The 55234-nt window shown below is 68.1% G+C and carries 57 protein-coding genes and 1 tRNA gene (2 of these 58 running past the window's edge); 32 read left to right on the top strand and 26 right to left on the bottom strand.

Annotated features, from left to right (window positions below; translation table 11 throughout):
• The 5 genes from GLO27_RS05845 to GLO27_RS05825 all read left to right on the top strand — a co-directional run.
• On the top strand, nucleotides 1-1029 hold the 3' portion of the coding sequence (locus tag GLO27_RS05845; protein ID WP_021200724.1) for a PucR family transcriptional regulator. It extends 168 nt beyond the left edge of the window; only the last 1029 of its 1197 coding nucleotides appear in the window; its start codon lies beyond the left edge, outside the window; the stop codon is at nucleotides 1027-1029.
• Between the two features lie 92 nt (nucleotides 1030-1121).
• Nucleotides 1122-2042, top strand: a complete 921-nt coding sequence (locus tag GLO27_RS05840; protein WP_031207699.1) for an ACP S-malonyltransferase — start codon at nucleotides 1122-1124, stop codon at nucleotides 2040-2042.
• Nucleotides 2039-3040, top strand: coding sequence for a beta-ketoacyl-ACP synthase III (locus GLO27_RS05835; protein WP_021200726.1), 1002 nt, complete (start codon nucleotides 2039-2041; stop codon nucleotides 3038-3040). The genes GLO27_RS05840 and GLO27_RS05835 overlap by 4 nt, the downstream gene beginning before the upstream one ends.
• Before the next feature lie 68 nt (nucleotides 3041-3108).
• Complete coding sequence (locus tag GLO27_RS05830; RefSeq protein ID WP_017830435.1) at nucleotides 3109-3357, top strand: acyl carrier protein; 249 nt, start codon at nucleotides 3109-3111, stop codon at nucleotides 3355-3357.
• Nucleotides 3358-3453: 96 nt separating this feature from the next.
• On the top strand, nucleotides 3454-4692 hold the full coding sequence (locus GLO27_RS05825; protein WP_021200727.1) for a beta-ketoacyl-[acyl-carrier-protein] synthase family protein: 1239 nt from the start codon (nucleotides 3454-3456) through the stop codon (nucleotides 4690-4692).
• Nucleotides 4693-4830: 138 nt separating this feature from the next.
• On the opposite strand, the gene GLO27_RS05820 is transcribed toward GLO27_RS05825, so the two are convergent.
• A complete protein-coding gene (locus GLO27_RS05820; RefSeq protein ID WP_021200728.1) occupies nucleotides 4831-5496 on the bottom strand; it encodes a membrane protein in 666 nt (221 codons plus the stop codon).
• Nucleotides 5497-5591: 95 nt separating this feature from the next.
• Here GLO27_RS05820 and GLO27_RS05815 point away from each other — a divergent pair, with 95 nt between their 5' ends.
• The gene (locus GLO27_RS05815) at nucleotides 5592-6995 is read left to right on the top strand and encodes a PLP-dependent aminotransferase family protein (protein ID WP_021200729.1); all 1404 of its coding nucleotides are present in this window, start codon (nucleotides 5592-5594) and stop codon (nucleotides 6993-6995) included.
• A 138-nt stretch (nucleotides 6996-7133) separates the two neighbouring features.
• Here GLO27_RS05815 and GLO27_RS05810 read toward each other — a convergent pair whose 3' ends face one another.
• On the bottom strand, nucleotides 7134-7637 hold the full coding sequence (locus GLO27_RS05810) for a DUF3145 domain-containing protein (RefSeq protein ID WP_017830431.1): 504 nt from the start codon (nucleotides 7635-7637) through the stop codon (nucleotides 7134-7136).
• Nucleotides 7638-7822: 185 nt separating this feature from the next.
• Entirely contained in the window at nucleotides 7823-8596 is a 774-nt protein-coding gene (locus tag GLO27_RS05805; RefSeq protein WP_021200730.1) for a hypothetical protein, read from the bottom strand.
• Nucleotides 8597-8772: 176 nt separating this feature from the next.
• Between GLO27_RS05805 and GLO27_RS05800 the strand changes: the two genes are divergently transcribed.
• Genes GLO27_RS05800 through GLO27_RS05790 form a run of 3 tightly spaced genes read left to right on the top strand, consistent with a single transcriptional unit; the run spans nucleotide 8773 to nucleotide 12364 of the window.
• Nucleotides 8773-10776, top strand: a complete 2004-nt coding sequence (locus GLO27_RS05800) for a DUF262 domain-containing protein (protein WP_167254001.1) — start codon at nucleotides 8773-8775, stop codon at nucleotides 10774-10776.
• Nucleotides 10773-12026: an alpha/beta fold hydrolase gene (locus GLO27_RS05795; RefSeq protein WP_021200732.1), complete on the top strand. Its 1254-nt coding sequence runs from the start codon at nucleotides 10773-10775 to the stop codon at nucleotides 12024-12026. Before GLO27_RS05800 ends, GLO27_RS05795 begins: the two co-directional genes overlap by 4 nt.
• Nucleotides 12027-12082: 56 nt before the next feature.
• Nucleotides 12083-12364: a hypothetical protein gene (locus tag GLO27_RS05790; RefSeq protein WP_021200733.1), complete on the top strand. Its 282-nt coding sequence runs from the start codon at nucleotides 12083-12085 to the stop codon at nucleotides 12362-12364.
• An 89-nt stretch (nucleotides 12365-12453) separates the two neighbouring features.
• On the opposite strand, the gene GLO27_RS05785 is transcribed toward GLO27_RS05790, so the two are convergent.
• The 3 genes from GLO27_RS05785 to glgA form a co-directional block, all read right to left on the bottom strand.
• Nucleotides 12454-12711, bottom strand: a complete 258-nt coding sequence (locus GLO27_RS05785; RefSeq protein WP_021200734.1) for a type B 50S ribosomal protein L31 — start codon at nucleotides 12709-12711, stop codon at nucleotides 12454-12456.
• Between the two features lie 91 nt (nucleotides 12712-12802).
• The gene (locus GLO27_RS05780) at nucleotides 12803-13588 is read right to left on the bottom strand and encodes an ABC transporter ATP-binding protein (RefSeq protein WP_021200735.1); all 786 of its coding nucleotides are present in this window, start codon (nucleotides 13586-13588) and stop codon (nucleotides 12803-12805) included.
• Between the two features lie 17 nt (nucleotides 13589-13605).
• Complete coding sequence (gene glgA / locus GLO27_RS05775; RefSeq protein ID WP_029260256.1) at nucleotides 13606-14790, bottom strand: glycogen synthase; 1185 nt, start codon at nucleotides 14788-14790, stop codon at nucleotides 13606-13608.
• Nucleotides 14791-14836: 46 nt separating this feature from the next.
• On the opposite strand from glgA, the gene glgC reads away from it, so the two are divergent.
• From glgC to GLO27_RS05760, 3 genes are read left to right on the top strand one after another with little or no spacing between them, the layout of a single operon-like run.
• The gene (gene glgC / locus GLO27_RS05770; RefSeq protein ID WP_021200737.1) at nucleotides 14837-16078 is read left to right on the top strand and encodes a glucose-1-phosphate adenylyltransferase; all 1242 of its coding nucleotides are present in this window, start codon (nucleotides 14837-14839) and stop codon (nucleotides 16076-16078) included.
• Nucleotides 16079-16127: 49 nt separating this feature from the next.
• Nucleotides 16128-16763, top strand: coding sequence for a phosphoserine phosphatase SerB (gene serB, locus GLO27_RS05765; RefSeq protein ID WP_021200738.1), 636 nt, complete (start codon nucleotides 16128-16130; stop codon nucleotides 16761-16763).
• A 45-nt stretch (nucleotides 16764-16808) separates the two neighbouring features.
• Nucleotides 16809-17504 carry an alpha/beta hydrolase gene (locus GLO27_RS05760; protein WP_167253999.1) on the top strand — a complete coding sequence of 232 codons (696 nt, stop codon included), beginning with the start codon at nucleotides 16809-16811 and terminating at the stop codon, nucleotides 17502-17504.
• A 15-nt stretch (nucleotides 17505-17519) separates the two neighbouring features.
• On the opposite strand, the gene GLO27_RS05755 is transcribed toward GLO27_RS05760, so the two are convergent.
• Nucleotides 17520-18230 (bottom strand): beta-ketoacyl-ACP reductase, encoded by a 711-nt coding sequence (locus GLO27_RS05755; RefSeq protein ID WP_167253997.1) that lies wholly within the window; start codon nucleotides 18228-18230, stop codon nucleotides 17520-17522.
• A 235-nt stretch (nucleotides 18231-18465) separates the two neighbouring features.
• On the opposite strand from GLO27_RS05755, the gene GLO27_RS05750 reads away from it, so the two are divergent.
• The 3 genes from GLO27_RS05750 to GLO27_RS05740 are packed head-to-tail and all read left to right on the top strand — an operon-like array spanning nucleotide 18466 to nucleotide 19813.
• The gene (locus GLO27_RS05750) at nucleotides 18466-18813 is read left to right on the top strand and encodes a DUF3099 domain-containing protein (RefSeq protein ID WP_029260252.1); all 348 of its coding nucleotides are present in this window, start codon (nucleotides 18466-18468) and stop codon (nucleotides 18811-18813) included.
• Nucleotides 18810-19004 (top strand): hypothetical protein, encoded by a 195-nt coding sequence (locus GLO27_RS19740; RefSeq protein ID WP_081859644.1) that lies wholly within the window; start codon nucleotides 18810-18812, stop codon nucleotides 19002-19004. The genes GLO27_RS05750 and GLO27_RS19740 overlap by 4 nt, the downstream gene beginning before the upstream one ends.
• Nucleotides 19001-19813, top strand: a complete 813-nt coding sequence (locus GLO27_RS05740) for an SURF1 family protein (protein WP_021200742.1) — start codon at nucleotides 19001-19003, stop codon at nucleotides 19811-19813. The genes GLO27_RS19740 and GLO27_RS05740 overlap by 4 nt, the downstream gene beginning before the upstream one ends.
• Before the next feature lie 4 nt (nucleotides 19814-19817).
• On the opposite strand, the gene GLO27_RS05735 is transcribed toward GLO27_RS05740, so the two are convergent.
• From GLO27_RS05735 to abc-f, 4 genes are read right to left on the bottom strand one after another with little or no spacing between them, the layout of a single operon-like run.
• Nucleotides 19818-20267 (bottom strand): cupin domain-containing protein, encoded by a 450-nt coding sequence (locus tag GLO27_RS05735; protein ID WP_021200743.1) that lies wholly within the window; start codon nucleotides 20265-20267, stop codon nucleotides 19818-19820.
• Nucleotides 20264-20887, bottom strand: coding sequence for a pyridoxamine 5'-phosphate oxidase family protein (locus GLO27_RS05730; protein ID WP_167253995.1), 624 nt, complete (start codon nucleotides 20885-20887; stop codon nucleotides 20264-20266). The genes GLO27_RS05735 and GLO27_RS05730 overlap by 4 nt, the downstream gene beginning before the upstream one ends.
• A gap of 44 nt (nucleotides 20888-20931) precedes the next feature.
• A complete protein-coding gene (locus tag GLO27_RS05725; RefSeq protein WP_152525916.1) occupies nucleotides 20932-21600 on the bottom strand; it encodes an HAD hydrolase-like protein in 669 nt (222 codons plus the stop codon).
• Between the two features lie 42 nt (nucleotides 21601-21642).
• The gene (abc-f, locus tag GLO27_RS05720) at nucleotides 21643-23241 is read right to left on the bottom strand and encodes a ribosomal protection-like ABC-F family protein (RefSeq protein WP_029261766.1); all 1599 of its coding nucleotides are present in this window, start codon (nucleotides 23239-23241) and stop codon (nucleotides 21643-21645) included.
• A gap of 162 nt (nucleotides 23242-23403) precedes the next feature.
• Here abc-f and GLO27_RS05715 point away from each other — a divergent pair, with 162 nt between their 5' ends.
• The 4 genes from GLO27_RS05715 (at nucleotide 23404) to GLO27_RS05700 (ending at nucleotide 27381) form a co-directional block, all read left to right on the top strand.
• Entirely contained in the window at nucleotides 23404-24021 is a 618-nt protein-coding gene (locus tag GLO27_RS05715) for a VTT domain-containing protein (protein ID WP_029260248.1), read from the top strand.
• Between the two features lie 5 nt (nucleotides 24022-24026).
• Complete coding sequence (locus tag GLO27_RS05710) at nucleotides 24027-25289, top strand: sensor histidine kinase (RefSeq protein WP_167253993.1); 1263 nt, start codon at nucleotides 24027-24029, stop codon at nucleotides 25287-25289.
• Nucleotides 25286-25957: a response regulator transcription factor gene (locus tag GLO27_RS05705; RefSeq protein ID WP_021200749.1), complete on the top strand. Its 672-nt coding sequence runs from the start codon at nucleotides 25286-25288 to the stop codon at nucleotides 25955-25957. The genes GLO27_RS05710 and GLO27_RS05705 overlap by 4 nt, the downstream gene beginning before the upstream one ends.
• 98 nt (nucleotides 25958-26055) lie before the next feature.
• The gene (locus GLO27_RS05700; protein ID WP_021200750.1) at nucleotides 26056-27381 is read left to right on the top strand and encodes an acyltransferase; all 1326 of its coding nucleotides are present in this window, start codon (nucleotides 26056-26058) and stop codon (nucleotides 27379-27381) included.
• 1 nt (nucleotide 27382) lies between these two features.
• Here the strand turns inward: GLO27_RS05700 and GLO27_RS05695 are convergent, their stop codons facing one another.
• Nucleotides 27383-27976, bottom strand: a complete 594-nt coding sequence (locus GLO27_RS05695) for a CbiQ family ECF transporter T component (protein ID WP_021200751.1) — start codon at nucleotides 27974-27976, stop codon at nucleotides 27383-27385.
• Nucleotides 27973-28671 (bottom strand): ABC transporter ATP-binding protein, encoded by a 699-nt coding sequence (locus GLO27_RS05690; protein ID WP_021200752.1) that lies wholly within the window; start codon nucleotides 28669-28671, stop codon nucleotides 27973-27975. The genes GLO27_RS05695 and GLO27_RS05690 overlap by 4 nt, the downstream gene beginning before the upstream one ends.
• A gap of 62 nt (nucleotides 28672-28733) precedes the next feature.
• On the opposite strand from GLO27_RS05690, the gene GLO27_RS05685 reads away from it, so the two are divergent.
• Nucleotides 28734-29318 (top strand): TetR family transcriptional regulator, encoded by a 585-nt coding sequence (locus tag GLO27_RS05685; RefSeq protein WP_021200753.1) that lies wholly within the window; start codon nucleotides 28734-28736, stop codon nucleotides 29316-29318.
• Here the strand turns inward: GLO27_RS05685 and GLO27_RS05680 are convergent.
• From GLO27_RS05680 to sufB, 7 genes are all read right to left on the bottom strand, one after another.
• Nucleotides 29281-30648, bottom strand: coding sequence for an MFS transporter (locus tag GLO27_RS05680; protein WP_167253991.1), 1368 nt, complete (start codon nucleotides 30646-30648; stop codon nucleotides 29281-29283). The two genes, GLO27_RS05685 and GLO27_RS05680, sit on opposite strands and share 38 nt — an antisense overlap.
• Nucleotides 30645-31799 (bottom strand): aminotransferase class I/II-fold pyridoxal phosphate-dependent enzyme, encoded by a 1155-nt coding sequence (locus GLO27_RS05675; RefSeq protein ID WP_021200755.1) that lies wholly within the window; start codon nucleotides 31797-31799, stop codon nucleotides 30645-30647. The genes GLO27_RS05680 and GLO27_RS05675 overlap by 4 nt, the downstream gene beginning before the upstream one ends.
• An 89-nt stretch (nucleotides 31800-31888) precedes the next feature.
• Nucleotides 31889-32218, bottom strand: coding sequence for a metal-sulfur cluster assembly factor (locus GLO27_RS05670; RefSeq protein ID WP_021200756.1), 330 nt, complete (start codon nucleotides 32216-32218; stop codon nucleotides 31889-31891).
• A gap of 9 nt (nucleotides 32219-32227) precedes the next feature.
• A complete protein-coding gene (gene sufC, locus GLO27_RS05665; RefSeq protein ID WP_021200757.1) occupies nucleotides 32228-32998 on the bottom strand; it encodes a Fe-S cluster assembly ATPase SufC in 771 nt (256 codons plus the stop codon).
• 3 nt (nucleotides 32999-33001) lie between these two features.
• On the bottom strand, nucleotides 33002-33328 hold the full coding sequence (locus GLO27_RS05660) for a non-heme iron oxygenase ferredoxin subunit (RefSeq protein WP_017830403.1): 327 nt from the start codon (nucleotides 33326-33328) through the stop codon (nucleotides 33002-33004).
• Nucleotides 33325-34542, bottom strand: coding sequence for a Fe-S cluster assembly protein SufD (sufD, locus tag GLO27_RS05655; protein WP_167253989.1), 1218 nt, complete (start codon nucleotides 34540-34542; stop codon nucleotides 33325-33327). The genes GLO27_RS05660 and sufD overlap by 4 nt, the downstream gene beginning before the upstream one ends.
• Nucleotides 34542-35960, bottom strand: coding sequence for a Fe-S cluster assembly protein SufB (sufB, locus tag GLO27_RS05650; protein ID WP_021200759.1), 1419 nt, complete (start codon nucleotides 35958-35960; stop codon nucleotides 34542-34544). The genes sufD and sufB overlap by 1 nt, the downstream gene beginning before the upstream one ends.
• A gap of 233 nt (nucleotides 35961-36193) precedes the next feature.
• Between sufB and GLO27_RS05645 the strand changes: the two genes are divergently transcribed.
• Nucleotides 36194-37300: a COX15/CtaA family protein gene (locus tag GLO27_RS05645; protein WP_167253987.1), complete on the top strand. Its 1107-nt coding sequence runs from the start codon at nucleotides 36194-36196 to the stop codon at nucleotides 37298-37300.
• A 66-nt stretch (nucleotides 37301-37366) separates the two neighbouring features.
• The gene (locus tag GLO27_RS05640) at nucleotides 37367-37873 is read left to right on the top strand and encodes a hypothetical protein (RefSeq protein ID WP_167253986.1); all 507 of its coding nucleotides are present in this window, start codon (nucleotides 37367-37369) and stop codon (nucleotides 37871-37873) included.
• A 76-nt stretch (nucleotides 37874-37949) separates the two neighbouring features.
• Here GLO27_RS05640 and GLO27_RS05635 read toward each other — a convergent pair whose 3' ends face one another.
• Nucleotides 37950-38855 (bottom strand): heme o synthase, encoded by a 906-nt coding sequence (locus tag GLO27_RS05635; RefSeq protein ID WP_136024288.1) that lies wholly within the window; start codon nucleotides 38853-38855, stop codon nucleotides 37950-37952.
• A gap of 220 nt (nucleotides 38856-39075) precedes the next feature.
• On the opposite strand from GLO27_RS05635, the gene tkt reads away from it, so the two are divergent.
• The 6 genes from tkt to pgl are packed head-to-tail and all read left to right on the top strand — an operon-like array spanning nucleotide 39076 to nucleotide 47189.
• Nucleotides 39076-41187 carry a transketolase gene (tkt, locus tag GLO27_RS05630; RefSeq protein ID WP_031207717.1) on the top strand — a complete coding sequence of 704 codons (2112 nt, stop codon included), beginning with the start codon at nucleotides 39076-39078 and terminating at the stop codon, nucleotides 41185-41187.
• Complete coding sequence (tal, locus tag GLO27_RS05625) at nucleotides 41184-42296, top strand: transaldolase (protein WP_167253984.1); 1113 nt, start codon at nucleotides 41184-41186, stop codon at nucleotides 42294-42296. Before tkt ends, tal begins: the two co-directional genes overlap by 4 nt.
• Nucleotides 42293-43900, top strand: coding sequence for a glucose-6-phosphate isomerase (locus GLO27_RS05620; protein ID WP_167253982.1), 1608 nt, complete (start codon nucleotides 42293-42295; stop codon nucleotides 43898-43900). Before tal ends, GLO27_RS05620 begins: the two co-directional genes overlap by 4 nt.
• Before the next feature lie 21 nt (nucleotides 43901-43921).
• Nucleotides 43922-45472 (top strand): glucose-6-phosphate dehydrogenase, encoded by a 1551-nt coding sequence (zwf, locus tag GLO27_RS05615; RefSeq protein ID WP_021200766.1) that lies wholly within the window; start codon nucleotides 43922-43924, stop codon nucleotides 45470-45472.
• Nucleotides 45469-46404: a glucose-6-phosphate dehydrogenase assembly protein OpcA gene (locus GLO27_RS05610; protein ID WP_029260234.1), complete on the top strand. Its 936-nt coding sequence runs from the start codon at nucleotides 45469-45471 to the stop codon at nucleotides 46402-46404. The genes zwf and GLO27_RS05610 overlap by 4 nt, the downstream gene beginning before the upstream one ends.
• A 5-nt stretch (nucleotides 46405-46409) precedes the next feature.
• Nucleotides 46410-47189, top strand: coding sequence for a 6-phosphogluconolactonase (pgl, locus tag GLO27_RS05605; protein ID WP_029260233.1), 780 nt, complete (start codon nucleotides 46410-46412; stop codon nucleotides 47187-47189).
• Nucleotides 47190-47241: 52 nt separating this feature from the next.
• Here pgl and GLO27_RS05600 read toward each other — a convergent pair whose 3' ends face one another.
• Nucleotides 47242-48366 carry a DMT family transporter gene (locus tag GLO27_RS05600; protein ID WP_167254734.1) on the bottom strand — a complete coding sequence of 375 codons (1125 nt, stop codon included), beginning with the start codon at nucleotides 48364-48366 and terminating at the stop codon, nucleotides 47242-47244.
• A gap of 61 nt (nucleotides 48367-48427) precedes the next feature.
• Here GLO27_RS05600 and def point away from each other — a divergent pair, with 61 nt between their 5' ends.
• The gene (gene def / locus GLO27_RS05595) at nucleotides 48428-48994 is read left to right on the top strand and encodes a peptide deformylase (protein ID WP_084487383.1); all 567 of its coding nucleotides are present in this window, start codon (nucleotides 48428-48430) and stop codon (nucleotides 48992-48994) included.
• Nucleotides 48995-49162: 168 nt separating this feature from the next.
• Nucleotides 49163-49630, top strand: coding sequence for a septum formation family protein (locus tag GLO27_RS05590; protein ID WP_231479813.1), 468 nt, complete (start codon nucleotides 49163-49165; stop codon nucleotides 49628-49630).
• Nucleotides 49631-49690: 60 nt separating this feature from the next.
• Here the strand turns inward: GLO27_RS05590 and GLO27_RS05585 are convergent, their stop codons facing one another.
• Nucleotides 49691-51109 (bottom strand): helix-turn-helix domain-containing protein, encoded by a 1419-nt coding sequence (locus GLO27_RS05585; protein WP_167253980.1) that lies wholly within the window; start codon nucleotides 51107-51109, stop codon nucleotides 49691-49693.
• 113 nt (nucleotides 51110-51222) lie between these two features.
• Here GLO27_RS05585 and GLO27_RS05580 point away from each other — a divergent pair, with 113 nt between their 5' ends.
• Together GLO27_RS05580 and GLO27_RS05575 are read left to right on the top strand one after the other, a co-directional pair.
• Nucleotides 51223-52320 (top strand): Zn-dependent alcohol dehydrogenase, encoded by a 1098-nt coding sequence (locus GLO27_RS05580; protein WP_021200773.1) that lies wholly within the window; start codon nucleotides 51223-51225, stop codon nucleotides 52318-52320.
• A 56-nt stretch (nucleotides 52321-52376) separates the two neighbouring features.
• Nucleotides 52377-53813, top strand: coding sequence for an APC family permease (locus GLO27_RS05575; protein WP_167253978.1), 1437 nt, complete (start codon nucleotides 52377-52379; stop codon nucleotides 53811-53813).
• A 212-nt stretch (nucleotides 53814-54025) separates the two neighbouring features.
• Here GLO27_RS05575 and GLO27_RS05570 read toward each other — a convergent pair.
• From GLO27_RS05570 to dnaG, 3 genes are all read right to left on the bottom strand, one after another.
• Nucleotides 54026-54101, bottom strand: a tRNA-Asn gene (locus tag GLO27_RS05570).
• A 97-nt stretch (nucleotides 54102-54198) separates the two neighbouring features.
• On the bottom strand, nucleotides 54199-54972 hold the full coding sequence (locus GLO27_RS05565) for an ATP-binding cassette domain-containing protein (RefSeq protein ID WP_029260227.1): 774 nt from the start codon (nucleotides 54970-54972) through the stop codon (nucleotides 54199-54201).
• 36 nt (nucleotides 54973-55008) lie between these two features.
• Nucleotides 55009-55234: the end of a DNA primase gene (gene dnaG / locus GLO27_RS05560; RefSeq protein ID WP_029260226.1), read on the bottom strand. 1634 nt of this gene lie beyond the right edge of the window; only the last 226 of its 1860 coding nucleotides appear in the window; the start codon falls outside the window, past its right edge — the gene reads right to left on this strand; it ends in the stop codon at nucleotides 55009-55011.

Raw genomic sequence — 55234 nt, 5'->3', positions numbered from 1 at the left:
TGGTACGAAGACCCCACCTCCACCCCGTGGATCGCGGCCGACATCTTCGCCGCGGCCCCGCGTGAACTCCTGCGCAGCGTCAGCCTCCAGCAGACCCTGCAGCTGATCCGCGTGACGGTCGAGGTCACCGAGGAGCGCGTCGCCGGGCGGGGAAACGATCTCCGCGAAGCGATCCTGCTCTACTCGCGTGATGTCGCCTTCGCGGCGGCCGACGTGTACGCCAGGGCTGCGGAGGCCCGCGGCCTGTGGGATGCGCGCCTGGAGGCGCTCGTCGTCGACTCGATCCTCACGGGCGAGGCCGACGAAGAGCTCCCGAGCCGGATCGCCGCGCTCGGATGGCACGGTCACGGGGAGGTCGCCGTCCTCGTCGGCACCACGCCTCCCCAGTTCGACGTCGATCTGGTCCGCCGTACGGCGAGGAAGCTCGCTGTCGACGTGCTCATCGGCGTGCAGGGCTCCCGACTCGTCCTGGTGCTCGGACGCGCCCGAGTCGAGGGGCACGAAGTCGAAGAGGAAGAGCTCGGCTTCCAGGAGATCGCCTCCCGCCTCGAGCCGTCCTTCGGCCCGGGATACGTCGTACTCGGCCCCGAGGTCGCTGCCCTCGTGGACGCGAGCCAGAGCGCACGCGCCGCGCTCGCGGGGTTCGCCGTCGCCCGTGCATGGCGCGGTGCTCCCCGTCCCGTCGAAGCCGATGACCTGCTCCCGGAACGGGCACTCGCCGGAGACCCGTTGGCGAAGCAGACCCTGATCGAGCGCATCTTCCGCCCCTTGCAGGCGCACTCCACCGATCTGGTGACGACCCTGTGGAGCTACCTCGACAACGGGCGCTCCCTCGAAGCCACAGCACGCGAGCTGTTCGTGCACCCCAACACTGTGCGCTATCGCCTGAAGCGCGTGAGCGAGGTCATCGGCTGGGACGCCACCGGCCCCCGTGAGGCTCTCATCCTGCAGACCGCGCTGATCCTCGGTTCGATCGGTGCGGCGGATCAGGTGCGGCGGCGGCCACCGCTTCGACGTCCGCAGCGCTGAGCGCGCCCTTCTGTACACCACACACAAGGGTTTTTCCGAATCTTGTGATGGATCATCCACCGATCTCCGGCAATCGTTGGCAGACTGGGTGGGTGATTGTCGTTGTATGCCCAGGTCAGGGCTCGCAGACCCCCGGATTCCTCGCCCCTTGGCTCGAGCTCGACGGGGTGGCCGAGCGCCTCGCCTCGTACTCCGACGCCGCGGAGGTCGATCTGCACGAACACGGCACGGTGTCCGACGCCGACACGATCCGTGACACGCGTGTCGCGCAACCGCTGATCGTCGCCGCGTCGTTGATCGCCGGTGACGCCTTGACGCAGCGCGCCGGTCGTCGCGCCGACGGCATCGCCGGCCACTCGGTCGGAGAGATCGCGGCACTCGTCGGCAGCGACGTGATCGACGCCGACACCGGCATGCGCCTAGTGGGCATCCGCGGCCGTGCGATGGCCGACGCTGCGGCGCAGGAGCAGACCGGGATGAGCGCCGTGCTCGGCGGCGACGAAGACGCCCTTCTGGCGCGCCTCGCCGAGCTCGACCTCTCCCCCGCCAACTACAACGGCGGCGGACAGATCGTCGTCGCCGGCGCCCTCCCGGCTCTCGCCGCTCTCGCGGAGGAACCCCTCAAGGGCACCCGCGTGGTCCCGCTGCAGGTTGCCGGAGCCTTCCACACGCGGTACATGGCGTCCGCCGTCGCCGCTCTCCGCGACGCGGTGGCCGACGTCACCCCCGCGAACCCCGACATCACTCTCTGGACCAACCGTGACGGCTCCGTCGTCGCGGACGGGGCCCAGGCGCTGAGCTTCCTCGTCGACCAGGTCTCGTCGCCGGTGCGCTGGGACCTCTGCATGCAGTCCTTCGCGGACGCCGGCGTGACCGGGGTCATCGAGCTCGCCCCCGCCGGCGCCCTGGTCGGCCTCGCCAAGCGCGGCCTCCGCGGTATCCCGACCGTCGCCGTGAAGACTCCCGAAGACCTCGATGCGGCCGTCGCGCTGCTGAATGGAGAAGCCGCATGAGTGCCACCCTCGCCCAGGTGACCGGCCCGGCATACACGCGCATCTACTCCTACGGCGCAGCCCGCGGCGAGAACGCCGTGCCGAACGAAGACCTGGTGGGTCCGATCGACTCCAGCGACGAGTGGATCCGCCAGCGCACGGGCATCATCACCCGCGCGCGAGCCGACAAGGGGACGGACGCGATCGACCTCGCGACCACGGCGGCGGCCGAGGCGATCGAGAAGTCGGGTGTCCCGGCGGACCAGGTCGATCTGGTGATCGTCGCGACCATCAGCAACCCCAAGCAGACCCCGTCCGTCTCGGCGATCGTGGCCGACCGTGTGGGGGCGAACCCCGCGGCGGCCTACGACATCAACGCTGCCTGCGCCGGCTTCGCCTATGCGATCGCTCAGGCCGATGCGCTGATCAAGGCCGGCGCTGCGCGCTACGCACTGGTGATCGGCACCGAGAAGCTGTCCGACGTCGTCGATCCGACCGACCGCAGCATCTCCTTCCTCCTCGGCGACGGTGCGGGCGCTGCGCTCATCGGCCCGAGTGACACGCCGGGCATCGCTCCCGCGGTCTGGGGCTCCGACGGCTCGAAGGCCGACGCGGTAGGCATGAACGGCACACTCACCGACTTCCGCGACGGCGTGGTGCCGTGGCCGACCCTCCGCCAGGAGGGCCCGACGGTCTTCCGCTGGGCAGTCTGGGAGATGGCCAAGGTCGCACGCGAGGCGCTGGACAAAGCGGGCGTCGAGCCCTCCGACATCGCCGCGTTCATCCCGCACCAGGCCAACATGCGCATCATCGACGAGTTCGCCAAGCAGCTGAAGCTGCCCGACACCACGGTGATCGCGCGCGACATCGAGACGACGGGCAACACCTCCGCCGCCTCCATCCCGCTGGCCAGCCACCGCCTGATGGCCGAACACCCCGAGCTGTCGGGCGGTCTCGCCCTGCAGATCGGCTTCGGTGCCGGTCTCGTGTTCGCCGCACAGGTCGTCGTCCTTCCCTGAGAATGCGCTGACCTTCCCTAGACTGTTCCACGGTTCCGAAAACAACCCGCAAGAAAGAGGAAGACCACATGGCTTTCACCAACGATGAGGTCCTCGCCGGCCTCGCAGAGCTCATCACCGACGAGACCGGCATCAACGCTTCCGAGGTCGCCCTCGAGAAGTCGTTCACGGACGACCTCGACATCGACTCCATCTCGATGATGACGATCGTCGTCAACGCCGAGGAGAAGTTCGGCGTCACCATCCCCGACGACGAGGTCAAGAACCTGAAGACCGTCGGCGACGCCGTCAGCTTCATCGTCGCGGGCCAGGAGTAATCCCGGCAGGATGCCACTCCCGCGCCTCGCGGGGAGTGGCATCCTCCGCCTGCCCTCTCACCCGTTCGACTTCGTTTCGACAAGGAACCACACCTCATGACCAAGCGCATCGTCGTCACCGGCATCGGCGCCACTTCCGCCATCGGCGGCACGGCCCCGGAGAACTGGACGAACCTGCTGGCCGGCATGTCCGGCACTCGCACGCTCGAACACGACTGGGTACAGCAGTACGAGCTGCCCGTCACCTTCGCCGCCGAGGCGATTGTCCGCCCTGAAGAGGTGCTCCCCCGCCACGAGGCCAAGCGCCTCGACCCCTCGTCGCAGTTCGCGCTGATCGCCGCACGCGAGGCCTGGGAGGACGCCGGTTCTCCCGAGGTCGCCCCCGAGCGCCTCGGCGTCGACTTCGCCACCGGCATCGGCGGCCTCTGGACGCTTCTGGACGCCTGGGACACCCTCCGTGAGAAGGGCCCGCGCCGGGTCATGCCTCTCACCGTTCCGATGCTCATGCCGAATGCCGCTGCCGGAAACCTGTCGCTGCAGTTCCACGCCCGCGCTTACGCGCAGACCGTGGTCAGCGCGTGCGCCTCCAGCACCGAATCGATCATCCACGCTTTCCATCACCTGCAGGACGGGCTCGCGGACGTCGTGATCGCCGGCGGCACAGAATCCGCGATCCATCCGATCACGATGGCCTCCTTCGCCTCCGCGCAGGCCCTCTCGCGCCGGAACGACGACCCCGCCCATGCCTCGCGTCCCGGCGCGATCGACCGTGACGGCTTCGTCATGGGCGAGGGCGCAGCCGCGCTGATCCTCGAGACCGAGGAGCACGCCAAGGCCCGCGGCGCCAAGATCTACGGCTATGTGCTGGGTGGCGGCGTCACCGCAGACGCCTATCACATCACCGGCAACGACCCTGAGGGCAACGGCGCGGCCCGTGCCGTCACGCAGGCGCTCGAGGAGGCCGGGGTCACGGCCGACCAGGTCACGCACATCAACGCGCACGCGACATCGACGCCGGTCGGCGACCCCAACGAGTACGTGGCACTCAAGAAGGTCTTCGGAGACCGGATCGACGAGATCCCCGTCTCCGCGACGAAGGCATCGACCGGGCACCTTCTCGGTGGCACCGGTGCGCTCGAGGCGATCTTCTCCCTCCTCGCGCTGCGCGACCGTGTCGCCCCGCCGACGATCAACATGACGGAGCCCGACCCGGCCGTCCCGTTCCGCCTCTCCGGCGAAGCCACGCCCCTCGGAGACGGTCCGCAGGTCGCGATCAGCAACTCGTTCGGATTCGGCGGTCACAACGCGGTCCTCGTGGTCGCCAGCGCCGACTGACACGCCACAACGATGAGCGGCCCTCGGGATTCCGAGGGCCGCTCTTCTCATCGGCATGAGGATCACACGGAAGCATGAGCATCCGCCGGTACTCGATCACGCAAGCGTGCACAGGTCATGCAGGTGCGCGGTGTTCCGTCAGGAGGTGCGGAGGCTCCCGAGCTTCTGCGATCGGGCCCCGCGCATCCGGGTGATGCGCGGGAGGAACCAGCCGATCAGCGGGCCGACACCGAAGGCGAAGAGCACGGTGCCGACGCCGACGGGGCCGCCCAGCAGGAAGCCCACGAGCAGCACGCTCCCTTCGATCAGTGTGCGCACCAGCCACACCGCCCATCCGGTTCGACGGACGAGCCCCGTCATCAGGCCGTCACGAGGGCCGGGGCCGAAGTCGGCCGCGATGTAGAGGCCGGTCGCGAAGGACAGCAGAAGCAGCCCGAAGACGAACATCGGAGCGCCGATCCACACCGAGGACGGTTGCGGGATCAGGGCGAGCGCGAGATCCGCACTCGGACCGACGAGCAGGGCATTCAACACGGTGCCCAGCCCCACGCGTTGGCGCAACGGAATCCACAGCAGAAGGACGATGATCGAGACCAGCACGGTCATGACGCCGTAGCCGAGGCCGGTCTGCGCGGCGAGACCGAGAGCCAGCACGTCCCAGGGAGCGACGCCGATGCCTCCCCGCACCATGAACCCGAGCGCGACGCCGTAGAGGAACAGACCGGCGAGCAGCTGCACGAGCCTCTCGACGAGGTCGCGCCGACTGGTCGCCGTCACGGGGAGGAGCACAGAACGCAGGAACATCCCTCCACTCTGGCCCCCGATCCGCCTTTCGAGGCGAAGCCACTCGCCGCAAAGTGGTCTGCATAGATCAGGCCACTTTGCGTCATGCTGGACGTATGGGATCACGACTCGTCGAACAGCTCGGAGCGCACAACGTGGCCGGCGCCACGGCGTCGGGGCTCGCGGACCGGATCAGGGCACTGATCCTCGACGGCCGACTCACCGTCGGCGAGCGTCTGCCGAGTGAGCGTGCACTCGCCGTCGAGCTGCGCCGTTCCCGTTCGACGGTCACCCGCGCCTACGGCGTGCTGGAGACCGACGGCTACGTCTCACGTCTGCACGGCGGAAGCACGCGTGTCACGCTCCCCAACGGCCACACCGCTCCGGGCGCGGAGGCCGACGACGACTCCATCGACCTGTCGATCGCGTCGATGGACTCGACCCCGGGCCTGTACGACGCGACGGTGCGCTCGCTGCCCCGCCTCGCGGCGCTGCGCGGCACCAGCGGATACTCGCTGCGTGGACTTCCCGAGCTGCGAGAAGCCGTCGCGCAGCGGTTCCGTGATCGCGGCGCTCCGACGTCGGCCGACGAGATCATCATCACCTCCGGTGCTCTCAACGCGGTGAACCTGATCCTCACGGCGATCGGGCGGCGCGGTGAGCGAGCCCTGGTCGAGCAGCCGACGTTCCCTCACGCTCTCGAGGCGCTGAACCGCCACGGGTACCGGCTTCTCCCCACGCCGGTGGACGCCGACGGGTGGGACACGCGGCATCTGAACGAGACGCTGATGAGCTCCCGGCCTCATGTCGCGTATCTCATCCCCGACTTCCACAATCCGACCGGCGCGACCCTCCCCGACGACGAGCGGCCGCGCATCGTGACCACCGCGCGCAACGTGGGCACTCACCTCATCGTCGACGAGACGACGACCGAGCTCGACATCGACCGGGGCTGGGCACCGATTCCCATGGCCGCGGGCGGCCCCAACGTGATCACCGTCGGATCGATGTCGAAGATCGCATGGGGCGGGATGCGCATCGGCTGGGTCCGCGCGGAGCGTTCCGTCATCGCGCGGCTGCTCGCGGTGCGCCCCTCGTTCGAACTCGGTACGGCGCTGCTCGAGCAGTGCATCGCCGTCGAGCTGCTCTCCGACATGCCGGCGCTCAGCGCGCACGTCCGCCGGCGCCTGCGCGCGGGTCGTGGGGCGGTTGAGGCGGGTGTGGCCGGTATCCCCGGGTTCCGGATGCCGCCGACGCCCGGAGGCCTCTCCGCGTGGATCGACATCGGCGCGCCACTGTCCACCTCGCTCTCCCTCGCCGCGCGCGAGCGGCGCCTCGTTCTTCCGCCCGGCCCCCGCTTCACGACGGGCGGCGTGCTCGAGCGCCGGGTGCGCATCCCGATCACGCTCCCACCCGAGCGGATGGCGGAGGCGATGCGGCGGTTGACCCTCGCCTGGGGAGACGTGCGCGAGGGAAGCGCATCGCGCACTGCGGAACTCCAACACTCCGCGGTCATCTGATCCGGATGACGAAGACGCCGCCCCGTTCCCGGGGCGGCGTCCTCATCGTGCGGAGCGGGGATACGTCTTCTCAGCGTCCGGGATGACTCACCGGCATCCGATACTCACGCCTCCCCCGTTCCGGTCTGTGGTGTCGGCTCAGCCGACCTTGTGGAGCCAGACGACCCTGGCATCGTCGCTGGCATGGCGGAAGGGCTCGAGCTCCTCGTCCCAGGCGGAGCCGAGGGCGATGTCGAGCTCGCGCTGCAGCTCGACCGCGCTCCCGGCGGCGATCTCCATCGCATAGCGGATGCGGTCTTCACCGATCACGATGTTGCCGGCGGCATCGGTCTGGGCGTAGTGGATGCCGAGATCGGGCGTATGCAGCCAACGGCCGCCGTCGCTGCGGGGCGTCGGGTCCTCGGTCACCTCGAAACGGAGGTGCTCCCAGCCGCGAATGGAGGTCGCGAGAGCCGCTCCGGTGCCGACAGGGCCGTCCCAGTAGAACTCCGCGCGTCGTGCGCCGTCCAGGACGGGCTGCTCGGTCCAGTCGAAGTTCACCGCACGCCCGATAGCGCGACCCACCGCCCATTCGAGGTGCGGGCAGAGCGCGCGAGGCGCAGAGTGGATGAACACCACTCCGCGTGCGTAAGCCGTCGCCATGATCTCTCCGTTTCATCAGGTGCGTCTTCCCCAACGACCTGAACCACGAAGTGGCGAGAATATGCGGTTGTGCGCCCATTCTCGCCGAGATCCACAGAAATCACAAGCATGTCATTCCATGACGAAGGCCCCGGTCACGGGGACCGGGGCCTTCGGACCGCAATCGGTCGTAGATCTGACGAGGATCAGGCCTCGCTCATGGCCTGCTTGACCTGCTGGCCCTTGGCGGCGTAGTACGCCGCACGAGCGGCGTCCTTGCGCGCCTGCTCGGCATAGCCGAACTCCAGCGTCTCCTGGTCGACCTCGTAGTTGGGCACATCGTCGGTGCCGTGGTACTTCTCGATGTAGGCATCGAGCTCCGGGCCCGAGGTCCACGAGGTGATGAGGCAGTAGCGCGGCTCCGTGCCGTTGTGCGTGGCCGCGTGCCAGAGGCGCTGCGTGTCGACGATGAGCTGCGCACCGGCCGGAAGGGCGATGCGGTACTCGATGCTGGGGTCGGTGCGGTTCTCGCGCAGGACGAAGTAGCTGTCCTTGTCGTCCGTCAGATTGAAGAAGCCGCGGACCACCCAGCCCGTGCCGTCCGGGTTCAGACGGTTGTTGTCATCCTGGTGCAGGTTGTAGAGGCAGTCGCCGTACGGGGTCGGCTGCAGCTCGATCACGCGGCAGCGGCCGACGTTGGCACCCGGCTCCTGCGCGCGGCGCGTCAGGTTCGGGGCCTTCTCGGTCTGCGAGTCGATCCAGACGCCATCCTTGTCGGTGCGCGGCGGCTTGTGGTTCCAGAAGCCGTTGCACTCGATGTCACCGAAGGCACTGGCGAGAGGGGCGAAGCGGGTGTCACCCGACGACTTCCAGTCGTTGTACTCGATGTCGAGCCATTCCTTGGGGTCGAGCTCCTGGTTGTAGCTGTCGAGGACGACGAATCCCTTTTCCTCGAGGGCAGCGGACTTGATGTAACCCATGATCGAGTCATGTTCCTTTCATCGGGGGCCAGCACGTTTTAACAGGCCCTGATAAGGCAAGCCTAACAGCGTGGTCCGGGAGCCCTTCGGAGGTCGGCCGTGCATAACCGAATAGACTGATCGGGGCGCCCGGCGAGTCCTCGGCGCCCGTCGCTACGGGAGGACGAGACACCAGCATGAGCACCGCGACCAACGTCGAGGCGACAGCAGTCAACACGATCGAATGGCTCGCGGCAGCGAGCACGACCATCGTCGTCCCCGTGTATCAGCGGCAGTACCGGTGGGACATCGGCGGCTGCGAACGTCTCCTCTCCGACATCCGCGCGGTCGCCGGCGAAGACGATGCCCACCGTCACTTCATCGGCTCGATCCTGTCCGCCGAAGACGGCTCCGCAGCCGACTCCGACCTGATCCTCATCGACGGCCAACAGCGCATCACCACTCTCATGCTGCTGGTGGCCGCCCTGCATCATGCGATCCGCGATACCGACAGCGCCATGGCCGCAGCGCTCGAACGCGTGCTGGTGCGCTCCGACACTCCGGACCGCACCAAGCTGCGCCCGCACGATGCCTGGGCCGACCTGTACGAGTCCGTGGTCCTGGATCGACGCGATGACGCCGACCGAGAGTCGCGCTTCGACGACAACTACGCCTTCTTCCGCAGCCAGATCCACGTCGACGAGGTTCCGGCCATCTGGCGCGGGCTGCAGAAGCTCGAGCACGTGTCGATCACCCTCGGCGCGCAGGCGAACGCACAGCAGATCTTCGAGAGCCTGAACTCGACGGGCGAGCCGCTGCGCGACCACGAGCTCATCCACAACTACATCCTGATGGGGCTCAGCCACGCGGAACAGGTCGACGTCGAGGCCCGGTTCTGGGTTCCGATAGAACGGCACACCGGCGAGGCGATCGGTGCCTTCTGGCGGCACTACCTCGTACTCGTCACCGGACGCGAGGTCGCCGCGAACGGCGAGCACGGCGTGTACAGCGCCTTCCGGCAGTCGTTCCCGCGCGTCGACGTCGACCATCTGCAGGCGGACGCGGCCGAGTGGCGGCACTACGCCGAGATCTACGGCACCCTGCTGGATCCGTCGCGGGAGCAGGACCCGGAGATCGCGCGGCAGCTGCGCCACGTCAACACGTTCGGCCGCTCCTCTTACCCGCTCGTGATGAGCGCTTACAGCGATCATCTGCGCGGCGTGATCGACCGCGCAGAGTTCGTCGAGACGTTGGAGTGGTTGCAGGCCCTCTCCCTCCGCCGCGCCCTCGTGAACCTGCCCGCGGAGAGACTCGTCGCCAGACTGTGCCGAGCGCGCCGCGACGGTCGCGATGCGCTCGCCCGGGCGTTCGCGCGCATCACGCCCTCCGACGAGCGCGTCAGTGCGGTCGTGAAGTACAGCGAGCTCCCCCACCCCGCGTATGTGTTGGGACGGCTCGAAGGTGTCGACGACGTCGACGACTTCGACGTCGAGCACATCGTCCCGACCGTACCCGGAGATGCGTGGTCGGGCGACGGGGAGCGATCGTGGATCGACTATTCCGAAGACGAGCAGAACAGCCACCGTGCCCTCGCTCCGACCCTCGGCAATCTGACCCTGCTCGAGCAGTCGCTGACGGAGCGGGTGTTCGGTGCCTCCTTCCCCGTCAAGCGCTCGGAAGCCTACGCGCACAGCTCCGTGCCGGCCACGCGCGATCTCACCGACCTCGGCTCCTGGAACACGGCGGCGATCACCCGCCGCACGATCGCGCTCACAGCCGACCTCATCCGCATCTGGGCGCGCCCCGCGCTGCCGGAGATCGATGACGACGGCCTGACGCCGATCCTCGATGCGGTCCGTCGCCGCGGATGGCCGACGGGCTGGGAGCGGGAGTTCGATTACGTCGAGTATCGCGGTGAACGATGGGAGGTTCCCGACGTCAAGTATCTGTTCAATCGGGTCTTCCGTCGCGCCTGGACCGACACGAGAGAGGCCGCCCTGGCGTACTGCGCCGCGCACGGCGGTCCGATCTACCAGGACATGGCCTGGAAGGGGCAGTGGGATGAGCTCGACGAGGGTCATTTCCTCTACATGGGCTGGGATTCCAACTACATGATGACCGCGGTGCAGGGCGTGCTCGAGGAGTCGGGCATCGCCTCGGAGGTCTTCGTCAAGTACTCCTATATCGGAAATGTGATGTGAACATGAGCACCATCGTCCGCACGCTGCAGGATCTGACCGTCGAAGAGCACACGCTCACCGTCCCGCTGGTCTGGGGCGATCCGGCCGATCACCGCACCATCGAGATCTTCGCCCGCGTGGTCACCCGCGAAGGCGGCGACGCCCTCCCCTACCTGGTCTTCCTCCAGGGCGGGCCCGGGCATGAGGCTCCGCGCCCCTTCCACTCCTCGACATCGCCAGCCTGGCTCGACGAGGCCCTCGCCCACTATCGCCTGGTGCTTCTCGACCAGAGAGGGACCGGTCGGTCCACTCCTGTGGGCGACGGCGACCTCGAGCGCGGCTCGGCCGCCGTCGCCGAGCACCTCACGCATCTGCGCGCCGACGCGATCGTGCGCGACTGCGAGGCCGTGCGCGAGCACCTGGGCGCCACCACCTGGAGCGTGCTCGGACAGTCGTTCGGCGGCTTCACGACCTTGGCGTACCTCTCCACCGATGCCTCCTCCCTCGAGGACGTCTTCATCACCGGAGGCCTCAGCGCCGTGGGGCGGCACCCTGACGACGTGTATGCGCTCTGCTACGACAAGATGCGCGACGCCTCGGAACGCTACTACCGCCGTTTCCCAGAGCACCGCGATGTGATGCGACGGCTCGTCGAGCTGGCGGATGCCGGCGACATCGTCCTGCCCGACGGAGAAGTCGTCTCCCGCTCACGCCTCCGATCTGTGGGATCGGCACTCGGCACCGACGATGGCTGGCAGACCCTGTGGTCGATTCTGGAGCGCGATCCCTCCTCAAACGCCTTCCGATACGACCTGATGCACGCGATGCCCTACGACGGCCGCAACCCGCTGTACTTCGCCTTCCACGAATCGAGCTACGCGGACGGGCACGCGACCCGGTGGTCGGCCGAGCGCACCGAGCCCACGGACTTCCGCGACGACCCCACGCTGTTCACAGGTGAGCACATCCGGCGCGAGTGGGCCGAGACGGTGCCCGCGTTCCGGCCATGGCGCGAGGTCGCCCTCGAGCTCGCCGAGTTCGAGTGGCCGAGCATCTACGACGCGGCCGCGATCGCCGGGTCGGAGGCGACCGGTGCGGCCGCGGTCTACGTCAACGACGTCTACGTGCCATATGAGTTCTCTCTCGAGACGGCGAAGCTCATCCCGGGGGTGCAGCTCTGGCAGACGAGTGAGCACGAGCACAACGGGCTGCGTTCGGGACCGGTGCTGTCGCGCCTCATCGACCTCGCGCACGGTCGCCGCATCCGCTGAACATCTCCTCCCGAAGGAGGATGCTCTCGCTCCACCCGACGCCTACTCTGGAGCACATGGAACAGGGAGTGGGCGTGCTCGTCACGGTCGGAGTGCTGCTGCTCCTGGTCTCGGCGGTGATCGTCGTGATCGCCTTCGGCTTCTCGAGGGTGCCGATCGAGAAGAAGTACGAGACCAGTGGAGGGGGACTCGGCGGCGCATTCGACGCCGTCTGGTCTCCGTCTGCGCACGAGGCGGGTATCGAACGCGACCGCCAGACGCAGCGGACGGCCCCGGCACCATCGCCGGGGGATCCTCCAGACACGATCGACGACGGCCGGATCCGACTCGACCTCTGAGGTTTCGGGCACGGCCGCGAACGCAGCGGCCGGGGAACGAAGAAAGCCCCACGCTCCGAGGAGCATGGGGCCTTGTTCGTTGGCGATCGTTACTTGGACGAGCCGCCGAAGCCCTTGAAGCGCTGGTTGAACTTCTCGACGCGGCCGGCCGAGTCCATGATGCGCTGCTTACCCGTGTAGAACGGGTGCGAAGCCGAGGAGATCTCGACGTCGATGACGGGGTACTCCACGCCGTCCAGCTCGATGGTCTTGTCGCTCGACACGGTCGAACGGGTGAGGAACGTCTCGCCCGAACCGAGGTCGCGGAACACGACAGCCTTGTACTCGGGGTGAATGTCAGTCTTCATGGGATTCCTTAGTTGCTGCCCTGGATTGTGCCAGGGACGAGGGAAGTCTGCGGTGCAGAGAGCACCAAGGGTCGATTCTATCAGACCCGGATCAGGATGCTGCGCGGGCGGCGTAGCGGCCGTCCTCGCCGCTGAGCACGATCGGCATGCCGAACGTGTCGCTGAGAGCCTCGGCCGTGAGCGTCTCCGCGATCGGGCCCGCCGCGACCACGGCACCGTCCCGGATCAGCATCACGTGGGTGAATCCCACGGGGATCTCCTCCACGTGGTGCGTCACCATCAGCATGGCCGGGGTGGTCGGCGAGGACGCGTACCCGCTGAGGAGCGCGAGGAGCTCTTCACGAGAGCCGAGATCGAGCGAAGCCGTGGGCTCGTCGAGAAGCAGGAGCTCGGGGTCCGTCATGACGGCACGCGCGATCTGGACCCTCTTCTGCTCGCCGTCGCTGAGGGTGCCGAAGGTGCGGTCGGCCAGATGGTCGAGACGCCAGTCGCCGAGGACGCGGAGCGCGCGGCGCTCGTCGATGGCCTCGTAGCTCTCGTTCCAGCGGCCGAGCACGGAGTACGCGGCCGTGAGCACGGTGTTGAGAACCGTCTCGTCCCGGGGCACACGCTTGGCCATGGCCGACGAGGCGAAGCCGATGCGCGGGCGCACCTCGAACACGTCGGTGCGGCCGAGGGTCTCCCCCAGTACCGTCACCGTTCCCGACGTCGGGTGCATGAGAGTGTCGGCCAGCTGCAGGAGCGTGGTCTTTCCCGCGCCGTTCGGGCCGAGGATCACCCATCGTTGATCGTCGTCGACCTTCCAGGTCACGTGATCGATGATGTTGCGCCCCTCACGGCGCACGACGACGTCGGTGAATTCCAGAGCGCTCGGCATGCCTTCAGCCTATCGGCTCAGGCGGTCAGCTCCGCGTAGAGCGCGCGCGTCGTCTCGGCGATCGCCGCCCAGCTGAACTCCTCGCGCGCCCGCTCCCGTCCGGCCTCGCCGTATGCGCGTGCCCGATCCTGATCCATCGCCACCTCCGTGAGCACGGCGGCCAGATCCGCGACGTAGCGGTCAGGGTCCACCGGCGTGCCGGTGCCGTCCTGAACCTGCTCGATCGGGACGAGACGCCCGGTCACACCGTCGGCGACGACCTCAGGGATCCCACCGGTCGCGGTCCCGACGACCGCCGCCCCGCACGCCATCGCCTCCAGGTTCACGATCCCGAGGGGCTCGTAGACGGACGGGCAGACGAACGTCGTCGCGGCCGTCAGGACCGTCGACAGCTCGTCGCGCGGCAGCATCCGCTCGATCCAGATCACCCCGTCCCGCTCCTGCTGGAGCAGCCGGACGCCTTCTTGGACCTCCGCCATGATCTCCGGTGTGTCCGGCGCTCCGGCGCAGAGCACCAGCTGCACCTCTGGCGGCAGCAGACGCGCGGCCTGCAGCAGAAACGGCAGCCCCTTCTGCCGCGTGATGCGACCGACGAAGACGACCGACGGTCGAGCAGGGTCCATTCCGATCGATCGCAGGAACTGGTCGTCGCGTACCGGACGCCAGCGTTCGACGTCGATCCCGTTGTGGATCACCCGCACCTTCGCCGGGTCGACCTGCGGGTAACTGCGCAGGATGTCGGCACGCATCCCCGCGCTCACAGCGATCACCGCTGCGGCGTTCTCATAGGCCAGGCGCTCGATCCCACTGGAGACGGCGTAGCCGCCGCCGAGCTGCTCCGCCTTCCATGGTCGAAGGGGTTCGAGGCTGTGCGCCGTGAGCACGTGGGGGATGCCGTGCAGCTGCGAGGCGAGATGCCCGGCGAAGTTCGCGTACCAGGTGTGGCTGTGCACCAGATCGGCCTCGGCGATAGCCGACACGATCTCCAGATCCGTGCCGAGCGTCTGCAGAGCGGCGTTCGCCCCGGCGAGCTCGGCGGGCGTGCGGTAGGCGAAGGTGCCCGCCTCGTCACGGGGTGCGCCGAACGCACGGACCCGGACGTCGACGTGCTCCCTGAGGGCCGCGACGAGCTCGGCGACGTGCACGCCGGCACCGCCGTAGACCTCCGGCGGGTACTCCTTCGTGATCATTTCAACTCGCATGTCTGAACGCTAGTACAGCGACGATGATGGCATCTATGGTGGAGCCATGTCCGCTCCAAAGAAGGTCTTCGGGATCATCCTCGCCGGCGGCGAGGGCAAGCGCCTCATGCCTCTCACGGCCGATAGAGCGAAACCCGCAGTGCCCTTCGGCGGACAGTACAGACTCATCGACTTCGCGATCTCGAACCTCATCAACTCCGGGTTGCGGCAGATCGTGGTGCTGACGCAGTACAAGTCGCACAGCCTCGACCGACACATCTCGCAGACCTGGCGGATGTCGGCGCTCCTCGACTCCTACGTGACCTCCGTGCCGGCCCAGCAGCGCCTCGGCAAACGGTGGTTCTCGGGCTCCGCCGACGCGATCCTGCAGAGCATGAACCTCATCAACGACGAGAAGCCCGACATCGTCGTCGTGATCGGCGCCGACCACGTGTACCGGATGGACTTCCGCCAGATGCTCGAGGCGCACATCGAGTCCGGTGCCAAGGCGACCGTCGCCGGCATCCGCCAGCCGCTCGCGCTCGCGTCGCAGTTCGGCGTGATCGACGCCGACGCGGAGTCCGGACGGATCAAGCAGTTCCTCGAGAAGCCGACCGACATCGCGGGCCTCGAGGATTCGCCCCACGAGGTCCTCGCCTCGATGGGCAACTACATCTTCGACGCCGACGCGCTGATCGCCGCCGTCGAGGCCGACGGGGAGTCTCCCGTGTCCGGGCACGACATGGGGGGCGACATCGTCCCCTACTTCGTCGAGCGCGGCGAGGCCGGCTACTACGACATGAAGCAGAACGAGGTCCCCGGTTCTTCTCCACGCGACCGGTCGTACTGGCGGGACGTGGGAACGATCGACTCGTTCTTCGACGCGCACCGGGACCTCATCTCGACGCTTCCCGTCTTCAACCTCTACAACATGGAGTGGCCGATCCACTCGCAGGCCGTCAACTCCCCGCCGGCGAAGTTCGTCAGGGACTCGGTCGGACGGATCGGCAATGCGATCGACTCGATCGTCTCCCTCGGCTCGGTGCTGTCCGGAACGCACCTGGAACGCAGCGTGGTCGGTCCGTGGACACTCGCCGGAGGAGGATCGACCATCACCGACTCGGTCGTGTTCGACCACGTGCACGTCGGCCAGGGGGCACGCATCCACCGGGCGATCCTCGACAAGAACGTGGTGCTGGCTGATGGAGCGACGGTCGGTGTGGACCGTGAACGCGACCTGGCGCGCGGCTTCACCGTCACGGAGTCAGGCATCACCGTCGTGGGCAAGGGCATCTTCATCGACCGCTGAGCACGTCACGCCGCACACCGACCACTCGAGCGATCGCTAGGCTCGACGGGTGACCAGCGCGCGCTTCCTCGTCGTCCTCGATGCCGATTCCACCCTCATCCGCAACGAGGTGATCGAATTGCTCGCCGACGAAGCCGGGCGGCGTGCCGAGGTGCAGGCCGCCACCGAAGCGGCGATGCGCGGTGAGGTCGACTTCTCGACGAGCCTGCGCTCGCGGGTCGCGGCTCTGAAAGGTGTACCGGTGTCGGCCTTCGAGCGCGTCCGCGCGCGCATCGAGCCCACGCCCGGCGTGCGAGAGCTGACTGCGGCCGTCCACGACCGCGGCGGGGTGGTGGGCGTCGTCTCCGGAGGATTCCACGAGATCCTCGACAGCGTCGCGCCGGCCCTCGGCGTCGATCGCTGGCGAGCCAACCGTCTCGACGCCGCAGAAGGCGTGCTGTCCGGCCTGGTAGACGGTGACATCGTCGACGGCGCGGCGAAGGCATTGTCTCTCCGGGAGTGGGCGGCGGAACTCGGGGTCGCTCCCCGGGCGACCATCGCGATCGGCGACGGTGCGAACGACCTGCCGATGATGGCGGTCGCCGGTCTCGGTCTCGCCTTCAACGCGAAGCCCGCCGTTCGGGAGGCCGCGAGCCTCGTCATCGGCCCGCAGGACTTGGCGGAGGTCATCGCCCTGCTGCCGTAAGGCAACGCTGTGGTGAAAGTCCGACGCCACCGCTAGCGTCAGCTCATGGACATCATCCTCATCCCGGGACTCTGGCTCGATGCGTCCAGTTGGGAAGAGGTGATCCCTGCCCTCGAACAGGCCGGGCATCGCGCACATCCCCTCACCCTCCCCGGCCTCGGCGCGCCCGCCGCCATCTCCGCGGGGATCGGCATCGCCGAATGGATCGACGCCGCCGTCCATGCCGTGGACGCCCTGCAGGGAGAGATCGTGGTGGTGGGTCACAGCGGCGGGGGCAACGTGGCATGGGGCGTCGCCGATGCCCGCCCCGAGCGCCTGAAACGAGTCGTCTTCGTCGATACCGTGCCGCCCCCTGCCGGGAGCGGCATCAGCGAGTTCGAGATCGTGGACGGGGTCGTGCCCTTCCCCGGTTGGGGCTTCTTCCCGGACGAGGACGTGAGCGACCTCGACGACGCGACCCGAGCGCGTACGACTCGCCTCACCCGCAGCGTTCCCGCGAGGGTGCCGACCGACGGCATCGTCCTGGAGAACCGCTCACGCCATCGAGTTCCGGTGACGCTGCTGATGGCTGGCCTCGATCAGGCCACGTTCGACGAGATGATCGACCAGTGGGGTGCGTACGCCGACGAATACCGGTCGATCGATGACGCCGAGGTCCTGCGCATCGGCTCCGGCCATTGGCCGCAGTTCTCCGTGCCCGAACGGCTCGGTGCGCTGATCAACGCGGCGACCGCGCGCTGAACACCGGTCTCGGGGTCAGTGCCCCATTCCGAGGCCGCCATCGACGGGGATGACCGCGCCCGAGACGTACCCGGCGTCGTCACCCGCGAGCCATGTCACCACACCCGCGACCTCATCGGGTGTGGCGAAGCGTGCGGCCGGGATGCTCGCCTTGTACTGCTTCTGGGTCTCTTCGGGGAGCTCGGCGGTCATGTCGGTCTCGATGAATCCGGGAGCGACGACGTTGGCGGTGATCCCGCGCGCGCCGAGCTCACGGGTGATCGATCGCGCGAAGCCGACCAGGGCGCTCTTCGACGCCGAGTAGTTGGCCTGGCCTGCGGAGCCGTAGAGTCCGACGACGCTCGAGATCAGGATGATGCGGCCGAAGCGTGCCCGGAGCATGCCCTTTGAGGCACGCTTGACGACGCGGAACGTGCCTCCCAGATTCGTCGCGACCACGCTGTCGAAGTCGTCTTCACTCATGCGCATCAGCAGGGTGTCCTTGGTGATGCCCGCATTCGCGACGACGATCTCCACCGGTCCCAACTGCTGCTCCACCTCGGTGAACGCCGCATCGAGCGCGGCCGCATCCGTGACATCCGCCCGGACCGTGAGACTCCCCTCCGGCCCCTCGCCGCTGCGAGCGGTGACCGCGACGCGGTATCCGTCCCGCACGAAACGCTCCGCGATCGCGCGGCCGATACCGCGGTTTCCGCCGGTGACGAGGACGACGCGCTCAGCGCTCATGGGGACACTCCTGCTCTGGCCGGTGGCACGGGTTCCCGAGCCGTCATCGATCCTACCGACGATGCCGGGTCGATCCTCGGCTCCGCGATAATCGCGATCGGCGCGTTCCCCCTCATCGGCGTCTTCATCGGCTTCCTGTTCGTCGGAGCGCTCAGCCTGCCCGTCGTCTTCTCGCGCTGAACCGCCTCCGAACCGGCACGCCGAATGCCCGGTACCGGCGTAGGCTTGAGACATCGTGAAGAACGCGCGTCAAGTCCCGGCCGTCACCTCACTGCCGCAGTCTCCGCGGGATGAGGCAGACCATCGTGTGCGCCGTTATGTCCTGACGATGTCCATCCGCATCGCGTGCTTCGCTCTGATGGTGCTGGTCCAGCCGTACGGTTGGTACACCTGGGTTTTCGGGATCTCCGCCGCCGTGCTGCCGTACATCGCCGTGGTCTTCGCCAACGCGGGCAGCGACAGCACCGAGGCCGGTGCCGAGTCGCCGGTTCAGGAGCTGTCCGCCCCGGCGCCCGCACCGATCGAGAGCCAGCCCGCGACACCACCGGTGTTCACGATCCACGAAGGCCCGAAGGACCGATGACAGACCTCGAATGCTCGCGTGCCGGCTGCCGGAGCGCGGCGACCAGACAGGTCGTATGGCGCAACCCCCGCATCCATGCCGCCGATCGGGAGAAGATCTGGTTGGCGTGCGATGAGCACGTCGCCTACCTCCGGGACTATCTGGCAGCACGTGACTTCCCTGTCAGTGTTCGGGATGGGATCCCCGCATGAGCGGACGTCTGACCCGATGGGCCGTCTACGTGCTCATCGCGATCGGTTTCGCGGTCGCGTGCGTCTTCCTGTCGAACTGGCAGTTCGAGCGCAACGAGACCAGAGCCGCGCAGATCGAGCTCGTTGAAGAGAACTACGACGCGAAGCCTGTTCCCCTCTCCGACCTCATCGGAGAAGACGGTGCCCTCGATCCCTCCGACGAGTGGCGACCGGTGATCCTGCAGGGCGAATACCTCGCCGACCAGCAGCTCCTGGTGCGCAACCGCCCGCACGGCGGGACGAGCGCCTTCGAGGTGCTCGTGCCGTTCCGCGACGTCGATGGTCGCATCTTCATCGTCGATCGCGGCTGGGTGCCGCCGGGTGACGGGGACGCGCCGGATTCGGTGCCAGCACCGCCGGAGGGCGAAGCCGAGGTCACCGTGCGTCTTCGCCCGGGTGAGCAGGTTCCGGCATCGGGCCGTGGCGCGCCCGAAGGTCAGGTGCCGACCATCAATCTGCCGACCATCGCCGATCTCGTCGACGGTGACGTGATCACCGGAGCCTACGGACGGATGATCAGCGAGGACCCGGCCGGCGCAGGGACGCTGGGGGGATTCGACTCCCCCACCGACGATCCGGGTCCGCACCTGTCCTATGCCATCCAGTGGATTCTCTTCGCGCTGATGGGCTTCATCTTCATCGGATACATCATCCGGACGGAGATCGTGAAGCACCGCGAGGAGGTCGAGGGAGTCCAAGCCCCCGTCAAGAAGTCGCGCCGCAAGGACCACGACGCCGACGTCGAGGACGAACTGCTCGACGTGCGGTGACTCTTCAGCCGGTGCTCGCTCGGTCCGACCATGGCATCGGGCGCTCCGGTAGCCGCGAGCTGTCGTCCGGAAGGTGCGGCAGTTCCTCGCCGCCGGCGCGGAGACAGAGCCAGCGCAGTTCGCCCGGACTGTCCGGTCGCGCCCGCCACGTGCGAGCGACGCCCTGACCGACGCGGATCACGGTACCGGGGCCGACCTCCACCACATCGTCGTCCAGCCCCATCTGCCCTCGCCCTCCGAGGAACACGTAGACCTCTTCGATCTTCCGGTGCACGTGCCAGTAGCCGGCCTCTTCGCCCGGCTCCAACGCGTTCGCGGTCATCCCGATGTACTGCATCGTCAGCTCATGGTCGACGACGCGACGCCCGTCGCGCGATCGTGCGGCATCGAAGCCACCATGGTGGGTGCGCCACTCGTCGAGCGACCCGATCTCGAGCACCTGATAACCGCTCATGTCCGCTCCCCTGCGACTCTATATCTCGCCACACCGGCGGCCTCGCCCGTCACGCTGCGGCTCCAGCCGCCCTCCGCGCGCTGAAAGACGATCCGGCTGTGGTTCCGGTCCGCCGATCCCTGCCAGAACTCGACCCGCGCCGGGACGATCCTCCAGAGCACCCATTCCCCCGGCGCGACACCGCGACGAGCGTCAGCCGACCGCGCGGCGAGATCTGCGGCGCTCTCCACCTCGGACGCTTCCTGGATCATTCCCCGGACCCGCACGGCCCGTCGGAGCGGCTGCCACCAGAAGTTCAACGCCGCGGCAGGGCGTGCGGCGATCTGCTCGCCCTTGCGGGACGAGCGCGTCCCGGCGAACGCCCATCCTCGCGCGTCGACGCCCTTGAGGATCAGTGTCCTCGCATCCGGCACGCCGTCATCGTCGACCGTCGCCAGGGTCGCCGCGTGCGGTTCCGCGACCCCGCTCTCGGCGGCCTCTCCGATCCAATCGACGAAGAACGGCACGGGATCTTCGGGAAGCCCTGCGAGATCGAGCGGCGGCGCGACCCCGGTGAGGGAAGGCTGCGCACGCAACCAGTCGCTGATGTCTGACGAGGACGGGGGATGCGCGAACGGCATGCTCTCGACTATGCCATGGGTCCGCCCCGGGCAGGGCCGAGTGGTCAGGCGAGTTCGGCGGAGGCGGAACCCACCGGGAGCGGCCCCAGGAGGTCGATCAGCTCGCCGAGCGTCGAGACCCGGCGGGTGTCTCCTGCCCACTTCTGGTGCCCGCCGTCGAAATGGACGAACTCCGCGCCGAGATCGTCCGCGATCTCTCGATCGTGATTGGTGTCGCCGACGACGAGCACATCATGCGCAGCCATCCCGGATGTCGCCAGCCATCGCGAGATCACATCGTGCTTGGAGGCGCGGAAGGGATCGTCGATCGACAGCACCGCTTCGAACGCCTCGCCCAGGTCGTGCGGGGCCATCTGCCGAGCGAGGGCATCCGGAAGAGTCGCCGAAGCGAGGACCTGGCGGATCCCTCGCTCACGGAGCACCGCGAGCGTGGCCCGCACGTCGGAGTGGAGCGGCGCCTCGCCGACGCGCTGGGCGAGCAGGTCGAGATACGTGGTTGCGGCCGACAGGAATCGGTCGTCCCCGAGTCCGACCGAGCGGTAGAAGTCCCGGATCGGGAAGCGGAAGACGGATCGGTACGCGTGCTCGTCGGCGAGCGGTTCGAGCGCGTGCTCCTCGAGCACGGCGTTCATGACCTGACGGCAGATCTCGGCATCGTCGAGCAGCGTGCCGTTCCAGTCCCAGCAGATCGCGCGGATGTGACCCAGCCCCATGTCCGTCACGATATCCCGGGCCGCCGACACGGAACCGACCCCCTAGGCGAGCTCGATGAGGTCCTGGTACTCCTGGCTCCAGATGTCCTCGACCCCGTCCGGCAGGATCAGCACACGTTCGGGGTTGAGTGACTGCACGGCACCGGGGTCGTGCGAGACGAGCACGACTGCGCCCTCGTAGTGCGCGAGCGCACCGAGGATCTCCTCGCGCGAGGCAGGATCGAGGTTGTTGGTCGGCTCATCGAGCAGCAGCAGGTTCGCCGACGACACGACCAGCGTCGCGAGCGACAGACGGGTCTTCTCACCACCGGAGAGGACGCCGGCGGGCTTGAGCACGTCGTCACCCGTGAACAGGAACGACCCGAGCACCTTGCGCGCTTCGGTCTCCGTGATGTGCGGAGCGGCCGAGACCATGTTCTCGAGCACCGAGCGGTTCACGTCGAGGTTCTCGTGCTCCTGCGCGTAGTAGCCGACCTTGAGGCCGTGCCCCGGCTCGAGCTGTCCCGTATCGGGCTGGTCGACGCCGGCGAGCATCCGCAGCAGTGTGGTCTTTCCTGCACCGTTGAGTCCGAGCACGACGACCTTCGAACCGCGATCGATCGCCAGGTCGACGTCGGTGAAGATCTCGAGCGAGCCGTACGACTTCGAGAGGCCGGAGGCCATCATCGGCGTCTTACCGCAAGGAGCGGGCTTCGGGAAGCGCAGCTTCGCCACCCGGTCCTCCTGACGCACCTCGTCCAGTCCGGCAAGCAGCTTCTCGGCGCGCGCGATCATCTGGTGCGCAGCAGCGGCCTTCGAAGCCTTCGCACCGAAGCGGGCGGCCTGCAGCTGCAGGGTCGTCGCCTTCTTCTCGGCGTTCGCGCGTTCCTTCTTGCGACGCTCCTCATCAGCCACCCGCTGACGCAGGTAGTTCTTCCAGTTCATGTTGTACGTGTCGATGATCTGGCGGTTCGCGTCGAGGTAGAACACCCGGTTGACGGTCTCGCCCACGAGCTCCACATCGTGACTGATCACGATCAGCCCGCCCTTGTAGCCCTTGAGGAACTCGCGCAACCACACGACGCTGTCGGCGTCGAGGTGGTTGGTCGGCTCGTCGAGGATCATCGTCTGCGCGTCGGAGAAGAGGATGCGCGCGAGTTCGATCCGACGGCGTTGACCGCCGGACAGCGTCGACAGCGGCTGGTCGAGGATACGGTCGGGAAGCGACAGGTTGTTGGCGATGGACGCGGCTTCGGCTTCGGCCGCGTAGCCGCCCTGCGCCTCGAACTGCTCGGTGAGTCGGGCGTAGCGCTTCATGGCCTTGTCGGCCACCGCGGGGTCGTCGGAACCCATGGCGAGGGCCGCCTCGGTCATGCCGAGGTTGAGCTGACCGAGCCCGCGGGCATCGAGGATGCGCGTACGCGCGAGGTCTTCGGGATTGCCCGAACGAGGGTCCTGCGGCAGGTAGCCGAGTTCCCCGGAGCGGGTGACGCTTCCGCCCGACGGGAGCACGTCACCGGCGAGCACCTTGGTGAGCGTGGTCTTCCCGGCCCCGTTGCGGCCGACGAGTCCGATCTTGTCTCCGTCGGCGACGCGGAACGAGACGTTCTCCATCAGCAGGCGCGCGCCAACGCGGATCTCGAGGTCGTGCACGGCAAGCACAGCGGACGTCCGTTCTTTCGGGGAGGTTGTCGGCCGATCGGCCAGCCTCCCAGTATAAGCGGCGTCGCCGGGAGTCGCGCTCAGCAAGATCACTCCGAAGGGTGAGGGTCCCGATACCCGAGAGGGATGCCCGGCTCGGGATCCGCTGCATAACGTACGGGAGTGGACATCCTCAACGAGCTCATCATGCAGGCGATCGCCTCACCCTGGCTGTACCTGGTCCTGTTCGCCGTCACCGTCATCGACGGCTTCTTCCCCCCGGTTCCCAGCGAGACCGTGCTCGTCGCCGCGGCGGCGGTCACCGCCTCCACCGGCGAGGGAAACCTGGTGCTCCTCGGGCTCGTCGCCGCGATCGGTGCGGCGATCGGAGACAACGTCGCCTTCGTCATCGGGCGAGCGGTGGGCACGACGAGGTTCGCGTGGATGCGACGCCCCCGGGTGGCGGCGGCATTCGCTCACGCCCAGCGCGCACTCGACCGTCGGAGCGCGACGCTCATCCTCGGCGCCCGCTACATCCCGGTCGGTCGGGTCGCCGTCAACATGAGCGCGGGCGCTCTCCACTTCCCCTGGCGGCGCTTCCTCCCCTTGAGTCTCATCGCCGGGGTCAGCTGGAGCGTGTTCAGCCTCGCGATCGGTCTGCTCGCCGGCGCCTGGATCAAAGACCAGCCCCTGCTCAGCGCCGGGCTCGGCATCGTCATCGCCCTCGTCATCGGGTTCGTGATCGACCGGATCGCCGCGGCCCGTCGCCGCCGTGCGCCGGCGCCCCAGCTGGCAGGATGACAGTCATGGCACGACGCCGGGAGCGCACACCGCTCCGCCAACGGATCAACCGCCGCACCTCCGCCCTCGTGGCGCTGGGTGCGGCGGTCGTGGCGCTGTACGCGGTGTTCGTCCCGCTGCAGACCCTCCTGTACGGCACACCGCTGCCGCTGTCGTTCATCCTCGGAGCTGTGCTGTGCGCTTCGCCGCTCCTCGCGATCTCACGTCCTCGCTGGGCTCTCATCCTGTTCACGGCGAGTGCGTTCACCCTGCCGCTCACGGTCGTGCCGGAGCTGGCGATCCAGTCTCCCTGGCCGTGGTCCGTTCCGGCACTCCTCGTCTTCGTCCTCTTCGTCGGCGTCGTCACTTTCCTCCATGGGACGAGGATCGGGGCCTTCGCCCTGATCCTCGGGGCGATCGCCTCGCTTCTCGCCCCCGTGCTCCGGCCCGACATGGTCGCCCTCCCGGCGTCATCCGCCAGTGCGACCGCCGACCTGATCGTCACGACTGCAGTCGCCTCCGCGATGTTCCTCATCGCAGCGCTGATAGCCGGGCGGGTCCGCGTCGCCGCCGAGCTGACGCGCGAGAAGGAGCACAGCGCGCTCGAGGAGGCCAGGCGCGCGCTCGTCGAAGAGCGCACACGGATCGCCAGGGAGCTGCACGACGTCGTCGCCCACAGCATGTCGGTGATCCAGGTGCAGGCCTCGACGGCCAAGTATCGGATTCCCGAGCTCGGCACCGCCGCCATCACGGAGTTCGACGACATCGCCGCCACCGCCCGGACCTCGCTCACGGAGATGCGACGCATGCTCGGGGTGCTCCGCACCGAAGACCAGAGCGCCGAACTGGCCCCGCAGCAAGGCGTCGACGACATCCCCGCCCTTGTCGACAGCATCCGCCGCGCCGGTGTCGACGTCGGACTCGTCCTCGAAGGAACCGAAACCGCCTCCGCCACACCTGCTGTCCAGATCGCCGCCTTCCGCATCGTGCAGGAGGCATTGAGCAACGCCGTGCGACACGCACCCGGTGCGCGCATCGCTGTGCGCGTGCGCGCAGAGGCGCCCAGCATCCACATCCAGGTGCACAACGACGCACCGCCGCACCGCGCCGAGAGTCACGGCACCGGTTACGGGCTCCGGGGCATGCGGGAGCGCGCCGAGATCCTCGGCGGCAGTCTCTCCGCCGGCCCCGCGTCCGACGGAGGATGGGATGTCGACGCCGTCCTCCCCCTCGACGCCGCCCCGGCCGGCACACCTTCATCCCCTTCCCCTGACAAGGAGAGCCTGTGACCATCAGCGTCCTCATCGCCGACGACCAGGCCATGGTTCGAGCAGGGTTCGCCGCGCTCCTCGATGCCCATGACGGCATCCGCGTGACCGGGCAGGCGGCGAACGGTGCGGAAGCGGTCACCCTCGCAGCGCGTCTCGATCCCGATGTGATCCTCATGGATGTGCGCATGCCGGAGCTCGACGGGATCGAGGCCACGAGGCGCATCCTCGGCCCCTCCTATCCGGCCGCGCACGTACCTCGAATCCTGATGCTCACCACATTCGACATCGACGACTACGTGTACGACGCGCTCGAGGCCGGCGCCAGCGGCTTCCTGCTGAAGGATGCTCTACCGGAGGAGCTCGTGCACGCGGTTCGGGTCGTCGCGGACGGCGATGCGCTGCTCGCGCCCAGCGTGACGCGCCGCATGATCGAGCAGTTCGCCGGCCGCCGCCCCCGCGCACCGCGCTCGGCGACGGCTCTCGCCGAGCTCACGGATCGCGAGCGCGAGGTGCTCGTGCTCATCGGTCGAGGTCGTTCTAACACCGAGATCGCCGCCGATCTCTTCATCGCAGAGCAGACCGTCAAGACGCATGTCGGCAAGGTGCTCGCCAAACTGAGCCTGCGAGACCGCGTGCACGCCGTGATCCTCGCGTACGACACCGGACTCGTCGAACCGTCGTCCTGACTCACCCCGTCGTAGGGGGTCGTGACGGCACCCACGGGTGATGCCCTCGCCGGCACCACCTCCATAGTCTCCTGGAACACCGCTTCCGAGGAGGACTCATGGCCATCGTCCAGGCACCGCGCGCCGTCAGCACCACAGCTCCCCCACGCGCATCCCGCGACACCGGGATCGACTTCCTCCGGGCCCTCTGCGTCCTCGGGGTCGTGCTCCTGCACGCCATCATGGTCGGCGTCACCGTGACCGATTCCGGACCGGTCTTCGCCAATGCCAGCGACGGGACCGGATGGATCGCGCCGCTCAGCTGGTTCCTCCAGGTGATGCCCCTGTTCTTCGTCATCGGAGGGTTCTCGGGTCTGCTGGCCTACCGGCGGATGCATCAGCGCGGAGGCACGGCCATCGGCTTCGTCGCCGGCCGTGTGCATCGACTGCTGCGTCCGGCGATCTTCACGATCGCGGTCATCGCACTCGCACTCGCGCTGCTCACGGTCTTCGGCGTTCCCGCCGACCTCATCGCGACGGCGGGATTCCGATACGGGCAGCCGCTCTGGTTCCTGGGCGTCTTCCTGCTCTGTCAGGCTCTGCTCCCTCTTCTCGCCTCCGCCCATGAACGCGCACCGCTGCGCACGATCGGCGCGCTGGTGCTCGCCTCGATCACCGTCGACGTGCTGCGCACAGCCACCGGCATCGACGGGCTGGGGTTCCTGAACCTCGCTTTCGTGTGGATGACCCTCCAGCAGCTCGGGTTCTTCCTGGCCGACGGCAGCATCGACCGCCTCGCCAGGCGCGTACGCGCCACCGCCGGGATCACGGCCCTCCTTCTGCTCGTCGCGACCTTCGCCTTCGGCATCTACTCCCCCGACCTCATCGCGAACATCAACCCGCCGACCGCGGCGCTCCTCCTCGTCGGAGTTGCGCACACCAGCCTGCTGTCACTGCACCGCGAGCGTCTCGAACGGTTCAGCCGTCGGCCGCGGGTCGCCGCGTTCACCGCCTTCGTGACGGTGCGCACCATGACGATCTACCTCTGGCACATGCCGGTACTGCTCCTGATGGCCGGTGTCACCGCAGTGTACGCACTCGTCGCCGGAGCCAGCCTGCCGGCGTTGGACAGCGCGGGATGGTGGGCCGGGCGTCCCCTCTGGCTGGCGACGGCTCTCGCTCTCACCGCTCTCGTCGCCGTCGCCTTCACGCGATTCGAGTCGCAGCCCGCGCCCTCGGCGACGACCTCGATGCACCGCATCGTCATCGGAACCTTGAGCGGTCTGGTCGGGATCGTGCTCCTTCTGGTGCTCGGCACCTCGGTATCGACCGCGCTGATCGCGATCGCGCTGATCGGCGCCGCGCTGCGACTCTCGTCGCTGTCGGCTTCTCAGCGACCGACACAGCGAGCACGAGTCGCAGTCAACGCGCCAGTGCCGGCCTGAGTCAGACGATGCCCCGGGCCGCCAGCGCTTCGCCGACGTCATCCGCGTGCCGCAATGCGAGCACCAGCAGCGGCACGACGGTGCGGATCCCCAGGCGCACATCGCGGGCCTGCTCGGCTTCGCGCACGCGTGCGGCGAACCCGGCGATCACCGGGACTGTCGTGAGGGTGAGCGATATCGTCAGCGCCACCGCCTCCGGATCGACCCGCATGCTGCGAAGCGGACGGAGGAGACGATGGAGCACCGCGAGAAGGTCCGACATCCGAGTGGTCAGGGTCAGCAGGCTCGCCAGGAGGAGCACCGCCACGACCCTCCCTGTGCTGATCCACGCGGCGACGGGCGACACGAAGATGAGCAGCGCCGCGGCGAGGACGAGGACGATCCAGCGCAGACGCCAGGCCTCCGTGACGAGCACACGGAACGGCAGTCCGCTCAGGCCGTACAGCCCCACGACGATCGCGAGCGAGACGCCGATGCTCAGCGAGTCGTGCGGATACAGCGAGAGCACGAGGGCGCCGACAGCCAGGGCCGCGAGTTTGAAGCCTGCCGGCGCTCGATGGATGAGCCCCGTTCCCGGACGGTAGAGCGGGATCATGCGCACGCCCGCCGGTAGGCGTCGATCACGCGCGCCGGCTCACCGGAGGCGGCGATCCTCCCGTCCTCGAAGAGCAGCGCGGCGTCGCAGCGGGCAGCGAGGTCGAGGTCGTGCGTGACCACCACCACCTGCGCCTGCTGTGCGAGCAGGAGGTCGCCGATGCGGCGGGCGTTCCGTAGATCCAGCAGCGTGGTCGGCTCGTCGGCGACGATCACGCGCGGTTGCGCGATGAGCACCGACGCCAGCGCGAGCATCTGCTTCTGCCCACCGGACAGCATCGATGCCGGGACCTCGGCGTGCGCGCCCAGTCCGTTCGTCTCGAGGGTCTCCTGGACGCGCGCGGCCACTTCCGCCTTCGGGCGACCGCGCAACGACAGCGCGAGATCCTCGGCCGGTGTCGGCATGAGGATCTGCGCATCCGGATTGGTGAAGACGAAGCCCACGAGGCGGCGCACCGCTGCACGCTCCTGCACGGTGTCATGTCCGTGCACACGCACGGTGCCGCTGTGGGGTGTGACGAGTCCGTTCAGCAGCCTCGCGAACGTCGACTTCCCCGAACCGTTCGCCCCGATCACGGCGATCGTGGAAGCCGTGAGCTCGACGCTGATGTCATGCAGCACCGAACGTCCGTCGAGTTGCACCGACACCCGCTCGAGCGTGATCGGAGCCCCGGCGACCTGAGGGCACCCCATCATCTGATCTCCCCGTCACGGTCCTGAACACTGTTCACCTGAACGTCGTTCACTATAATCGGAGCATGAGTCCCGAGCACAATCCGGCACGTCACGACCGCGACAGCGTGGCCAGGCGCGCTCTCGCCCTGCTCGACGAGGTGGGACTCGCCGATCTCTCGATGCGGCGCATCGCCGCCGGGCTCGACGTGCAACCCAGCGCGCTCTACTGGCACTTCGCGAGCAAGCAGGAGCTGCTGGCCGAACTCGCCGACCGGATCACCGCATCGATCCCTCACGGGAGCACCGACGTCCTCACGACCGCGCGCGGCATCCGCGACGCACTCTTCGCCTACCGTGACGGCGCCGAACTGGTCCTCAGCACCTATGCGCTCCAACTCGGCTCGTCGCAGGCGCAGACCGCGCTGACCGATGCGCTCCGCGCGCAGGGAGCCCCCGATGCGGATGACCGTGGAGCCGCGATCCTGCATTTCGTGCTCGGACACGCAACGCTCGTCCAACAGCGCATGCATGCCGACAGCCACGGCGCTCTGCCCGACGCCGGCGCTCTCGACGTCACCGCCGGACTCGATGGCGTGTTCGACCTCGGGGTCACCGCCCTCGCGGGAGACCTCAGCGCGCCGGCGACTCCGCCGCGTGCCCGAGCCTGAGCCCGGGTACGACAGCCAACGCGACGAGAGCGATACAGAACGCGAAGACCGCGCTGAACGCCCCGGCCTCGCCGCCGAGCGTCGCGACACCGAGACCGGCGAGTGCGATGGCGACGGCTGATCCGGCCGCGTCCGATATCGACAACGCGGAGGAGTTGAACCCCTGATTGGTCTCGTCCGAGTAGGCCAGGGTCAGGACGGTGAGGCGTGGATAGAGCAGTCCCATCCCGCCGCCGGCGAATGCCCAGCCCACCACCACGACGGCCGCCGAGACGTCGAACACGGCGGCGGTGAGCACGCACAGCATCGCGACCAGGAGTGACCCCAGGCTGATCGTCGTGATGCGGTGATTGCCGAGTCTCTCGCCGAACCGCCCCTGCAGGGCCGAGGCACCCGCCCACGCGAGGGCCGCGAGCATGAGGGCGACGCCCGCCCAGGTCGCGCTGAAGTCGAACTTCTTCATCAGCAGATAGGGGATGTAGGCCTCCGCAGCGAAGAAGGCTCCCGCCACGATTCCTCGCATGAGCACCACGCTGGGAAGCCCCAGCCCTGCCCGCAAGGTACGCCGCGGCAGGAGTGGCAGTACGGCGAAGCCGATCGCCAGCACGACGCCGAGCGCCACCGGCCATCTGATCGAGGGGGTCATCTCGGCGGAGAAGCCGACGACGACGGCGAGGACCGCGACGACGACCGCGAGCAACAGGCGGACGATGAGCGTACGGCGATCCTGCGGCTCGCCACGCCCGAGGTCGACCCCACGGAGGCGGACGGCGATCATCAGGAACGCCGCAGCGGTGAGCACGGCCACGCCCAAGAAGGCCCAGCGCCAATCGAGATACTCGGCGACGGCGCCCGCCAGAAACGGACCGACCATGGACGGCACGACCCACGCCGCGGCGAAGGCGGCGAAGATCCGACCGTGCAGATGGGGCGGATACAAGCGTGCGACCACGACGTACAGTGCGACCGTCTGCCCTCCCGTCCCGAGCCCCTGGACGAGGCGTCCGACCAGGAACTGATGCATCGTGACGGCGAAGCCCGAGAGGAGCAGACCGATGATGAAGAGCGTCACCGCGACGTAGAGGGCGCCGCGGGGGCCGCGGGCATCTGACCAGGCTCCGGTCGCGACCATGCCGATCACGCTCGTCGCGAGGGTTCCCGCGAAGGCCACGGCGAACAGGGCCTCACCATCGAGAGCCTCGCTGACGATCGGCATCACCGTCGTGACGGCCAGAGCCTCGATCGCCGCGAGGAAGATCAGCGCGACCGCGCCGAGAGTCACCCAGATCCGTTGGCGGTCCCAGATCGTCGCGGCGTCGGCGGCGGTCATCGGCCGACGAGCGACGCGATGCGCTCGATGGCCTCGGTGAGGATCTCGGGGCTGGTGCCGAAGTTCAGTCGCACGTGGCCCGCGCCCTCCGCGCCGAACGACGGCCCGAAGTGCAGGGCGACCTTGGCGTCCTTGAGGATGCGCCGAGCGGGGTTGTCGCCCCACTCCAGTGCGGAGAGATCTATCCAGGCGAGGTAGCCCGCATCGGGGATGCGGTAGCGCGCGCCGGGAAGACGGGCGGCGAGAAGATCCTCGAGCAGCACGCGGTTCTCGTCGAGAGTGCGCAGCAGACCGTCGAGCCACTCATCGCTCTCCTCCGAGAACGCCGCGACGGCCGCGAGCAGCCCGAACTGCCCCGTTCGCCATTCGACCTCGACCGGAAGACCTCGGACGACGGCGCTGGTCGCGTCGTCGGCCGTGACCATGAGGGCGCACTTGAGCCCGGCCAGGTTGAACGCCTTGCTGGCGCTCACGACGGCGTAGCCCACCCGCTGTGCAGAGTCGCTCACGGACAGGAAAGGGGTGAACCCCGTGCCCGGTTGGGCGAGGGGCGCATGGATCTCGTCCGAGACGACCGCGACGCCGAACTCGTCGGCCAGCTCCGCGAGCGCTGCGAGACTGTCCCGATCGTGCACCGTGCCAGTGGGGTTGTGCGGGTTGCAGAGCAGGATCGCCGTCGCACCGTCGTCGAACGCCGCGCGGATCCCGTCGATGTCGAGCTCCCAGCCGGTGCCGGTATCGCGAAGCGGTACCCGTTCGACCTCTGCACCGGCCTCGGCGACCAGATCGTAGAAGGGTGGGTACACGGGCGGCGTCACGACGATCCGCTCCCCCGGCTGCGTCACGCGACGCAGGATCTCCACGATCCCCATGCTCACGTCAGCCGTGCTGCGCATCCGGGCCGGGTCAGGGTCCCACCCGTAGCGTCGGCTCGCGAAGGCCGCGAACGACTCCGCGAGCGGCGTGCGCGAGGCGACATACCCTGTGTCACCGATCTCCACCGCACGCTGCAACGCCGTCGAGATGGCCGGAGCCAACGGGAAATCGGTCTCCGCGACGAACAGCGGCAAGACGTCGGCGGGGTACTCCCGCCACTTCTCGCTGCTGCGCTCGCGGAGTTCCGCAAGAGGCAGGGCCTTCACCTGAAGCATTGGTTCTCCCGAGGTTCCGACACGCGCCGTCGCGGTGCCATCCGATCCGACGCGCGCCGATGATGCCTTCCGGCAATGCTCCTGCGGGGTCAGATAGCGAAGCCGAGGGCGCGCATCATGTCGCGTCCGTCATCCGTGATCCGCTCCGGGCCCCACGGCGGCATCCAGACCCAATTGATCCGGAAGCGATCGACGACGCTGTCCAGAGCCTGGGCGGTCTGGTCCTCGAGGACGTCCGTGAGCGGGCAGCCGGCGCTGGTCAGCGTCATGTGGATGACGAGAGCATCGTTCTCGTCATCCCAGGCGAGGTCGTAGATGAGGCCGAGGTCGACGACGTTGATCCCGAGCTCGGGGTCCATGACGTCTTTGAGAGCCTCGGTGACCGCGTCGTACTTCTCGTCCGTGAGGGTCGCTGTCATGCGATCAGCCTACGCCTCGATGGGGGCTGCAGGGTCGAGGAAACGGTCGTATCCCTCGTTCTCCAGCCGGTCCGCGAGCTCGGGGCCACCCTCTTCGACGATCTTGCCCGCGACCACCACGTGGACGAAGTCGGGCCGGATGTAGCGGAGGATGCGGGTGTAGTGCGTGATCAGCAGCACGCCGAGCCCGGTGGACTCCTTCGCACGGTTGACGCCCTCGGAGACGATCTTGAGCGCGTCGACGTCGAGGCCGGAGTCGGTCTCGTCGAGGATCGCGAACTTCGGCTTCAGCACCTCGAGCTGCAGGATCTCGTGACGCTTCTTCTCGCCACCGGAGAAGCCCTCGTTGACGTTGCGCTGCGCGAACTTCGGGTCCATGCGCAGGTTCGACATGGCCGCCTTGACGTCCTTGGTCCAGCCGCGGATCGCCGGCGCTTCGCCGTCGAGTGCCGTCTTGGCCGTGCGCAGGAAGTTCGTCACCGTGACGCCGGGGATCTCGACCGGGTACTGCATCGCGAGGAAGAGGCCGGCGCGGGCCCGCTCGTCGACGCTCATCTCCAGGACATCCTGGCCGTCGAACGTGATCGAACCGGAGGTCACCGTGTACTTGGGGTGCCCGGCGATCGTGTAGGCCAGCGTCGATTTGCCAGAGCCGTTGGGGCCCATGATGGCGTGGGTCTCACCCGTGTTCATGGTGAGGTTGATTCCGTTGAGGATCGGGGTGGTCCCCGCATCGGTCTCGACCGTCACATGCAGGTCGCGGATCTCGAGAACAGACATTCTTCAGACTTCCTTAATCACAGTCGGATCGATGAGCACGTCGTCGCCGTCGATCTGGACGACATAGACGGGGACGGGCTCATATGCGGGGAGATTCTGGGGCTTGCCGGTGAGCAACGAGAAGGCGGAGCCATGGGCCCAGCACTCCACGGTGTCACCCTCGACGAAGCCCTCGGACAACGAGATGTCGCCGTGGGTGCAGGTGTCGCCGATGGCGTGGATGACGCCCTCGCCGTCTTTGATCACCGTGATGGGGACGCCGCCCGGGTCCACGCGCAGCGGCATGTCCTGTTCGAGGTCGGCGACGCCGCAGACGCGCTCGGCGGTCATGCGCTCACCTCGGCGAGCTCCGTCTCGATCGCTGCCAGCAGTTCGGTCTCGAGGGCGGGGATGCCGAGGCGCTGCACGATGTCGGTGAGGAACCCGAGCACGACCAGACGTCGCGCCTCCTCCTCGGTGATGCCGCGAGCCTGCAGGTAGAACAGCTGCTCGTCGTCGAACCGACCGGTGGCACTCGCGTGTCCGGCGCCGAGGATGTCACCGGTCTCGATCTCGAGGTTCGGGATGGAGTCGGCACGCGCGCCCTCCGTCAGCACCAGGTTGCGGTTCGCCTCGTAGGAGTCGGTTCCGGTCGCGTCGGCGCCGATCAACACGTCGCCGATCCACACGCTGTGCGCGCCCTCACCCTGCAGCGCGCCCTTGTAGAGGACATCACCCTTGGTGTGGGGTCCCTTGTGGTGCAGGTAGACCTGACTCTCGAGGTGCTGCCCGGCATCCGCGTACGAGAGCCCGTACAGGTACCCCTCGGACCCGGCGCCCGTCAGCTCGACGCTCGGGTTGACGCGGACCACTCCGCCGCCGAAGCTGATCACGAAATGCCGGAGAGTCGCGTCTGCTCCGACCGTCGCCTGGTGAGCGGACGCGTGAACCGCGTCGTCTTCCCAGCGCTGGAGACTGACGACGGTGAGCTTGGCTCCGTCGCGCACGATGATCTCGACGTTCTGCGCATACTGCGCGGAACCGGAGTGCGCGAGCACGATGGTGCCGCGCGAATGCGGGAGGGCTTCGATGAGGATCTGCCCGAAAGCGCGCTTGTCTGCACCCTTCCCCTCGACGGGGACGATGATCGGCTCGTCGAGTTCGGCCTCAGCAGGGATCTGGATGTGCAGACCGCGGGGGCTGTGCTTCCACGCGAGGGCGCTCGGCAGATCCTCGGGGCGGAAGAACTCGCCGTACGGGCCCTTCTCGTCCGCAGACGGCTCGAGGAACGCTTCGGCCGCGCCGAGACCATAGGTCACCGCGTCCTCGTCTCCCTGCTCGTCGGTGAAGAGTCCGCCGAACTTCGCGATCGGCGTGTGCTTCCAGTTGACCTCGCGCCCGGTCGGGGCGCCGAAATCAGCGGGGTCGAAGGAGTGCGGGCGCTCCGAGCGGGTCTGCACGGGGACGAATCCCGCGGCGGCGACCTGTGCCGCCGGATCGATGTGCGCGCTCACGGGCGCGTCGGTGTTCTGCGCCTCGGCGGGCGCTGTCGTCGAGGCCGTCACTAGCCGACCGATCCTTCCATGCCCATCTCGATGAGCTTGTTCAGTTCCATCGCGTACTCCATGGGAAGCTCCCGTGCGATCGGCTCGATGAAGCCGCGCACGATCATCGCCATCGCCTCGTCCTCGGGCATGCCGCGGGACTGCAGGTAGAACAGCTGCTCCTCGCTCACCTTCGAGACCGTGGCCTCATGGCCGAGCTGCACGTCGTCGACGCGGATGTCGATGGCCGGGTAGGTGTCGGAGCGGGACTTGGTGTCCACGAGCAGAGCGTCGCAGCGCACCGTGTTGGCGGAGTGGTGCGCCGCCGCGTCGACGCGCACCTCGCCGCGGTATCCGGCACGTCCGCCACCACGAGCGATCGACTTCGAGACGATCGACGACTGCGTGTAGGGCGCCATGTGGATCATCTTGGCGCCGGCATCTTGGTGCTGACCGGGACCGGCGAAGGCGACGGACAGGGTCTCGCCCTTGGCGTGCTCGCCCATCAGATAGATCGACGGGTACTTCATCGTGACCTTGGAGCCGATGTTGCCGTCGACCCACTCCATGGTCGCGCCCTCGTACGCCACGGCGCGCTTGGTGACCAGGTTGTAGACGTTGTTCGACCAGTTCTGGATCGTCGTGTACCGAACGCGGGCGTTCTTCTTCACGATGATCTCGACGACGGCCGAGTGCAGGGAGTCCGACTTGTAGATCGGAGCCGTGCAGCCCTCGATGTAGTGGACATAGCTGTCCTCGTCGGCGATGATGAGCGTCCGCTCGAACTGCCCCATGTTCTCGGTGTTGATGCGGAAGTAGGCCTGCAGCGGGATCTCGACGTGCACGCCCTTCGGGACGTACACGAACGAACCGCCAGACCACACGGCGGTGTTCAGCGCGGCGAACTTGTTGTCGCCTGCGGGGATGACGGTGCCGAAGTACTCCTCGAAGAACTCGGGGTGCTCGCGCAGTGCCGTGTCGGTGTCCATGAAGATGACGCCCTGGGCTTCGAGGTCTTCGCGGATCTGGTGGTAGACGACCTCGGACTCGTACTGAGCCGCGACGCCGGCCACGAGGCGCTGACGCTCAGCCTCGGGGATGCCGAGGCGCTCATAGGTCTCGCGGATCTCGGCGGGAAGGTCTTCCCACGTCTGCGCCTGCTTCTCGGTGGAGCGGACGAAGTACTTGATGTTGTCGAAGTCGATCTCGCTGAGGTCTGCACCCCAGGTCGGCATCGGCTTGCGCCCGAAGAGCTGGTACCCCTTGAGACGGGTCTTCAGCATCCATTCGGGCTCATTCTTGAGGCTCGAGATCCCACGGACGACGTCTTCGGAGATGCCGCGTTTCGCGATGGCACCCGCAGCATCCTCATCGTGCCAGCCGAATTCGTACACCCCCAGACCGTCAAGCTCCGGGCGGTCGATCAGCACATCCGACATCCAACACTCTCCTCACAGGTCCCAAACGGTGTCATCCGCCCCGACACACCTGATCCCCGTCGAGTCTGCGGGAGCGGGTGCCGTTGGTGGGCCCTCATCACCGGCGCTTCCATCGCGCCTAAACTGTTGACGATGCTTCAGCGCTGTCAGCGCTCATCGCAACAATCCGATTCTACAGGTTCCGCCTGACAGACGGGCCATGCCCGCCGCGTCCCGTGCGGTCCGGAGGACTTATGCCCGAGACGATGATCCCCGCCAGCTCGACGACGCCGGCGGTCCCCGCCCGTTCCTCGTCCTGGGGGCGCGCGTTGACGGTCTTCGCGTGGTTGTCGTTCATCAGCGAGACCATCATCATCGGCACCGGCGGCGCCGTCCGTCTCACCGGATCGGGCCTGGGATGCTCGGACTGGCCCCTGTGCACCCCGGACTCACTGGTGCCGATCCTCGAGGTGCAGGGCATCCACGGGATCATCGAGTTCGGCAACCGTCTGATGACCGGCGTGGTCGGGATCATCGCGCTGGTCGTGGTGCTGCTGGTGCTGCGTCTGTTCAGCGGGAAGCGCGGCCTCGTCAACGCGCTCTGGTTCGCGGCCGGCGGCCTCGTCGCCGCGGGTGTCGCCTACGCCGTCGCCGCTCCGTTCCACATCCCCGCCTTCCCGATCGCCTCCGGTGTCCTGCTCATCGCGGTCATCGCCGCGGCTGTCCGATCCGTGCGCACGACTCCGGCGAGACGGGACCTCGTCCTGCTCGCCTGGCTCACGCTGATCGGCGTGGTCGCGCAGGCGCTCGTCGGCGGCATCACGGTCCTCACCGGACTCAACCCGTTCATCGTGGGCTTCCACTACACCTCGTCGCTGCTGCTCGTGTGCATCACCGCGGCCTTCCTCGTGCGGTTGAAGACCTCCCCCGGACCGCGCGAGCGTGCGGTGCCCGCCTGGTTCGCCGTCGTCACGCACGTGACCGGCCTGGCTCTGGCGGTCACGATCGTGTTCGGCGTGCTCACGACCGGCTCCGGCCCGCACTCGGGCGACGCCGATGTGCTGCGTCACGGGTTCGACGCGACCGTGCTGGCACACGTGCACTCGTGGCCGGGCTACATCCTGGCGGCGCTAGTGCTGTTCCTCACGGTCGCGGCGTGGGTGCTGCGACTCGAGCCGCGCCGGTGGCTGCTCGTCCTCGTCCTCGCGATCCTCGTGCAGGTCGGCGTCGGCGTCTGGCAGGCCAGAGAGGGCCTCCCGCCTGTCCTCGTCGGCATCCACATGGTCTTGGCCTCGCTCTCCGCCGCGACCTACACCGTGGTCGTGCTGCACCTCAAGCGCACGGCCGCAGCCGCGGACTGACCCCGCACAGGCGATCCACAGGCGGCGCATCGTCGACTCATCAGGATGTCGGCGATGATGGTCCGCATGAACAAGTCACTCACACGAAGCATCGGATTCTGGCTCCTCCTGGTCGTGTCCCTCGGCACGACGGCGGTCGGCGCCTGGCTGATCTCCGGTCAGATCGGCACGATGACGACCACGCTGCTCGATGGCACCGCCACCGGCGTCGAGGTATACGTCGGTCAGTCGCTCGTCGTGGTGGGTGCCGGCGTGCTCGCAGCCGGAATCGTCGGCATCCTGCTGACCCTCGGACTCGTCGCTGCACGTTCACTCGTCCCCACGCCCGCCCCGGCCGTCGTCGAAGCGATCGACTGGACCGTCGAGACCAACGAGACGCCCGCCCCTGTCGCGGTCGCCCCTTCGGTCGGCACCACGCCGTCGACCGACGCCACTCCTGTGTCCGAGGACGTGGCGACCGACGCCGTTCCCGAGACCGCGGCCACGAACGACACGGCCCCGAATGACGCGGCCACGAACGGCGCGCCCGCGATCGACGCCGAGCCGGACAGCACTCCGCCGATCACCCGCTGATCGTCGGAACGGATGACGACGGAGCGGCGCCGAGGAATTCCTCGGCGCCGCTCCGTCGTCTCAGACGTAACCCGGGTCAGAACGGCAGCAGCGGGTCGACCGCAACCGCCACGAAGATCAGCGTGAGGTAAGTGATCGACGCGTGGAAGACGCGCATCGGACGCGGTTCGGTTCCGTGGACCGCACGGTTGTAGAGGCGGTGCGACTCGTAGATGAACCATCCGCCGAACACCGTGGCAGACACGGTGTACACCAGCCCCATGTTCGCGATCGGGATGAGGAGAAGCGAGCAGGCGACGGTGGCCCACGCGTAGAGGATGACCTGGAGGCCGACCTGCGAGGCGTTGCGCGTGACGCCCAGCATCGGAACGTCGACATCTTCGTAGTCGTCCTTGTACTTCATCGACAGCGGCCAGTAGTGCGGCGGCGTCCACAGGAAGACGAGGAGGAACAGGATGAACGCCGGCCAGTCGAGCGAACCGGTGACCGCGGACCATCCGATGAGCACCGGGAAGCAACCGGCGATCCCGCCCCAGATGATGTTCTGCTCGGTGCGGCGCTTGAGGATCATCGTGTAGATCACGACGTAGAAGAAGATGGCCGTCGCCGAGAGGGCCGCCGTGAGCCAGTTCGTCGTGACGAGGAGCCAGACGGTCGAGGCGACGGCGAGCGTCCACGAGAAGACCAGGGCGCCGCGCGGGCTGACCTCGCCGGTCACCAGCGGGCGGTTCTCGGTGCGGTGCATGTGCGCATCGATGTCGCGGTCGAGGTACATGTTGAAGGACGCCGCGGAACCGGCGCTCAGCGAGCCGCCGATGACGGTGGCCAGCACGAGCCACAGGTTCGGGAGTCCGCCCTGCGCCAGGAACATCACCGGCACGGTCGACACGAGCAGCAGCTCGAGGACACGCGGCTTGGTCAGCGTGACGTAGGCCTTCACCGTGCGACCGATGGACGACTTCCTCACGGTCTGATCAGACATCGTCGAGATCTCGATCGCCTCCTCCGCACGTGTGACCGGACAACCTCTCCAGTGTATGACACGGGATGACGTGTTCCGGCTCGCGGGCCCGCGTAGCGCAAGGCACGTCACCGCTATGCTGAAAACACTCGCGCGCCCGGCGATGTGCACACTTCTCCGTGATGATGCGGATGCGCCAGGGAATACGGGCGCCCTCGAAACTGTCGGAAAGGGCATGAACGTGTCGGAATTGCAGTGGGATGAGATCGATCGACGCGCGGTGGACACCGCTCGAATCCTGGCGGCCGATGCCGTGGAGAAGGTCGGTAACGGTCACCCCGGCACAGCCATGAGCCTCGCTCCGGCCGCGTATCTCCTCTACCAGCGGGTGCTGCGTCACGACCCGACCGATGTCGACTGGCTCGGTCGCGACCGGTTCATCCTTTCGGCCGGACACTCCTCCCTCACCCAGTACGTCGAGCTGTACCTCGGCGGCTTCGGTCTCGAGCTGGACGACCTCAAGGCGCTGCGCACCTGGGGCTCGCTGACGCCGGGCCACCCGGAGTACGGCCACACCAAGGGTGTGGAGATCACCACCGGCCCCCTCGGCCAGGGCCTCGCATCGGCCGTGGGCTTCGCGTACGCCGCCCGGTACGAGCGCGGTCTCTTCGACCCCGAGGCTGCGGCCGGTACGAGCCCCTTCGACCACTTCGTGTACGTGATCGCCGGTGACGGCGACTTGCAGGAGGGCGTGACCAGCGAGGCCTCCTCGCTCGCGGGCCACCAGCAGCTCGGCAACCTGATCGCGATCTACGACTCCAACCAGATCTCCATCGAGGACGACACGAACGTCGCCTTCACCGAAGACGTCGCGAAGCGCTACGAGTCCTACGGCTGGCAGGTGCAGGTCGTCGACTGGAAGAAGACCGGCGAATACGTCGAAGACGTCGCCGAGCTGTTCGCTGCGATCGAAGCCGCCAAGGGCGAGACCTCGAAGCCGTCGCTGATCATCCTCAAGACCATCATCGGCTGGCCGTCGCCGGGCAAGCAGAACTCCGGCAAGATCCACGGCTCCGCTCTCGGCGCCGACGAGCTCGCCGCGACCAAGAAGGTGCTCGGCTTCGACCCCGAGCAGAACTTCGTTGTCGCTGATGACGTGCTCGCACACACCCGTGGACTCGCAGCTCGCGCCGCCGACGTCCGTGCCGCCTGGCAGGAGTCGTTCGATGCCTGGGCCGCCGCGAACCCCGAGAAGAAGGCCCTGCTCGACCGCCTGGAGGCGCACGAGCTGCCTGGCGACATCACGAGCGCGCTGCCCGTCTTCGAAGCCGGCAAGGAGGTGTCGACCCGCGCCGCGTCCGGCCAGGTCATCAACGCCCTCGCTGCCGAGCTCCCCGAGCTGTGGGGCGGTTCGGCCGACCTCGCCGAGTCGAACCTCACCACGATCAAGGGCGCGCCCTCGTTCATCCCGGCGGAGTGGTCGACCCACGAGTGGTCGGGCAACCCCTACGGTCGAGTGCTCCACTTCGGCATCCGCGAGCACGCCATGGGCGCGATCATCAACGGCATCGTGCTCCACGGCCCGACGCGCGCCTTCGGCGGGACCTTCCTGATCTTCAGCGACTACATGCGCCCGCCCGTGCGTCTCGCGGCGCTCATGAACGTGCCCAGCATCTTCGTCTGGACCCACGACTCGGTCGCCCTCGGCGAAGACGGTCCGACCCACCAGCCCGTCGAGCAGCTCGCGACGCTCCGCGCGATCCCGAATTTCACGGTCGTGCGCCCCGCGGACGCGAACGAGACGGCAGCGACGTGGCTGGAGATCCTCCGCCGCCACGAAGGACCCGCCGGCATCGCCCTGACTCGCCAGAACATCCCGGTGTTCGAACGCGGCGAGGGCGCAGCCTCCGGCGACACCTTCGCCTCGGCCGTCAACGCCGCCAAGGGCGCCTACGTCCTCGCTGAAGCACCCAACGGCACCCCGGACGTCATCATCGTGGCCACCGGCTCGGAGGTGCAGCTCGCGGTGAACGCCCGCGAGGCGCTGGCTGCGGAAGGTGTGAACGTGCGGGTCGTCTCCGCTCCGTCGCTGGAGTGGTTCGACGAGCAGGATGCGGAGTACCGCGAGAGCGTGCTTCCCGCCTCCGTCACCGCCCGTGTCTCGGTCGAGGCGGGATCCGTGCTCAGCTGGCGCGGCATCGTCGGCGACCGCGGCCGTTCGGTCGGCATCGACCACTTCGGCGCCTCCGCGGACTACAAGACCCTCTTCGAGAAGTTCGGCATCACCACCGAGGCCGTCATCGCGGCCGCCCGCGAGACCATCGCGGCCAACAGCACCAAGGAGAACGCATGAGCACCCCCACCGCACAGCTCGCCGCCGCCGGCGTCAGCATCTGGCTCGACGACCTCTCCCGCACGCGCATCTCCTCGGGTAACCTCGCCGACCTGATCTCGTCGCGCAACGTCGTGGGCGTGACGACCAACCCGACGATCTTCGCGAACGCGATCACCGACAAGAACGACACGTCGTACGACGCTCAGGTCACCGAGCTCGCCGCCTCCGGCGCCACTGCGGAGGAAGCGGTCTTCGCCGCGACCACCCAGGATGTCGCTGCCGCCCTCGACGTGTTCCGCCCGGTCTGGGAGGCATCGAACCACGTCGACGGCCGCGTCTCCATCGAGGTCTCCCCCGACCTGGCGCATGACACCGCCGGCACCGTGGCACAGGCCAAGGAGCTGTGGTCCAAGGTCGACCGCCCGAACCTGCTCGTCAAGATCCCGGCGACCAAGGCCGGTCTCCCCGCCATCGCCGAGGCGATCGGGGCGGGCATCAGCGTCAACGTCACGCTGATCTTCAGCCTGGAGCGCTACGCCGAGGTCATCGAGGCGTACCTGACCGGCCTCGAGACCGCCAAGGCCGCGGGCATCGATCTGTCGACGATCCACTCCGTCGCCTCGTTCTTCGTGTCGCGCGTCGACACCGAGACCGACAAGCGCCTCACCGCGATCGGCACGGAGGCCGCAGAGGCCCTCAAGAGCAAGGCTGGGCTCGCCAACGCACGCCTCGCCTACGAGTTGTTCGAGAAGACGTTCGCCGGCGAGCGTGCCACGGCTCTCCTCGACGCGGGCGCGAACCTGCAGCGTCCGCTGTGGGCGTCCACCGGCGTCAAGGACCCGGCCCTGCCCGACACGCTCTACGTCACCGAGCTCGTCGCCCAGGGTGTCGTCAACACGATGCCCGAGAAGACGCTCGAGGCCACGTTCGATCACGGTGTCGTCACGGGCGACACCATCACCGGTGGTTACGAAGAGGCCCGCGCCGTCTTCGCCGGGCTCGCCGAGGTCGGCATCGACTTCGCCGATGTCACCCAGGTGCTGGAAGACGAGGGCGTATCGAAGTTCATCGACTCGTGGCACGATCTGCTGACGCAGGTCGCCGAAGGACTGGAGTCGCAGCGATGACGTTCTCGATCCACACATCCGGTGCACCCCGCGCCGCGATCGATGAGACGGTACCCAGCCTCGTCCATGATCTGATCGCCTCGCGCATCACCGGCGGAGACGCGACTCTCTGGGGCCCCGCGGCCGAAGCCGAGGCCTCCGTGCGCCTCGGATGGGTGGAGGCCGTCTCGGTCTCCCGTCCGCTCGTCGCCGAGATCGTCGCACTGCGTGCCGACCTCGAGGCCAAGGGCGTCACCCGCGTCGTGCTGGCGGGCATGGGCGGTTCGTCGCTCGCGCCCGAGGTCATCGCGCAGACCGCGGGCGTCCCCCTCACGATCCTCGACTCCACGGCTCCGGGACAGGTGCTCGCCGCTCTCGACGAGGGCCTCGCCGACACCGTGCTCGTCGTCTCGTCGAAGTCCGGCTCCACGGTCGAGACCGACTCTCAGCGGCGCACGTTCGAGGCGGCGTTCCGCGACCTCGGCATCGACCCCGTCGAGCGCATCGTGGTCGTCACCGATCCCGGCTCGCCGCTCGACGCCTCGGCTCGCGAGGCGGGTTACCGCGTCTTCAACGCGGACCCGAACGTCGGCGGACGCTACTCGGCGCTCACCGCCTTCGGCCTGGTGCCGTCCGGGCTCGCGGGGGTCGACATCGATGAGCTGCTGAACGAGGCCGAGGCCTCGCTGCTCGAGGTGGCCGTCGACTCGGCCGAGAATCCCGCCCTGCGCCTGGGCGCGGCGATCGCCGCGACGAACCCCCGCCGCGACAAGCTCGGGCTGATCACCGACGGCACGCACATCAAGGGTCTCCCGGACTGGATCGAGCAGCTCATCGCCGAATCCACCGGCAAGGAGGGCACGGGCATCCTCCCGGTCGTCCTGCTCCCGGTCTCCCCCGAGCTCGATCCCGTGCCCGCCGACCTGCAGATCGTCCGACTGGTCGATGACGCCAACGAGTTCCACCTGCACGAGCGTCACGAGGGCGAGATCCTCGTCAGCGGAACGCTGGGCGCCCAGCTGATCGTGTGGGAATACGCCACGGCGATCGCCGGACATCTGCTGCGCATCAACCCGTTCGACCAGCCCGACGTCGAGTCGGCCAAGGTCGCTGCTCGCGGCCTCCTCGACGCGCGTCCGGAGCCGACCGCTCCCGCATTCGTCGAGAACGGCGTCGAGGTCCGCGTGTCGGATCCGGCTCTCGCCGTGTCCGGCAACGTCGAGGGCGTGCTCGATGCTCTCTGGGCCCGGCTTCCGGCAGACGGCTACGTGTCGATCCAGGCCTACGTCAACCGTCTCGAGGTGCCGCAGCTCCAGGGCCTGCGCGAGCTGGTCGCGGCAGACTCCGGAAGACCCACCACGTTCGGATGGGGGCCGCGGTTCCTGCACTCGACCGGCCAGTATCACAAGGGCGGCCCCGCGCAGGGCGTGTTCCTGCAGATCCTGGAGCGCACCGAGGTCGACCTCGAGATCCCGGACCGTCCCTTCACCTTCGGGCAGCTCATCCAGGCCCAGGCCGCCGGTGACGCTGCTGTGCTCGCCGAGCACGGCCGCCCCGTCGTCACGCTGACGATCACGGAGTCCTCCGACGACGTGCTCGCCCTCTTCGAAGCCGCACAGAAGTAACAGCAGGAGAATCCCCCACCGATGTCTGTTCCCATCTCGCGCGGGCACAACCCGCTGCGTGACCCCGATGACCGCCGTCTCAACAGGATCGCCGGGCCCAGCGCCCTGGTGATCTTCGGCGTCACCGGAGACCTGTCACGCAAGAAGCTGATGCCCGCGGTCTACGACCTCGCGAACCGCGGCCTTCTCCCTCCCGGGTTCGCCCTGGTCGGATTCGCCCGCCGAGACTGGGAGGACCAGGACTTCGCGCAGGTCGTCTACGACGCGGTCAAGGAGCACGCTCGCACGCCGTTCCGTGAGGAGACGTGGACCCAGCTGCTGCAGGGCATCCGGTTCGTCTCGGGTGAGTTCGACAATCCGGACTCGTTCCGCAAGCTCCGCGAGACCATCGAGAAGCTCGATGTCGAACGCGGGACGATGGGCAACCATGCGTTCTACCTGTCGATCCCGCCCAAGGACTTCCCGCTGGTCGCCAAGCAGCTGAAGGACTCCGGCCTCGTCGGCGAGAACAGCGACGACGACGAGCGCTGGCGCCGTGTCGTGATCGAGAAGCCCTTCGGGCACGACCTCGAATCGGCGCGCGCACTCAACGCCGCGCTCGAGGTGGCCTTCCCGGCCGACTCGATCTTCCGCATCGATCACTACCTCGGCAAGGAGACGGTCCAGAACATCCTGGCGCTGCGCTTCGCGAACGAGCTGTACGAGCCGATCTGGAACCGCAACTACGTCGACCACGTGCAGATCACCATGGCCGAGGACATCGGTGTGGGTGGACGCGCGGGCTACTACGACGGCATCGGCGCGGCACGCGACGTGATCCAGAATCACCTTCTGCAGCTGCTGGCCCTCACCGCGATGGAAGAGCCGATCAGTCTCTCGGCGGAGCACCTGCGCGCCGAGAAGGAGAAGGTCCTCGCCGCAGTCCACGTTCCGGACGACCTCTCCCTCGCGACCGCGCGCGGTCAGTACGCGGGTGGGTGGCAGGGCGGCGAGAAGGTCACCGGTTTCCTGGAAGAGGAGGGGATGAACCCCGAGTCGACCACGGAGACGTATGCCGCGATCAAGCTCGAGATCGATACGCGCCGCTGGGCGGACGTGCCGTTCTATCTGCGCACGGGCAAGCGCCTCGGACGGCGCGTGACCGAGATCGCCGTCGTCTTCAAGCGCGCACCGCAGCACCTCTTCGGGCGCGGCAACGCCTCGGAGCTCGGACAGAACGCTCTGGTCATCCGCGTGCAGCCGGATGAGGGCGTGACGATCCGCTTCGGCTCCAAGGTGCCGGGCAACGGCACGAACGTGCGCGACGTGACCATGGACTTCGGATACGGTCACGCCTTCACCGAGGCGAGCCCCGAGGCCTACGAACGCCTGATCCTCGACGTCCTCCTGGGCGATCCGCCGCTGTTCCCGCGGCACGAGGAGGTCGAGCTCTCCTGGAAGATCCTCGACCCCGTGGAGAAGTACTGGGCAGCCGAGGGCGGTCCGGTCGAGCAGTACGCGCCCGGCTCGTGGGGACCGGCATCCGCCGACGACCTGCTGGCCCGCGATGGACGAGTCTGGAGACGCCCGTGATCATCGACCTTCCCGACACCACCGTCAGCCAGGTCGCGAAGCAGCTGGTCAAGGTGCGCGAAGAGGGCGGCGCCGTTGCCCTCGGGCGTGTGCTCACCCTTGTGATCGCCGCACGCAACGGCGTCGCCGAAGCGGCGATCGACGCGGCGAACGACGCCTCACGAGAGCACCCGATGCGCGTGATCGTGATCACGACGGGCGAGGGCGACTCTCGCCTCGACGCGCAGATCCGCGTCGGCGGAGACGCCGGCGCCAGCGAGGTCGTGGTCCTCCGCGCCTTCGGGGACGCGGCCAGCAACGAGGAGAGCCTGATCACCGGACTCCTGCTTCCGGATGCTCCCGTGGTCGCCTGGTGGCCCGAAGCCGCCCCCGTGGCACCCGCCCAGTCGCCCCTGGGCAAGATCGCCCAGCGCCGCATCACCGATGCCGCGACGGCGACCGACGTCCGCGACCGGCTCGCCCTGCTCGGCGAGACCCACGCCCCTGGCGACACCGATCTGGCGTGGACCCGTCTGACCCATTGGCGCGAACAGCTCGCGGCCGTGCTCGACCAGCCGCCGTACGAGCCGATCACCGGCGTCGAGGTGCGCGGGGCCGCGGCATCGCCGTCGACCGCTCTGCTGGCCGCCTGGCTGCAGATGGCCCTCGACGTTCCGGTGCGCTGGTCGTACGAAGACCCCGAGCACTGGGCGGAGGGCATCAAATCGGTGCGCCTGACTCGCGAGTCCGGGGACATCCTCCTGGAGCGTCCGACTCCCGGCGTGGCCGTGCTCACGCAGCCCGGGCAGCCGAACCACGATCTGCACCTGCCGCGACGCACTCTTCGCGAGTGCCTGGCGGAGGAGCTGCGTCGACTCGACCCCGACGTCCTGTACGGTCGAGTCATCACCGAGGGCTGGGAGAAGTTGGGTCCGCCCGAGACAGGAGAGTGACGTCGATGACGACATCGTCCGCCGAGAAGCGGGTCGTGGTGGAAGCCACGCCCGCCGCCCTCGCCACCCGTGTGGCCGACCGATTCCTCACGCGGGTGCGCGCGCGCACCCGCAACGGTCGGATCGCACACATCGCCCTCACCGGTGGTTCGATGGGTGGAGCGGTGCTGCGCGCGGCGTCCGAGCACCCCCGGGCGACCGAGATCGACTGGTCACTCGTGCATTTCTGGTGGGGTGACGAGAGGTTCGTGCCGCGCGACGACGTCGACCGCAACTCGCTGCAGTCACGACAGGCCCTCCTCGATCACATCCCGGTGCCCGTCGAGAACGTGCATGAGGTCGCGGGGCCAGACAGCGGTCTGACATTGGACGAATCCGCGGCGGCCTACGCCGCCGAACTCGCGCGGTTCGGCACCGAGGAGCATGCCTGGCCTTCGTTCGCCGTGTGCTTCCTCGGCGTCGGTCCCGACGGCCACATCGCGTCGCTCTTCCCCGATCGGGAAGAGGTCACGGTGACGGATGCGGCCGTCCTCGCCGTCCGCGACTCACCGAAGCCGCCGCCCGAGCGCGTCACGCTGACCCGCCCCGTGCTCAACTCGTCGAAGCGCGTGTGGCTCGTGCTGACGGGTGCGGACAAGGCATCAGCCCTGGGGCTCGCTCTCGCGGGAGCGAGCTACACGAGCGTGCCCGCTGCCGGGGCCAAGGGGCGCAAGCGCACGGTGTTCTTCGTGGACGAGGCTGCGGCCGCCGAGGTGTCGGTCGACCTGATCGATCAGGCGTACTGAGTCTGTATCGCCACGGGCGACCGGCACACCTCCACGGACGAGCGGAGCGGCGCTAGGGCCGGTCAGCGGAGCCGTCGTACGGCGGCGGAGTCTCCGGGCTCACCGACCCGCTCGAGCGCTCAGGCGCAGCCGTGGAGGAGGAACTCGATGATGCTGCGCCCTCCGTCCCGCCCTGCCCAGCTCCGCCCGGGGTGCTGCCACCCGGGGTGCTGCCATCCGGGGTGCTGCCGCGTTGGATGCCCAAGTCCTGGCTGTCGCTGAGCACCTGAGGATGGTAGCGGGCCAGGCCGACCACACCCCACACGGCGATGGCTCCGGCGACCGCGAAGATCACGAGCACCCACCACGGTGCCGCAGCGGCCTCGCCCAGCACGACCATGCCGATGAGCACCGCGACGAGAGGGTCGACGACCGTGAGCCCGGCGATCACGAGGTCGGGTGGACCTGAGCTGTACGCCGTCTGCACGAAGTACGCACCGACCGCGGCTGCCGAGACGAGCGCGAGCACGCAGATGCCGGTGATCCACTCGAACTGACCGGCTTCGATGCGCTTGATGACCACCTTCGCGAGCGTGGCGACGAATCCGTAGAGGATGCCGGCGCCGATCACGTAGAAGAGCGCCCGCATGCGATGGCGCAGGATGAGCCAGCACGCGCCGAGCACGATGATCACGACCAGGAGGAGCGCCAGGATCACGAACAGCTCGCGGTCGGTGACGTCCTGCTCGGTCGCGTAGATCGCCGCGAAGAAGACGAAGAGGAAGATGCCGCCCACACAGGCCACGATCGCGGTGAGCGACTGCTTGGTGGGCGTATGACCGGAGACGCGGGCGTTGAGCAGAGTGGTGATGACGAGCGCGATGGCGCCCAGCGGCTGCACCACGATGAGCGGTGCCTTCACGAGCGCGGCGAGCTGGCAGATCACGGCGAGCCCGAGCATGAGTGTGCCGATGAGCCATGATGGGCGGGTGAGAAGCCGTTTGAGCTGATCGAAGCTCAAGCCCGACGCGCCGTTGGCACCGCTGAGACGCTCGACCTTCTCGACCCCGCGGTGCTGGTACTGCGCTCCGAGCGACATGAAGACGGCACCGGCGAGAGCGAGGGGGATTCCGAGCAGAAGGCCCGGGTTCTGGAAGGCGCCGACGAGCTGATCGCCGACATCCTCGACCGCGTTCATCCATACCCCGGCATTCACAGTACGACCCTACCTGCCGACTGCCGCCGACTAGGGTTGTGACGTGGCTGTACTTCCGATTCGCATCATGGGCGACCCCGTCCTGCACTCCCCTGCTTCCCCCGTCGACGAGATCACGGAGGACATCCGCACCCTCGTGGCCGACATGTTCGAGACGATGGACACGGCGCCTGGAGTCGGCCTCGCCGCTCCGCAGGTGGGCGTTCCCCTGCGGATCTACACCTACGCGTACGTCGATGACGACGACCAGCCCTGGCGTGGCGTTCTCATCAACCCCGTGCTCTGGATGGTGCCGCTCGAGCCCGGCGACCCGGACCCCGACCTCGAGTCCGAAGGCTGCCTCTCCTTCCCGGGCGAGCGGTTCCCGCTGCGGCGGTCGGAGCGGGTCCACGTGACGGCGACCGACCTGGAAGGCCAGCCGGTCTCGATCGACGTCGACGGCTGGCGCGCACGCATCATGCAGCATGAGTTCGATCATCTCGACGGCATCCTCTACGTCGATCGCCTCTCCGACGGCGATTGGAAGACAGCCCAGAAGGTCGCCCGCAAGCGCGGTTGGGGCCGCCCGGGATCGAGCTGGATGCCCGGCGTCGACGACCTCGAAGGCTGAACCGCTCTCAGCCGAACCACAGGCTCCTCGAAGTTGCATCACAGACTCGCGAACGGCTAGCGTGTTCGCGGCGGGGGCTTTTCGCATGCCTCCACATCACGCTTCGGAGGGGAACCAATCATGATGAAGATGCGCACGCGACGCGCTCTGATGCTCGCAGGATCCGCAGTGGCACTCTCAGTCGCCCTGAGCGGCTGCAGTGCTCTCAACAGCCTTCTCGGCAGCGGCTCCGGCGACGCCAACCGCGATGAGGAGACCGGCCAGGTCACGGAGAGCGCGAACGTCGGCGTCTTCTCGGTGAAGCTGGGCGACTGCATGCTCGACACCGGCTCCGGCATGCTCACGGACGCCAACGTCCTCCCGTGCACCGACCCGCACGACCAGGAGGTGTACTACGAGATCACCATGCCCGACGGCGAGTTCTCCGACTCCGACGTCGACGCGGCGACGCAGGAGTGCATCGGCGATGCCTACACGACCTTCGTCGGTGTGGCCTACCAGGACTCGGCCCTCGACGTCACCACGCTCGTTCCCACCAAGGACTCCTGGGAGCAGAACAACGACCGCGTGATCCAGTGCATCATCTTCGATCCGGCCGGACAGACCACCGGATCGCTGGCCGGCGCCGCACGCTGACCGACAGCCACCAAGGAGGGTCTCGCCAATCGGCGGGGCCCTCCTTCGTGCACGCGCGCATCAGTCGTCAGAGGCACGTATCGCGAGCCAGGCGGCCACCCGATCATCGGGATCGGCGAATGACAGCCCGATCAGGTCTTCGATCCGTCGGATGCGCGCTGCCAGAGTCTGCCGGTGGATCCGCAACCGCGTGGCGCTCTCGCCCCAGGCGCCGTTCGTGGCGAGGAACACGCGCAGGGTCTCGATGAGCTCGGTCCGCTGCTCGACGGCCCTCAGCGGATCGAGAAGCCGCGCGATCCTCTGCGTCTGGTCCGCATCCAACTGCCCGAGCACGAACGACACCGTCGGGATCGACGCATAGCGGACGACGCGCTCCCCTCCCGCGCGAGCCGTCTCGCAGGCTTGACGGGCTTCATCGACACTGCGGGCGAGCGCATCCGTCGTGGCGGGCCGACCGAGCCCGAGATAGAGCGTCGAGGCGAAGGACCGCGCCCGATGCGCGATCTCCTCCGCATGTTCCTCGCGCACGACGCCGCGGATCAGACCACGCTGCGCGGCGAAGACATGCTCAGCCCCGAGCTCATCCAGCCACAGCGCCAGCAGATGCTCCACGTCCACGCCACTGGTGCGCGAGGTCAGGACGAATCCCACCAGGCTTCGTTCGTGCACGCCCCAGCGACGCAGGAGACGCGTCGCTTCCTCCCCTCCCTCGAGCACGGTCTCCAGCATCATGGATCGGCCGAGACGCTCGAGGTGGCTGCTGTCCCGCGTGCGCATCAGAAGATCGAGCAGTGCCGCGGCCTGCGAGCTGAGCTCCCTCCCCCGACCCGAGCTGTCGTTGCGGGGTGCGGTGACGAGTTGGGCGGTGATGTCCTGCCCCGGGCCGACCGGATGCACCTGGAGCGCGCGATGGCGCACGCGAACCGGGCGCCCCACGGCGACCGCCACGGCGTCGTCGATGTGCAGGCTTCCCGCTCCCGCCGTCGTGATCACCTCCCCGTGGCGGTCGAGGAGCACCGCCCATCCATCGATCCGATGCGCGAGCTCGGCGATGACCCCCGTGATGCCGCTGCGGCGTGCGGCCAGGGTCAGCACCCGCATCGCCGAAGTGATCGCTCGGGCCTCGGCTGCCTGGTCGACGGCCAGCAGGGCCGTCAGCATCGGCGTCAGCAGCTCGCGCGACGTTCCTGCCCCGACGATCGCCGTGATGCCTCCGTCCTCGAGCAGACGTCGGAAAGAGGGCGTGTCCGCATCCGTCACGACGACCACGTCCCGGAGCAGGGCGACCCGCTCCGCATCGTCGGCGAGCCAGTCCAGTTGCCAAGCGTCGACGGTGACGAGAGTGGTGAAAAGACTGTCGGTCGGGGCGCCGAACACTTCGAGCGCGACGACGGAATTCACATGTCGCGAACTCGGAACGCCCCCGTGCAGCAGCTCCCCTTGGAGGTATCGCGCCACGGAGGCGACATCACGAGCCATCTTCTGATCATACAAAGTGTGAACACGCGCTTTGCAGTCCACATATTTGTCGGATGCCCGCGGTCCCGCACTCTCCTAGCATCGTCGGCAGCCCCCTCCACCCGAAGGATGTCATGAAAGCTGTTGTCTTCCGCGATCCGCAGTCCCCGATCGAGTTCGTCGACGTCGACCTCGCCCCGCCGCGTGCAGGTGAGGTTCGAGTACGCATCGCCGCTGCCGGCGTGTGCCACTCCGACCTCCACGTCAAGCGCGGCGAATGGGATGCGGCTGCTCCCCTGGTCATGGGACACGAGGGTTCCGGTGTCGTGACCGAACTCGGCGAAGGTGTCACCACACTGGCCGTCGGCGATCACGTCGTCCTGAGCTGGGTGCCCCCGTGCGGTGAGTGCCGCTACTGTCGCGCCGGCCACGAGGCACGCTGCCAGAAGGTCGCGACCGTGGTCGCTCCCCTCGGCGTGCTGTTCGACGGCACCTCGCGCCTCAGCCTCGACGGCGAACCGCTGCACCACTATCTCGGAGTCTCCTCGTTCGCGGAGGAGGTCGTCGTTCCCGCCTCGGGGGCCGTCAAGGTCCGTGACGACGCGCCGCTCGATGTCATCGCCGTCGTCGGCTGCGCGGTGGCCACGGGCGTCGGCGCCGTCCTCAACACGGCGGCGGTCGAGCCCGGTTCCACCGTCGTCGTGATCGGCTGCGGCGGCGTCGGCCTCAATGTCGTGCAGGGCGCGCGCCTGGCCGGCGCCGAACGCATCATCGCGATCGACGTGCGTCCGGAGAAGACGCAGATGGCGCTGCAGTTCGGCGCGACGGATCGCATCGATGCCTCGCTGGGCGACCCCGTCGCCCAGCTGCGCGAACTCATCCCGGACGGCGTGGACTACGCGTTCGACGCGATCGGCCGCACATCGACGACCGAGCAGTCGATCCAGATGCTCGGCCTCGGCGGTGCCGCCGTGATCGTCGGCCTCCCTCCCACGGGAGCCCGTGCCTCGTTCGAACCCCTCGTCCTCGCCGAGGCCGACCAGCGCATCCTGGGATCGAACTACGGCTCCGTGCGTCCCTCGATCGATGTCCCGGCGCTGGTGGACCGCTACATGGACGGCCAGCTCAAGATCGATCCGCTCATCTCCGGTCGACGTCCGCTCGCCGAGGCCGCTGCGGCGCTCGACGATCTCGAGACCGGCTCCGCGCTCCGCACGCTTCTCATCCCCTGACCGCACGCCACCCGCAGCCTCCACCCCATCCCCGGAAACCCGAATCCAGGAGAACCATGTCAGACACCGTCGTCGCCCCACCCGGCACGCCCACCGATGCCGGTCTTCGCACCGGCGTCATGAGCGGACCGGAACTCGCCGCCCAGGCCATCGCGAACATCGCCCCCAGCGCCGTCATCGCGTTCACCGCTGCGGCCATCTTCCTCGGTGCCGGCAACGGCACCATCTACGCCTTCGCACTCGCGACCATCGTCATCCTGTGCGTCGGCTACTGCGTTGTCGTGTTCGCCCGCAAGCACGCCTCTGCGGGATCGCTCTACACCTATGTCTCCAAGGGGCTCGGTCCGTTCGGCGCATTCCTCGCCGGCGTCACACTGCTGATCGGCTGCTTCGGCATCGCTGCGGCTTCACTCAGCGGCTCCGTCAGCTACATGGCGCAGTTCCTCACCATGCTGGGCCTCCCCGCCCAGGGCCTCGGGTGGGACATCGGCCTCGCCGTCGTCCTCGGCGGCCTGGCGACGCTGTTCACGATCCGCGGGATCCGCCTGTCCGCCCGGGTCTCGCTCGTACTGGAGCTCGTCTCGGTGGGAATCATCCTCGTTCTCCTGATCGCCGCGCTCGTGTGGGCCGGCCCCGCCGCGTGGGACCCCGCGCAGGTGCTCGCTTCCGGATCGTCGTTCCAGGGGGTCGCGTCCGGCATGGTCCTCGGCATCCTCGGTTTCGTCGGCTTCTCCTCCGCCGACGCGCTCGGTCGCGAGGCCAAGGAGCCGTACAAGGCCATCCCCCGCGCGATCATGTGGAGCGCCCTCGGTGTGGGGGTGCTGTACGTGTTCGCCGCGTACACCCAGATCACGGTACTCGGTGACGACCTCGCCACCTCGTCCAGTCCCCTGGAGAGCATGTCCGCACTGATCGGGATGCCCGGCTGGTTCGCGGCCGTGCTCACGTTCGGTGTCTCCGCGTCGTTCTTCGCCGTGGTCGTCGCTCCGCTCAACGTGATCGGTCGCATCGTGTACGTGATGGGCAAGGAGGGCGTCGTCGCCGAACGATTCGGACGCACCCACGAGCAGCATCTGACGCCTCACCGCGTCCTGATCATCGCCGGCGCTGCAGCCGTGGCGGTGGACATCGTGCTGCTGCTCTCGGGCGCGGCGACCGGCGAGATCCTCGTCTGGGTGAACACCTGGGGCACCTACGGCTACATGGTCGCCTACGCACTCGTCGCGATCGCCTGTGTCGTCTACACGCAGCGCGCGAAGATGCGCAATGGACTCGTGAAGGTCTGCGCGACGGTCGCCGTCGTCACCATGGCCTACGTCTTCTTCGCGAACGCCTGGCCGGTGCCGGTCTTCCCCTACAACGTGATCCCCTACGTGTTCCTCGTGACGGTCGCCCTGGCCCTCACCCGGTACGCCTACCTGGCCCGCCGTCGGCCCGAGGTCATCGCCCGCATCGGCAACACCGAGACGAGCGCGATGGAGGGCGTCGGCTGATCCGGCCTCCCTCGGACGAGAAGAGCCCCTTCCGATGAAGGGGCTCTTCTCGTCCCTCGGCTGATCGACGTCCGCTCTTCGACGGTGCCTGCTCGACGGTGCCCGTTCGGTGCCTGCTCGACGGTGCCTGCTCGACGGTGCCCGCTCGACGGTGCCCGCTCGGTGCACGGGAAAACGAGAGAAGCCCCCTCCGTGGAGGGGGCTTCTCTCGTTGGCTCCCCGGCTTGGACTCGAACCAAGAACCTGCCGGTTAACAGCCGGCTGCTCTGCCAATTGAGCTACCGAGGAATGTGCACCGCTGAGCGGGCAACTCGACAAGCTTAGCAAACTCCCGGACCTGTTCACGACACCGGGGCGCCGTTCGCGGATGCCGGGCGTGTCGGGGTCAGTGGCGCGAATCCGACTCCGCGTTCGGCACCCACAGCAGGTCCTTGCCCACGCCGCGCGCGACGACATGTCCGTTGCGGAGCATGAGCGTCTCGGCGTTCAGCTCGCGGATGAAGTCGGCGTCATTGGTGACGAGGAGAGCCGCCATCGACTGCTCCTTGCGACGACGGGTGATCGCATCGAACACGACCGGCCGCACCTCGAGGTCGAGATTCGCGAGCACCTCGTCGGCGATGAGCACCTTCGGCTCCAGGACGAACGACCGCGCGATCGCCACGCGCTGACGCATGCCCGCACTGAGCTCGTAGGGGAACTTCGCGGCTGTTCCGAGAGGAAGGTGCAGCTCGTCGAGCAGAGTGGCGACGCGGATCGAGAGCGCCTTCGTGTTCACCCGCCGCTCGCGCATGAGGATGGGCTCCGCGATCACCTCGTTCACGGTGAGTCGCGGCGGCAGATCAGCGCCGGCGCCCTGCGGTACGAATCCGGTGCGGTAGGTGAGGATCCGATGCTTGCGACCCGGGCGACGCACATCCACCCCGCACACCTCGGCGCGCCCGCCGACGACCTTGACCGAGGGATCGGTGGAACCGGCGAGAGCGGCGACCAATGTCGATTTGCCCGAACCCGTGGGGCCCGCGACGCAGATGAGTCCGCCCGGGGCAAGGGAGAAGGTGACGCCGTCGACTGCCCGAGTCGGGATCCCGTGGCCGATGCGGTCGATCACCAGATCGGAGCAATCGATCGCGTTCGTGGATACGGGCCTGCGGGACATGACTCCATCCTGCCCTCTGGGCGATGCCGGTACGCGTTACGACTCGGCGAAGCGCTGACGCTCTGCGTCGATGTCGCGCAGACGCATCCGCAGCGCGCGACCACCGTCGGAATCGGCGGGCACGCGCTGCACCGCACCGAGGAGCTCCTGCTTCTCGTGCTCGAGCTGGCGGAGCACGAGCCTGCGGGCGAGGTCGGCCACGGTGGCGACGGCCCGCTCTTCCGTCCGCTCCGGGAACGGCGTCATCAGCAGCTCCCCCGCG

This window comes from Microbacterium sp. Be9 (genome assembly GCF_011754135.1).
In the GTDB taxonomy this organism is placed as follows: domain Bacteria; phylum Actinomycetota; class Actinomycetes; order Actinomycetales; family Microbacteriaceae; genus Microbacterium; species Microbacterium maritypicum_A.
Note: the sequence above shows the minus strand (reverse complement) of the source record. Positions and strands in the feature narration are given on the sequence as shown.

What these genes read in the sequence shown, in the direction of transcription:
- GLO27_RS05835 (WP_021200726.1), top strand. Translation starts at nt 2,039, where the DNA reads ATGAGTGCCACCCTCGCCCAGGTGACCGGCCCGGCATACACGCGCATC.
- GLO27_RS05830 (WP_017830435.1), top strand. Translation starts at nt 3,109, where the DNA reads ATGGCTTTCACCAACGATGAGGTCCTCGCCGGCCTCGCAGAGCTCATC.
- GLO27_RS05825 (WP_021200727.1), top strand. Translation starts at nt 3,454, where the DNA reads ATGACCAAGCGCATCGTCGTCACCGGCATCGGCGCCACTTCCGCCATC.
- GLO27_RS05820 (WP_021200728.1), bottom strand. Translation starts at nt 5,496, where the DNA reads ATGTTCCTGCGTTCTGTGCTCCTCCCCGTGACGGCGACCAGTCGGCGC.
- GLO27_RS05815 (WP_021200729.1), top strand. Translation starts at nt 5,592, where the DNA reads ATGGGATCACGACTCGTCGAACAGCTCGGAGCGCACAACGTGGCCGGC.
- GLO27_RS05810 (WP_017830431.1), bottom strand. Translation starts at nt 7,637, where the DNA reads ATGGCGACGGCTTACGCACGCGGAGTGGTGTTCATCCACTCTGCGCCT.
- GLO27_RS05805 (WP_021200730.1), bottom strand. Translation starts at nt 8,596, where the DNA reads ATGGGTTACATCAAGTCCGCTGCCCTCGAGGAAAAGGGATTCGTCGTC.
- GLO27_RS05800 (WP_167254001.1), top strand. Translation starts at nt 8,773, where the DNA reads ATGAGCACCGCGACCAACGTCGAGGCGACAGCAGTCAACACGATCGAA.
- GLO27_RS05790 (WP_021200733.1), top strand. Translation starts at nt 12,083, where the DNA reads ATGGAACAGGGAGTGGGCGTGCTCGTCACGGTCGGAGTGCTGCTGCTC.
- GLO27_RS05785 (WP_021200734.1), bottom strand. Translation starts at nt 12,711, where the DNA reads ATGAAGACTGACATTCACCCCGAGTACAAGGCTGTCGTGTTCCGCGAC.
- GLO27_RS05780 (WP_021200735.1), bottom strand. Translation starts at nt 13,588, where the DNA reads ATGCCGAGCGCTCTGGAATTCACCGACGTCGTCGTGCGCCGTGAGGGG.
- glgA (WP_029260256.1), bottom strand. Translation starts at nt 14,790, where the DNA reads ATGCGAGTTGAAATGATCACGAAGGAGTACCCGCCGGAGGTCTACGGC.
- glgC (WP_021200737.1), top strand. Translation starts at nt 14,837, where the DNA reads ATGTCCGCTCCAAAGAAGGTCTTCGGGATCATCCTCGCCGGCGGCGAG.
- GLO27_RS05760 (WP_167253999.1), top strand. Translation starts at nt 16,809, where the DNA reads ATGGACATCATCCTCATCCCGGGACTCTGGCTCGATGCGTCCAGTTGG.
- GLO27_RS05755 (WP_167253997.1), bottom strand. Translation starts at nt 18,230, where the DNA reads ATGAGCGCTGAGCGCGTCGTCCTCGTCACCGGCGGAAACCGCGGTATC.
- GLO27_RS19740 (WP_081859644.1), top strand. Translation starts at nt 18,810, where the DNA reads ATGACAGACCTCGAATGCTCGCGTGCCGGCTGCCGGAGCGCGGCGACC.
- GLO27_RS05740 (WP_021200742.1), top strand. Translation starts at nt 19,001, where the DNA reads ATGAGCGGACGTCTGACCCGATGGGCCGTCTACGTGCTCATCGCGATC.
- GLO27_RS05735 (WP_021200743.1), bottom strand. Translation starts at nt 20,267, where the DNA reads ATGAGCGGTTATCAGGTGCTCGAGATCGGGTCGCTCGACGAGTGGCGC.
- GLO27_RS05730 (WP_167253995.1), bottom strand. Translation starts at nt 20,887, where the DNA reads ATGCCGTTCGCGCATCCCCCGTCCTCGTCAGACATCAGCGACTGGTTG.
- GLO27_RS05725 (WP_152525916.1), bottom strand. Translation starts at nt 21,600, where the DNA reads ATGGGGCTGGGTCACATCCGCGCGATCTGCTGGGACTGGAACGGCACG.
- GLO27_RS05710 (WP_167253993.1), top strand. Translation starts at nt 24,027, where the DNA reads ATGGCACGACGCCGGGAGCGCACACCGCTCCGCCAACGGATCAACCGC.
- GLO27_RS05700 (WP_021200750.1), top strand. Translation starts at nt 26,056, where the DNA reads ATGGCCATCGTCCAGGCACCGCGCGCCGTCAGCACCACAGCTCCCCCA.
- GLO27_RS05695 (WP_021200751.1), bottom strand. Translation starts at nt 27,976, where the DNA reads ATGATCCCGCTCTACCGTCCGGGAACGGGGCTCATCCATCGAGCGCCG.
- GLO27_RS05690 (WP_021200752.1), bottom strand. Translation starts at nt 28,671, where the DNA reads ATGATGGGGTGCCCTCAGGTCGCCGGGGCTCCGATCACGCTCGAGCGG.
- GLO27_RS05685 (WP_021200753.1), top strand. Translation starts at nt 28,734, where the DNA reads ATGAGTCCCGAGCACAATCCGGCACGTCACGACCGCGACAGCGTGGCC.
- GLO27_RS05680 (WP_167253991.1), bottom strand. Translation starts at nt 30,648, where the DNA reads ATGACCGCCGCCGACGCCGCGACGATCTGGGACCGCCAACGGATCTGG.
- GLO27_RS05675 (WP_021200755.1), bottom strand. Translation starts at nt 31,799, where the DNA reads ATGCTTCAGGTGAAGGCCCTGCCTCTTGCGGAACTCCGCGAGCGCAGC.
- GLO27_RS05670 (WP_021200756.1), bottom strand. Translation starts at nt 32,218, where the DNA reads ATGACAGCGACCCTCACGGACGAGAAGTACGACGCGGTCACCGAGGCT.
- sufC (WP_021200757.1), bottom strand. Translation starts at nt 32,998, where the DNA reads ATGTCTGTTCTCGAGATCCGCGACCTGCATGTGACGGTCGAGACCGAT.
- GLO27_RS05660 (WP_017830403.1), bottom strand. Translation starts at nt 33,328, where the DNA reads ATGACCGCCGAGCGCGTCTGCGGCGTCGCCGACCTCGAACAGGACATG.
- sufB (WP_021200759.1), bottom strand. Translation starts at nt 35,960, where the DNA reads ATGTCGGATGTGCTGATCGACCGCCCGGAGCTTGACGGTCTGGGGGTG.
- GLO27_RS05645 (WP_167253987.1), top strand. Translation starts at nt 36,194, where the DNA reads ATGCCCGAGACGATGATCCCCGCCAGCTCGACGACGCCGGCGGTCCCC.
- GLO27_RS05640 (WP_167253986.1), top strand. Translation starts at nt 37,367, where the DNA reads ATGAACAAGTCACTCACACGAAGCATCGGATTCTGGCTCCTCCTGGTC.
- GLO27_RS05635 (WP_136024288.1), bottom strand. Translation starts at nt 38,855, where the DNA reads ATGTCTGATCAGACCGTGAGGAAGTCGTCCATCGGTCGCACGGTGAAG.
- tal (WP_167253984.1), top strand. Translation starts at nt 41,184, where the DNA reads ATGAGCACCCCCACCGCACAGCTCGCCGCCGCCGGCGTCAGCATCTGG.
- GLO27_RS05620 (WP_167253982.1), top strand. Translation starts at nt 42,293, where the DNA reads ATGACGTTCTCGATCCACACATCCGGTGCACCCCGCGCCGCGATCGAT.
- zwf (WP_021200766.1), top strand. Translation starts at nt 43,922, where the DNA reads ATGTCTGTTCCCATCTCGCGCGGGCACAACCCGCTGCGTGACCCCGAT.
- pgl (WP_029260233.1), top strand. Translation starts at nt 46,410, where the DNA reads ATGACGACATCGTCCGCCGAGAAGCGGGTCGTGGTGGAAGCCACGCCC.
- GLO27_RS05600 (WP_167254734.1), bottom strand. Translation starts at nt 48,366, where the DNA reads ATGAACGCGGTCGAGGATGTCGGCGATCAGCTCGTCGGCGCCTTCCAG.
- GLO27_RS05585 (WP_167253980.1), bottom strand. Translation starts at nt 51,109, where the DNA reads ATGGCTCGTGATGTCGCCTCCGTGGCGCGATACCTCCAAGGGGAGCTG.
- GLO27_RS05580 (WP_021200773.1), top strand. Translation starts at nt 51,223, where the DNA reads ATGAAAGCTGTTGTCTTCCGCGATCCGCAGTCCCCGATCGAGTTCGTC.
- GLO27_RS05575 (WP_167253978.1), top strand. Translation starts at nt 52,377, where the DNA reads ATGTCAGACACCGTCGTCGCCCCACCCGGCACGCCCACCGATGCCGGT.
- GLO27_RS05565 (WP_029260227.1), bottom strand. Translation starts at nt 54,972, where the DNA reads ATGTCCCGCAGGCCCGTATCCACGAACGCGATCGATTGCTCCGATCTG.